Source organism: Geminocystis herdmanii PCC 6308, assembly GCF_000332235.1.
In the GTDB taxonomy this organism is placed as follows: Bacteria; Cyanobacteriota; Cyanobacteriia; order Cyanobacteriales; family Cyanobacteriaceae; genus Geminocystis; species Geminocystis herdmanii.
This window is the reverse complement of record NZ_CM001775.1, coordinates 3,083,190-3,140,860: the sequence shown is the minus strand read 5'-3', so window position 1 is coordinate 3,140,860 and position 57,671 is coordinate 3,083,190. Positions and strand designations below refer to the sequence as shown.

General features: G+C 35.9%; 51 protein-coding genes, 1 tRNA gene and 1 pseudogene (2 of these 53 cut by a window edge). 32 read left to right on the top strand and 21 right to left on the bottom strand.

Annotation, left to right across the window (positions count from 1 at the left end):
* Positions 1-7,303, bottom strand: partial view of an Hpt domain-containing protein gene (locus SYN6308_RS15770; RefSeq protein ID WP_017295416.1) — the 5' portion only. 47 nt of this gene lie to the left of the window's left edge; 7,303 of the gene's 7,350 nt are visible here — the first part of the coding sequence; it begins with the start codon at positions 7,301-7,303; its stop codon lies off the left edge, out of view.
* A 470-nt stretch (positions 7,304-7,773) separates the two neighbouring features.
* Here SYN6308_RS15770 and SYN6308_RS22725 point away from each other — a divergent pair, with 470 nt between their 5' ends.
* Positions 7,774-8,160 (top strand): transposase, encoded by a 387-nt coding sequence (locus tag SYN6308_RS22725; protein ID WP_083879540.1) that lies wholly within the window; start codon positions 7,774-7,776, stop codon positions 8,158-8,160.
* Positions 8,161-8,599: 439 nt separating this feature from the next.
* On the opposite strand, the gene SYN6308_RS15750 is transcribed toward SYN6308_RS22725, so the two are convergent.
* The 4 genes and pseudogenes from SYN6308_RS15750 to SYN6308_RS15740 all read right to left on the bottom strand — a co-directional run bounded on the left by SYN6308_RS15750 (position 8,600) and on the right by SYN6308_RS15740 (position 10,065).
* Positions 8,600-8,923 (bottom strand): helix-turn-helix domain-containing protein, encoded by a 324-nt coding sequence (locus SYN6308_RS15750; protein ID WP_017295412.1) that lies wholly within the window; start codon positions 8,921-8,923, stop codon positions 8,600-8,602.
* On the bottom strand, positions 8,920-9,288 hold the full coding sequence (locus SYN6308_RS15745; RefSeq protein WP_017295411.1) for a type II toxin-antitoxin system RelE/ParE family toxin: 369 nt from the start codon (positions 9,286-9,288) through the stop codon (positions 8,920-8,922). Before SYN6308_RS15745 ends, SYN6308_RS15750 begins: the two co-directional genes overlap by 4 nt.
* A gap of 70 nt (positions 9,289-9,358) precedes the next feature.
* Positions 9,359-9,526: pseudogene (locus tag SYN6308_RS26025) on the bottom strand (hypothetical protein); the annotation flags it as partial.
* Positions 9,527-9,549: 23 nt separating this feature from the next.
* Positions 9,550-10,065, bottom strand: a complete 516-nt coding sequence (locus SYN6308_RS15740) for a hypothetical protein (protein ID WP_017295410.1) — start codon at positions 10,063-10,065, stop codon at positions 9,550-9,552.
* Between the two features lie 171 nt (positions 10,066-10,236).
* Between SYN6308_RS15740 and SYN6308_RS24985 the strand changes: the two genes are divergently transcribed.
* The 6 genes from SYN6308_RS24985 to SYN6308_RS25900 all read left to right on the top strand — a co-directional run bounded on the left by SYN6308_RS24985 (position 10,237) and on the right by SYN6308_RS25900 (position 12,196).
* Positions 10,237-10,395, top strand: a complete 159-nt coding sequence (locus SYN6308_RS24985; RefSeq protein WP_017295409.1) for a hypothetical protein — start codon at positions 10,237-10,239, stop codon at positions 10,393-10,395.
* Between the two features lie 147 nt (positions 10,396-10,542).
* Entirely contained in the window at positions 10,543-10,791 is a 249-nt protein-coding gene (locus SYN6308_RS15730) for a type II toxin-antitoxin system Phd/YefM family antitoxin (RefSeq protein ID WP_017295408.1), read from the top strand.
* Positions 10,791-11,045, top strand: a complete 255-nt coding sequence (locus tag SYN6308_RS15725) for a Txe/YoeB family addiction module toxin (protein WP_017295407.1) — start codon at positions 10,791-10,793, stop codon at positions 11,043-11,045. The genes SYN6308_RS15730 and SYN6308_RS15725 overlap by 1 nt, the downstream gene beginning before the upstream one ends.
* 166 nt (positions 11,046-11,211) lie before the next feature.
* Complete coding sequence (locus tag SYN6308_RS15720) at positions 11,212-11,418, top strand: type II toxin-antitoxin system HicB family antitoxin (RefSeq protein WP_017295406.1); 207 nt, start codon at positions 11,212-11,214, stop codon at positions 11,416-11,418.
* Positions 11,408-11,683 (top strand): type II toxin-antitoxin system HicA family toxin, encoded by a 276-nt coding sequence (locus SYN6308_RS22720; protein ID WP_017295405.1) that lies wholly within the window; start codon positions 11,408-11,410, stop codon positions 11,681-11,683. The genes SYN6308_RS15720 and SYN6308_RS22720 overlap by 11 nt, the downstream gene beginning before the upstream one ends.
* Positions 11,684-12,022: 339 nt before the next feature.
* On the top strand, positions 12,023-12,196 hold the full coding sequence (locus SYN6308_RS25900; RefSeq protein WP_306301622.1) for a hypothetical protein: 174 nt from the start codon (positions 12,023-12,025) through the stop codon (positions 12,194-12,196).
* 203 nt (positions 12,197-12,399) lie between these two features.
* Here the strand turns inward: SYN6308_RS25900 and clpB are convergent, their stop codons facing one another.
* The 3 genes from clpB to cbiQ all read right to left on the bottom strand — a co-directional run bounded on the left by clpB (position 12,400) and on the right by cbiQ (position 16,772).
* Entirely contained in the window at positions 12,400-14,997 is a 2,598-nt protein-coding gene (gene clpB / locus SYN6308_RS15700; RefSeq protein ID WP_017295403.1) for an ATP-dependent chaperone ClpB, read from the bottom strand.
* 285 nt (positions 14,998-15,282) lie between these two features.
* A complete protein-coding gene (locus SYN6308_RS15695; RefSeq protein WP_017295402.1) occupies positions 15,283-15,891 on the bottom strand; it encodes a class II aldolase/adducin family protein in 609 nt (202 codons plus the stop codon).
* Between the two features lie 107 nt (positions 15,892-15,998).
* On the bottom strand, positions 15,999-16,772 hold the full coding sequence (gene cbiQ / locus SYN6308_RS15690) for a cobalt ECF transporter T component CbiQ (RefSeq protein ID WP_017295401.1): 774 nt from the start codon (positions 16,770-16,772) through the stop codon (positions 15,999-16,001).
* A gap of 417 nt (positions 16,773-17,189) precedes the next feature.
* Between cbiQ and ruvA the strand changes: the two genes are divergently transcribed.
* On the top strand, positions 17,190-17,828 hold the full coding sequence (gene ruvA / locus SYN6308_RS15685; protein ID WP_017295400.1) for a Holliday junction branch migration protein RuvA: 639 nt from the start codon (positions 17,190-17,192) through the stop codon (positions 17,826-17,828).
* Here ruvA and SYN6308_RS15680 read toward each other — a convergent pair.
* Positions 17,825-18,244, bottom strand: a complete 420-nt coding sequence (locus SYN6308_RS15680; protein ID WP_026102116.1) for a secondary thiamine-phosphate synthase enzyme YjbQ — start codon at positions 18,242-18,244, stop codon at positions 17,825-17,827. The two genes, ruvA and SYN6308_RS15680, sit on opposite strands and share 4 nt — an antisense overlap.
* Positions 18,245-18,612: 368 nt before the next feature.
* On the opposite strand from SYN6308_RS15680, the gene SYN6308_RS15675 reads away from it, so the two are divergent.
* Together SYN6308_RS15675 and cpcA are read left to right on the top strand one after the other, a co-directional pair.
* On the top strand, positions 18,613-19,131 hold the full coding sequence (locus tag SYN6308_RS15675; protein ID WP_017295398.1) for a phycocyanin subunit beta: 519 nt from the start codon (positions 18,613-18,615) through the stop codon (positions 19,129-19,131).
* Between the two features lie 62 nt (positions 19,132-19,193).
* Entirely contained in the window at positions 19,194-19,685 is a 492-nt protein-coding gene (gene cpcA, locus SYN6308_RS15670; protein WP_017295397.1) for a phycocyanin subunit alpha, read from the top strand.
* A 301-nt stretch (positions 19,686-19,986) separates the two neighbouring features.
* Here cpcA and SYN6308_RS24980 read toward each other — a convergent pair whose 3' ends face one another.
* Entirely contained in the window at positions 19,987-20,220 is a 234-nt protein-coding gene (locus SYN6308_RS24980) for a hypothetical protein (RefSeq protein WP_158412760.1), read from the bottom strand.
* 94 nt (positions 20,221-20,314) lie between these two features.
* Here SYN6308_RS24980 and SYN6308_RS15660 point away from each other — a divergent pair, with 94 nt between their 5' ends.
* The 4 genes from SYN6308_RS15660 to SYN6308_RS15645 all read left to right on the top strand — a co-directional run bounded on the left by SYN6308_RS15660 (position 20,315) and on the right by SYN6308_RS15645 (position 24,534).
* On the top strand, positions 20,315-21,226 hold the full coding sequence (locus SYN6308_RS15660; protein WP_017295395.1) for a LysR family transcriptional regulator: 912 nt from the start codon (positions 20,315-20,317) through the stop codon (positions 21,224-21,226).
* A 384-nt stretch (positions 21,227-21,610) separates the two neighbouring features.
* Positions 21,611-22,993 (top strand): DUF4912 domain-containing protein, encoded by a 1,383-nt coding sequence (locus tag SYN6308_RS15655; RefSeq protein ID WP_017295394.1) that lies wholly within the window; start codon positions 21,611-21,613, stop codon positions 22,991-22,993.
* A gap of 172 nt (positions 22,994-23,165) precedes the next feature.
* The gene (locus tag SYN6308_RS15650) at positions 23,166-23,816 is read left to right on the top strand and encodes an energy-coupling factor ABC transporter ATP-binding protein (RefSeq protein WP_017295393.1); all 651 of its coding nucleotides are present in this window, start codon (positions 23,166-23,168) and stop codon (positions 23,814-23,816) included.
* Positions 23,817-23,988: 172 nt separating this feature from the next.
* Positions 23,989-24,534, top strand: a complete 546-nt coding sequence (locus tag SYN6308_RS15645) for an NYN domain-containing protein (RefSeq protein ID WP_017295392.1) — start codon at positions 23,989-23,991, stop codon at positions 24,532-24,534.
* 65 nt (positions 24,535-24,599) lie between these two features.
* On the opposite strand, the gene SYN6308_RS15640 is transcribed toward SYN6308_RS15645, so the two are convergent.
* Positions 24,600-24,857, bottom strand: a complete 258-nt coding sequence (locus tag SYN6308_RS15640; protein ID WP_017295391.1) for a Txe/YoeB family addiction module toxin — start codon at positions 24,855-24,857, stop codon at positions 24,600-24,602.
* The gene (locus SYN6308_RS15635; protein WP_017295390.1) at positions 24,854-25,087 is read right to left on the bottom strand and encodes a hypothetical protein; all 234 of its coding nucleotides are present in this window, start codon (positions 25,085-25,087) and stop codon (positions 24,854-24,856) included. Before SYN6308_RS15635 ends, SYN6308_RS15640 begins: the two co-directional genes overlap by 4 nt.
* Before the next feature lie 82 nt (positions 25,088-25,169).
* Between SYN6308_RS15635 and SYN6308_RS15630 the strand changes: the two genes are divergently transcribed.
* From SYN6308_RS15630 to SYN6308_RS15600, 7 genes are all read left to right on the top strand, one after another.
* Positions 25,170-26,063, top strand: a complete 894-nt coding sequence (locus tag SYN6308_RS15630; RefSeq protein WP_017295389.1) for an NAD(P)-dependent oxidoreductase — start codon at positions 25,170-25,172, stop codon at positions 26,061-26,063.
* A gap of 285 nt (positions 26,064-26,348) precedes the next feature.
* A complete protein-coding gene (fldA, locus tag SYN6308_RS15625; protein ID WP_017295388.1) occupies positions 26,349-26,861 on the top strand; it encodes a flavodoxin FldA in 513 nt (170 codons plus the stop codon).
* 127 nt (positions 26,862-26,988) lie between these two features.
* On the top strand, positions 26,989-28,017 hold the full coding sequence (locus tag SYN6308_RS15620; RefSeq protein WP_017295387.1) for a chlorophyll a/b binding light-harvesting protein: 1,029 nt from the start codon (positions 26,989-26,991) through the stop codon (positions 28,015-28,017).
* 180 nt (positions 28,018-28,197) lie between these two features.
* Positions 28,198-28,389 carry a hypothetical protein gene (locus SYN6308_RS25595; protein WP_017295386.1) on the top strand — a complete coding sequence of 64 codons (192 nt, stop codon included), beginning with the start codon at positions 28,198-28,200 and terminating at the stop codon, positions 28,387-28,389.
* 41 nt (positions 28,390-28,430) lie between these two features.
* Entirely contained in the window at positions 28,431-29,063 is a 633-nt protein-coding gene (gene rimM, locus SYN6308_RS15610) for a ribosome maturation factor RimM (RefSeq protein ID WP_017295385.1), read from the top strand.
* A gap of 203 nt (positions 29,064-29,266) precedes the next feature.
* Positions 29,267-31,069, top strand: coding sequence for an aspartate kinase (locus tag SYN6308_RS15605; protein WP_017295384.1), 1,803 nt, complete (start codon positions 29,267-29,269; stop codon positions 31,067-31,069).
* Positions 31,070-31,390: 321 nt separating this feature from the next.
* Positions 31,391-32,173: an Rpn family recombination-promoting nuclease/putative transposase gene (locus SYN6308_RS15600; protein WP_017295383.1), complete on the top strand. Its 783-nt coding sequence runs from the start codon at positions 31,391-31,393 to the stop codon at positions 32,171-32,173.
* A gap of 126 nt (positions 32,174-32,299) precedes the next feature.
* Here the strand turns inward: SYN6308_RS15600 and SYN6308_RS15595 are convergent, their stop codons facing one another.
* A complete protein-coding gene (locus tag SYN6308_RS15595; protein WP_017295382.1) occupies positions 32,300-33,829 on the bottom strand; it encodes a hypothetical protein in 1,530 nt (509 codons plus the stop codon).
* 84 nt (positions 33,830-33,913) lie between these two features.
* Here SYN6308_RS15595 and SYN6308_RS15590 point away from each other — a divergent pair, with 84 nt between their 5' ends.
* The 3 genes from SYN6308_RS15590 (at position 33,914) to SYN6308_RS15580 (ending at position 37,214) form a co-directional block, all read left to right on the top strand.
* Complete coding sequence (locus SYN6308_RS15590) at positions 33,914-34,795, top strand: alpha/beta fold hydrolase (protein ID WP_017295381.1); 882 nt, start codon at positions 33,914-33,916, stop codon at positions 34,793-34,795.
* A gap of 281 nt (positions 34,796-35,076) precedes the next feature.
* Complete coding sequence (locus tag SYN6308_RS15585) at positions 35,077-35,907, top strand: urease accessory protein UreD (protein ID WP_017295380.1); 831 nt, start codon at positions 35,077-35,079, stop codon at positions 35,905-35,907.
* A 131-nt stretch (positions 35,908-36,038) separates the two neighbouring features.
* The gene (locus SYN6308_RS15580) at positions 36,039-37,214 is read left to right on the top strand and encodes a glycosyltransferase (protein ID WP_017295379.1); all 1,176 of its coding nucleotides are present in this window, start codon (positions 36,039-36,041) and stop codon (positions 37,212-37,214) included.
* Positions 37,215-37,284: 70 nt separating this feature from the next.
* Here SYN6308_RS15580 and SYN6308_RS15575 read toward each other — a convergent pair whose 3' ends face one another.
* Positions 37,285-37,542, bottom strand: coding sequence for a hypothetical protein (locus SYN6308_RS15575; protein WP_017295378.1), 258 nt, complete (start codon positions 37,540-37,542; stop codon positions 37,285-37,287).
* Positions 37,543-38,261: 719 nt separating this feature from the next.
* On the opposite strand from SYN6308_RS15575, the gene ltrA (SYN6308_RS22710) reads away from it, so the two are divergent.
* Both ltrA (SYN6308_RS22710) and aroC read left to right on the top strand, forming a co-directional pair.
* Positions 38,262-40,055, top strand: coding sequence for a group II intron reverse transcriptase/maturase (gene ltrA / locus SYN6308_RS22710; RefSeq protein WP_083879539.1), 1,794 nt, complete (start codon positions 38,262-38,264; stop codon positions 40,053-40,055).
* Between the two features lie 66 nt (positions 40,056-40,121).
* The gene (aroC, locus tag SYN6308_RS15565) at positions 40,122-41,210 is read left to right on the top strand and encodes a chorismate synthase (RefSeq protein WP_017295377.1); all 1,089 of its coding nucleotides are present in this window, start codon (positions 40,122-40,124) and stop codon (positions 41,208-41,210) included.
* A gap of 104 nt (positions 41,211-41,314) precedes the next feature.
* Here aroC and SYN6308_RS15560 read toward each other — a convergent pair whose 3' ends face one another.
* The 4 genes from SYN6308_RS15560 to SYN6308_RS15545 form a co-directional block, all read right to left on the bottom strand.
* Entirely contained in the window at positions 41,315-42,310 is a 996-nt protein-coding gene (locus tag SYN6308_RS15560; protein ID WP_026102113.1) for a ribose-phosphate pyrophosphokinase, read from the bottom strand.
* Positions 42,311-42,434: 124 nt separating this feature from the next.
* Positions 42,435-48,983, bottom strand: coding sequence for a translocation/assembly module TamB domain-containing protein (locus tag SYN6308_RS15555; RefSeq protein ID WP_017295375.1), 6,549 nt, complete (start codon positions 48,981-48,983; stop codon positions 42,435-42,437).
* A gap of 631 nt (positions 48,984-49,614) precedes the next feature.
* Positions 49,615-49,938, bottom strand: coding sequence for a lipopolysaccharide assembly protein LapA domain-containing protein (locus SYN6308_RS15550; protein WP_017295374.1), 324 nt, complete (start codon positions 49,936-49,938; stop codon positions 49,615-49,617).
* 125 nt (positions 49,939-50,063) lie between these two features.
* Complete coding sequence (locus SYN6308_RS15545; RefSeq protein ID WP_026102112.1) at positions 50,064-51,659, bottom strand: glucose-6-phosphate isomerase; 1,596 nt, start codon at positions 51,657-51,659, stop codon at positions 50,064-50,066.
* Positions 51,660-52,016: 357 nt separating this feature from the next.
* Here SYN6308_RS15545 and SYN6308_RS15540 point away from each other — a divergent pair, with 357 nt between their 5' ends.
* On the top strand, positions 52,017-52,301 hold the full coding sequence (locus SYN6308_RS15540) for an HU family DNA-binding protein (RefSeq protein ID WP_017295372.1): 285 nt from the start codon (positions 52,017-52,019) through the stop codon (positions 52,299-52,301).
* 72 nt (positions 52,302-52,373) lie between these two features.
* Positions 52,374-53,426 (top strand): threonine-phosphate decarboxylase CobD, encoded by a 1,053-nt coding sequence (cobD, locus tag SYN6308_RS15535; RefSeq protein WP_017295371.1) that lies wholly within the window; start codon positions 52,374-52,376, stop codon positions 53,424-53,426.
* A gap of 96 nt (positions 53,427-53,522) precedes the next feature.
* Here the strand turns inward: cobD and SYN6308_RS15530 are convergent, their stop codons facing one another.
* The 3 genes from SYN6308_RS15530 to SYN6308_RS15520 all read right to left on the bottom strand — a co-directional run bounded on the left by SYN6308_RS15530 (position 53,523) and on the right by SYN6308_RS15520 (position 55,852).
* Positions 53,523-53,756 (bottom strand): DUF4327 family protein, encoded by a 234-nt coding sequence (locus SYN6308_RS15530; protein ID WP_017295370.1) that lies wholly within the window; start codon positions 53,754-53,756, stop codon positions 53,523-53,525.
* Positions 53,757-53,904: 148 nt separating this feature from the next.
* Entirely contained in the window at positions 53,905-55,476 is a 1,572-nt protein-coding gene (locus tag SYN6308_RS15525; protein WP_017295369.1) for a glycoside hydrolase family 3 protein, read from the bottom strand.
* A gap of 303 nt (positions 55,477-55,779) precedes the next feature.
* Positions 55,780-55,852: transfer RNA gene (locus SYN6308_RS15520), tRNA-His, on the bottom strand.
* A gap of 64 nt (positions 55,853-55,916) precedes the next feature.
* On the opposite strand from SYN6308_RS15520, the gene SYN6308_RS15515 reads away from it, so the two are divergent.
* The 4 genes from SYN6308_RS15515 to ltrA (SYN6308_RS15500) all read left to right on the top strand — a co-directional run.
* Positions 55,917-56,315 (top strand): DUF4359 domain-containing protein, encoded by a 399-nt coding sequence (locus SYN6308_RS15515; protein ID WP_017295368.1) that lies wholly within the window; start codon positions 55,917-55,919, stop codon positions 56,313-56,315.
* A gap of 39 nt (positions 56,316-56,354) precedes the next feature.
* Entirely contained in the window at positions 56,355-56,732 is a 378-nt protein-coding gene (locus SYN6308_RS15510; RefSeq protein ID WP_017295367.1) for a phosphomannose isomerase type II C-terminal cupin domain, read from the top strand.
* A gap of 44 nt (positions 56,733-56,776) precedes the next feature.
* A complete protein-coding gene (locus SYN6308_RS22705; RefSeq protein WP_017295366.1) occupies positions 56,777-57,010 on the top strand; it encodes a hypothetical protein in 234 nt (77 codons plus the stop codon).
* A gap of 580 nt (positions 57,011-57,590) precedes the next feature.
* A protein-coding gene (gene ltrA, locus SYN6308_RS15500; RefSeq protein ID WP_017295365.1) for a group II intron reverse transcriptase/maturase crosses the window boundary here: on the top strand, positions 57,591-57,671 show its 5' portion. 1,725 nt of this gene lie beyond the right edge of the window; the window shows 81 of its 1,806 coding nt (coding positions 1-81); the start codon lies at positions 57,591-57,593; its stop codon lies off the right edge, out of view.

Sequence of the window (57,671 nt, the reverse complement as noted above, 5' to 3'; positions counted from 1 at the left end):
GTAAGAATTTTTGCTCAATATAAGGCTTGGTGAAATAAGCATTTGCGCCTAAATGAGTAGCTAATTTACGATGTTTGTCGTTACTACGAGAAGTCAACATCGCTACGGGGATTTTATTTAACTCAGGATAGCGCCTTCTTTGTCCTAAAAACTCAAATCCATTCATATTAGGCATTTCAATATCACAAATGACGAGATTAACATTAGAACTCTGTTGTAATTGTTCTAGTGCGTCTTTGCCGTCTTTGGCTTGAATAACTCGATAACCAGCTTTTTCTAAGGATAGTGCTAAGGTTCGTCTCATAGCAGCACTGTCATCAACTACTAATACTGAAGATGCTTGGAAAGCATTGACAATGGGGGGAGTAGATGATTTACTAGAACTAATACTTCCTAATCCTTTACGGTTAAGGTTACTCGAAGGATTCATAGCTTCCAAGAAGTTAGCTAATAAAATTGCGGTGTTGATAACGGGAATTAATGTTCCGTCTCCTAAGATGGTACAGCCATAGCTATAGCTAGGGGCGGTTAAGGCACTGCCAAAGGGTTTGATGACTAATTCTTGCTCACTCACGAGATTTTCTACTTCGATGGCAAATAATTCTTGCCCTAAACTCATGAGTAATAAAGGGTTATTCCAGTCGGAAGGAGTGGGCAACACTTCTAAGGCTTGACTTACGGAAGGGTTTTGCGCTACATAGCAACGATATTCTAATAAATCGCTTAAAGGGTAAATAGGTACTACTTTGTTTTCGTAATATAAAAATCGTTTGTTGCCTGATGTTTTCAATTCGTGTTCTTCTGGTACAATAATTTCTTCGATGTTGTCGGAAGGAAGGGCGTAAAAATGACTATTAGCGGATAATACTAATAGTTTGTCGATCGTCAGGGTTAAGGGTAATCTTAAAGTAAAGGTTGTACCTTCTCCAGCTTCGGAAGTTACTGATATTGTACCTTTAAGCGATCGAAGTTGAGAACGAACAATATCTAAACCGACACCACGCCCGGAAATTTCCGTAACGGCGGCGGCGGTAGAGAAACCGGGCTCAAAAATCAGATCAAGTAAATTATCTTTAGTTGTCACCGCTAATTGTTCAGGAGATAACATTTGACGTTCGATGGCTTTTTGTCCAATTTTGTTTAAGTTTAAACCGCCTCCATCGTCTTTAATTTCGATAATGGTTTGGTTGCCTTGGTGATAGGCTTTAACCTCAATAATTCCTGTTTCTGCTTTACCCCGTTGTTTGCGCACCTCTGGAGTTTCAATACCATGATCAAAACCATTACGAATCAAATGTACTAAGGGATCATATAATTTCTCTAAAGCGGCCTTGTCAACTAATACGCTTGTACCGCTTAACTTGAGATTAACTTTTTTGTTGTATTTTACTGATAAATCTCGAAGAACACGGGGGAATCGGTTTAAGACTTCCCCTAAAGGTAGCATTCTCGCCCACATCAACTCATCTCGCATACGGTTAAGCATTTGTCGTTGATTTTCTACGGTTTGCCCCGATTGCCCAGCATATAAAGCTATATCGTCAACGGCTTCTTCTAATTGAATCATCTGTTCAATTAATCCTTGAGTGATATAGTACATATTGTCATAACTATCCATCTCCAAAGAATCGAAAGCGGAGGTTAAACTAAATTCTGCTTCATCGGGAATGGCAAAAGGTAAGTTAGAATTTTGATTACTTCTGCCATTACTACCACGGAATTTATCGGGGGAAGCCACCATTTTATCGGATAAATCTCGTAAGTTATTTGCTAGTTGCCCAAAGCGCATAAATCTTTCTAACAACTCTTTGACGGAAGTTTGCAATTTATCGTTTTGTAGAGATAACCCGTTACGGTTGATAGATAATTCCCCGATAAGGTTATTCATTCTTTCTAAACGCTCTAAGTCAACTCTTACTGTTAAGTTAGTTTTAGCAGAACTTGTGCTGGTGGGAGTAGGAATTTTATTTTCAGAAACGGCTTTCTCGGATTTTTTAGCTTTACGGTTAAGGCTACTTTTAATTTCCTCTTGGCTTTTTAATCCGGGTAGTTTGTCGTAAACATTGCCGATCGATTTTATCACCTCATCTAAATCATCAGGAGTACTAGATTCATCTTGACTGGTTTGAGCAATCATATCCCCTAAACTTTGTTGACTATTCGTCACAATTTCCTGAGTTTGTTTTTCTAGGGAAATAGGTACATCTGAACTGGATTGTTCGATCGAGAATGTATCTTCTAAAGAGGGTGCAACTTCTTCGATGTCTTCATTGTCAGGTAAGTCTTCAGATTCAAAAACAGATTCTAAAGAGGGAGTTGAATCTGTATCTTCTGGATTAGTGTCTGCATTAACTGCTTTATCTTCATCGGTGAAAACCTCACTCAAGAAGGGGAAAAGAGTATTTTTTTCATCCCCTGTTTTACCCTTATTTTCTCGATTAAGAGCGGATATATCTACATTAGAGAAAACTTCGCTCAGAGATGGTAAAACAATATTTTCTTCGTTTTCCTCGTCTTCATCCATGTCATCAAGAACAGACATATCGATGTCGGAGAAAACATCACTGAGGGAAGGGTAAACAGTGGCATTTTCCGATTCTTTAGCTTCCTCCACTTCCTCCTCAAGAATAGACATATCAACCTTAGAGAAAAGGGCAGTAAAGGATGATAACTCTTGATTTTCCTCTTCTTTAACTTCCTCTACTTCCTCCTCAAGAATGGACATATCAACATTAGAGAAAAGGGCGGTAAAGGATGATAACTCTTGATTTTCTTCTTCTTTAACTTCTTCTACTTCCTCCTCAAGAATGGACATATCAACATTAGAGAAAAGGGCGGTAAAGGATGATAACTCTTGATTTTCCTCTTCTTTGACTTCTTTTTCTACCACTTCCTCAATTTCTTCGTCAATAACTGACATATCCAAGTTAGAGAAAACGTCACTCAATAGTGAATCGCTATTTTCGTCTTCTTCGGCTGAGGTTTCATCTGTATCCGACATCTCGCCATTAGTGGAGAAAACGTCATTAAGGGAAGCCGTATCATTTTCTGATGTATCTTGATTATCTTCTTCCATCATGGGCATATCCAGAGAAGAAAAGACTTCGCTTAGAGATGGGATAGTAATATTTTTATCTTCTTCTAAGGCTAACTCCGAGGCTTTGGCTAAAAGTTCGATTTCTTCTTCGCTAAATTCTGAGGCAAATATTTCTTCGATCGAGGGGATGTTATCATCTTGATCATCTTCTTCTATAGCTTGGTGAATAGCCTCAATTTGAGAGGTATCAAAGTTGATATTAAAGACATCCTCAAGAGAAGGGGTGTTAGTTTGAGTTTGTTTATCTTCATCGGTAATGGTAAAAAATTCATCGGTACTAGATGCAATTTCTCCAAAAACATCGTTTAAGGCTTCTTGATTAGCGTCATCTTCTTCCCTGTCTAAGTGGAATATTTCGCCGTCATCGAAAGGAATGTCATTTTCGGCAAATTCTCTTAATTCTTGGCTTGGTGTGCCTCCTGTCGTTCGATTGCCACTTAACACTAAGGTTCGAGCTTCTTCGGCATCTCGAATGATGATTTTAATAATAGTTAAGGCATGGGTAGGATTTTTTTCAATGGCGCTTAAGCCTAATCTAGCAATTTCTGCAAAGCCTGGTAATACTAACATTTCGCCAAAACCAGAGAATACTTCTAAGGTTGCTCGTAATTCTCCCGCTAAAGGTTGCGCCGTGGGGTTGGCAATGACATCTTTGAGACGTTGCAATTCTTCTTCTACATCCACCTCAAACATGGATTGCACAATATCCACCCCTAAATCCGTAGATGAGGGAATGTAATCATTGACTCGATCGAGCGCACTTCCGAGTTTATCATTAAGTCTTACCCAAATTTCATTCGCCGTAGTTAAAGTTTCTTGGGGGTTATAACTACCCGTTTCAATTTGTTGAGTAAGGGCATTTTTTAGACAATCAAAACCATCTAACAATAAACCTTCTAATTCATCATCCAATTCAATGTTAGGATCATAAAGTACTTTAAAAGCGTCTTCTAATTGGTGAGAAATCGTCTTAATTGCTTCTAAACCAACACTTGCCGAGCCCCCCTTCAAAGAATGAGCAGCTCTCATAATCTCATGAACTTTAGGAGTACTTCGATCGTCCTTGAGAGTTAACAAACTATTTTCGATGATTTCTAACAATTCTGGTGCTTCTTCCATAAAGAAACTGTAGGATTGATCAGAAGTGTCGATCGATTCTTCTGTATTTTCTTCTAATACTGGCTGGGTGATGACTTCTCCCGCTAAGGCTAATAGCTCTGTACTAGGTTCTCCTCCAGACTCTCGATCGCCCTCCATTACTAGCTTTTGAGCAATTTCTAGGTTATTAATAAAAGCCTGAGCAATGGCAAAAATTGCGGTTGGGTTACAGTCAAGAGCCTTTCCTGCGGTTTCACAGATAGCCACAAAACCGGGTAACGCCAACATCTCCCCAAAACCAGAGAAGACATCAATTTGCATCGAAACTAAATCATACATTTCCCCTTCATTGCCTTGATTCAAGGCTTCTTGTAAAGTAGCGATACCTTCCACTACATCCACTTCAAAAATAGAAGTAGCAATATCGATGCCTAAATCACTGGAAGAAGGCAAATATTCTTCAGATTTCGCAATTTGTTCCCCGTATTGTGCCTCAAACTCTCCCCAAAGCTCATTGACAGAATCTAACGCTGTTTTTTCATCAAAACTTTGATTTTCTAACCTTGCTATCAAGGGTTGACGTAGTAACTGATAAACCGTACGAATATAGGCTTTGATGTCATCATTCAAGGGAATCTCCTCATTGAATAAGGCTTTTAAGCTCTTTTCTACCCTCAAAGCAATATTGCCTAAATCCTCTAAACCAGCACTTCTCGCACCACCTTTCAAGGAATGCGCCGCCCGTGCCACTTCGTTAACTTCGTTGATGTCTCTAGTTTCTAAGGCATTTTCTAAACCATTATCGATGAGGGAGATCAAATCTACTGCTTCTTCGAGATAAAATTCGTAGGCTTGGGCTTGTAATTCTTTTTGTTGCTCAGAAATACTGTCTTCTTCTCCATTGTCATTAAAATTGTCATCAGAGGTGAAATTATTGTCGGAAAAATCCCCAAATTCAAAAATATTTATTTCTTCATTAAAGTCATCATTAGTTTCATTAACTAAATTACCAAAATCATAGGTATTTTCTTCTTGGTTAAAATCATTAGTTTCATTGACTAAATTACCAAACTCTGCTATTTGTTCTTCTTGATTAAAGTCTTTAAATTCTTCAGCTAATTCTGAAAATACGGAGACATTTTTTTCTTGTTCAGAATCACTAACTAAATTACCAAATTCTACTATTTGTTCTTCTTGATTAAAATCATTAAATTCATTAACTAATTCTTCAAAAACAGGGATATTTTCTTCTTGATTTGTGTCATAATTTTCTGCGAGGGAAGCAAAATCCATCAAATCTCCTTCATTTCTTTGATAATTGTCATTTTCCATGACGAAATCTTCAGTTAGGTTAAATTTGCCCTCATCACCGCTTAAAACCTCAATATTATTGCTTTTTGTGGATATGGTGGCATTTTCTTGAAGGACATCATCAGAACCTTGATCATTAAATTCTGATAATAATTCCCCAAAGTCGAGAGTTGATTCTTTAGAGTTGTTAATGTCTGTTAATCCTGCTAACTCTTGAAGATTAGCACAGGGTTGACCTCCTTGATCTCGATCTCCCTCTAATACTTGTTGTCTTGCTTCTGTCAAATCATTAATCAAGTAGGAGGTAATTTGTTGAATGCGATGGGGATAATTTTGGATAGCTAAAGAGACGGTATCGGCAATATTTTTTAATCCTGATAAGTTGGTTATTTCGCTAAAACCCACTAACATTTCTAGCTGTAAAGTGACTTCATTTTGCAATTCAATAATCGGTAAATTATTAAGACTTTCTTTGAGTTGTTCGATTAATTGTAAAACATCCACTTCAAACAACGATGCCACTAAATCCACCCCTAAATCAGCAGAAGAAGGTAGATAATCATTAACCTGAATATGACCTAATTTTTGTCCTAATTTATCCCAAACAACAGAGGCATTTTCTTCCCATTCTGGTTGATAACTTCCTGTTTCTATTTGTTCAGAAAGAGCATTTTTTAAGCAGTCAAAACCTTCTAATAAATAGGTTTCTAATTCATCATCAACTATGACACTTTCATCGAATAAGGCTTTTAAATAATCTTCTAATCTATGGGAAATATTTTTGATGCCTTCTAAACCAACACTGGCTGCACCACCTTTGATGGAATGTGCCGATCGCATCATATCATTAACTTTAGAGATACTTTTATCATCTTGAACTGTCAATAATCCGCTTTCGAGGTTATGCAATAAATCTGGCACTTCTGCCATAAAAAATTGATAACTAGGATCATCTATATTAAAGCTAACCTGATAATTTTCCGTTAGCTGTTCAATAATGTTAATTTCTACTTCGGCGCTGGTGTCTTCTGCGAGGGTGAGTAAGGCAGAGCAAGGGTTTCCGCCTTCGGTTCGATCGCCCATTAACACCGCATCCCGACTTTTATCTAAATCTTGTACAAATAATTTAGCAATGGTAACGGCTTTATCAGGATGTTTGTCTAAGGCTTGTTGAGTGATATTTGTCAGTAAAGAAAATCCTGATAAGTTAACAAACTCTGACAATCCCGTCAAAATGTCGAGGGATTCTTGTAATTCTTGGGGGGGATCAAAACTTTCGGGAGAGGCAACTAAACCCTTTAAACGGCGTATTTCTTGGGCAACATCCACTTCAAAAATGGAAGCTACCATATCAATGCCTAAATCTTCAGAGGAGGGGAGATAGTTTTCTACTTGTTTGAGGGCGTTTCCTAGTTTTAACTCTAGTTTTTCCCATACCTCATCTGCCCTAATTTGGGCTTGTTTTCGATCGAAATCTCCCGTTTGTAATAATTCTCTTAAAGGTATGGCTAAACAATCATAACCCTGTAAAAATAAATCTTCTAACTCAGTATCAACGACTAAATCTTCATTATAAAGGGCTTTCAAATAGTCTTCTAATTTGTGGGCAATGTTTTTAATACCTTGTAAACCGACACTTGCCGAACCACCTTTGATGGAATGTGCCGATCGCATCATACCATGAACCCTAGGAGTACTTTTATCTTCCCGCAAATTTAGTAAGCCGTTCTCAATTTCCTGTAAATATTCTGGTACTTCGTCAATAAATAATTGATATGCTTGATTGAGTGGGTTCATGGCAACTATCAGATTTTCAATTCTGGAATAATTAAATGTCTATTATTTAGTTTAACAACACATTCCCCTAGTAATGAATAATATTTTACTTTTTTCGTAAAATCAGTTTCCAGAGTTCACATATTAGCAAGTTATGATGGGGTTTGAGTTTTTTAATGACAACCTGTCTTCCCGAAGGCATCTGTAAATCTTGAGCTAAAAATGTATTCCCAAAGCCACTGCTACCTAAACTTTTAATGATATTGTATCTAGTTTCGATCGAGCTAAAATATTAGAAGCAATAGAAAGAATCGAAAAGGAAGATAATGTCATTCCGATTACTCCTGATGAATGGCATGATAAATATAGTAGTTGAGTTCATTAATTACATATTTTATTGCATTACTAAGGGTATAAAAATTAAAACCTCTATTTTGATAATTAATGATAATATTTTCTAACGAATTTACGGTATTCATACGAGTTAAACGATTACCACTTTATTAAAGAAGAAAGAAAAGCTAAATGAAATAGAAAAGGAGAAACTAGAAGAAGTCAAAAAAGTAGCACCGAAGTTAATAAAAATGTATGAAGAAAAAGAGGCGTGGAGAGATATATTTGAAAGTGATATAACTGAGGAAAAAGCATTGGATAAAATTGCAGAATGGATGAAATCAGCACAAAAATATTTTCCAGAAAGTTGTCAAACAATAAGGAGATGGCTCAATGAAATATTAGCTTATTTTGACAATAGGACAAGTCAAGGTATATTAGAAGGAATTAATCAAAAAATTAAATTGATTAAGAGAAGAGCTTATGGCATGACAAATTTTGAGAATTTTCAGCGAAGAATCTTATTAAATTGGTCAGTAATTTAACAATCTATCATAACTACTGTAGAAGATCCATAAGTTAGGAAAATTATCATTACCTGAATCTCCTGAAATTTATTTACCTAAACAACGAAAAAAACATCATATATCTAACCTTATTATTGATGAAAATAGTGTTATTAAATTAGCCCAATTACCATTAATTCATAATGATCCTTTCGATCGACTTTTAATTTGTCAAGTCCAAGAATTAGAATTGATTATGATGACAGTAGATGAAAAAATAATGCAATATTCTCAAGTTCAATTTTTCCAATAATTAAATCAAAAAAAGGTGGGCATTGCCCACCATCTCACAATTTGAGGAAGTTCAACTTTAATTCTTTGAGAAGGATAAACAATCTTTTTTTCTACTATAATATTTACTATCATGTTAGCATTAGCTAATCTTCAAGAAGCCGTAAAATTACACTTTGAACCTCCTTTATATCAAAATCGAAATTCCTTTATTTTTAACAAGATTTAACAATTTTAAAGATGAGCCTTTAGGTTTTTTTTCTCCATTTTCCCATTGTAAAATTAAACCAGAAGATACATTCAAATATTTGGCAAATACTTCTTGACTTACATTTTGTTCTTGACGAATAGCTTTAATTTCTTCTGGTTTAAAAGATTGAATTGGACTTAAACATATCTCATCAAATTCTTTCATTTTAGATTCACTTAACAAATCTGCGGAGTATAAATCATAAGCAGTTTCATGAATAGAGGCTAAAATATCACTTTGATAAACATTTTTATTTTTCATACTTTTATCTCTTTTAAAATACCTTTTTCTATTGCTATTAATAAATCTTGTTCAGAATATGATAGCAATTCATTGCTTAATTTTTTTAGTGCTATTAATTCTTTTTCATTAATATTATCTTGTTGATTTTTAGCAAAACCATAAACAAAAAACGCCCGATCATCTGCTTTAAAAATAATAATAGAACGAAATCCACTAGATTTTCCTTGTCCTTTTCGAGCAATTCTTTGTTTAATTAAACCACCACCTAAATCAGCAGAAATTAAACCTTTATTTGCTCTTTCAACAGCTTCCCATAAATCTTGATCTTTGATTTTTTCATTTTTAGTAAATCTATCAAAACTTTTATTTTTAAATATTCTCAAAATGATAATTTAAAATCTTATTTCTTGTTTAAATTATAATCAAAAAAGATGGGCAATGCCCACCCTACAGTTAGACTTTTTTGAGGCTCAATCTTTCGTCTTCCACATCGACAAAAATTGTGTCTCCGTTTTTAAATTCACCCCTTAAAATTACCTTGGCGATCGAGCTCTCTAAGTATCTTTGTATTGCTCGTTTTAAAGATCTTGCACCATAAACTGGATCATAACCGATTTTCGATCGAACTTCTCACCTTATCCAGTTTAAGACATAATTTTTCTTACTTCTTGAATAGGTAAATCCAACGCTTCCGCAATTTGTTCAGCATTTAATCCTAACTTCATTAAACGAGGAATCGTATCTCTTTTAATCTTCTTTTGTGCAGAGTCAATTAAAATTTTATCATCACTAATAATATCCTCATTTTCTTCTATTTTAGACTGAGAATTACGACAAATATTAACTTGATCGATTTTATTATTATTTACCATAAAACCATAATTATTTTTTGCAGTATTTTTCGTTATTATTCTGTCAACAGTAGCCTTTAAATTAGACTTATTTATATCCTCATTGAAAGTTTGTGAAAGTAATCGCCAGAGTTTATAGGCTTCATCTTTAGCATGACTAGCACTGCATTTATATTTGTCTGCAATATCCTTATATTTCTCTCCATTTAAGACACCCTTTAAAATAGCAACCTGCAAACTATCGATGTGCTTTCCTGTAGAGTCGTATAGCAATTCATCTAAATAGTTCACCAGTTCTTGAGTATCCATAACTATTATTCAAAGTTGATTTCAGTCTTTATCAGTCATTTTAAGCTAAAAGAAGTCTTTTGTAATAATTTTTTATAAAACTTCCTTCTTTATCAGTCTCTACATAATACCATATTAGTTATTTTGTGAATTATTATTAGTAATGTAATAGAAACTTTAGGGGTAATCATTATGACAGTAGCATTAGAAAATCTTGGAACATTATTTTTAGGGTGGATTGTAACAGACACCATTCATGGTTTATTCACTGGTATTGGTAGTATTTTTTCGGATTTATTTTGGATTTTTGTTATTTTTATTGTTTTTGGAGTTTTGTTTTCGGCGAAATAATTGGATTACTTAGGATGGGCTGAAAAAGTCGTAGGGTGGGCATTGCCCACCCTCTCACAATTTTAAGACTGGATTTAGAGTTATTACAATTTTTTAAAGGCATCGTTTATGATTGAATAAGTAAAGCTGATAAAAATTTCAACCAAGATGGAAACTATAAAAATTAATCAACCAGAATTTGATTTTCCTAAAATAATTGCTGAGATTAACAAAAAACATCAACCTGTTTTGATTGAAGAAACAACAGGTAAAGCAATTTTAATTTCCGAGCAAGAATGGAATGAAATCCAAGAAACTTTATATATTCAATCTATTCCTAATATGGTAGAGTCCATCCATCGAGAAGCATCCACTCCTATAGAGGAATGTATTAATATTGAGGATATTGATTGGTAATGTGGACAGTTATTCTAACAAAACAAGCCAATAAGGATGCTAAAAAATTAAGTTCGGCGGGTTTAAAACCTCAAACTCAGCAGTTGTTGATGATTTTAACAGAAAATCCTTATCAACCTCCCTATGAAAAATTGAGAGGAGATTTATCAGGTTATTACTCTCGTAGAATTAATAAACAGCATCGTCTAATTTATCAAATTTTATCAGAAGAAAAGATAGTTAAGGTTTTGCGAATGTGGAGTCACTATGAGTAAATATAGCATAGTCGTAGGGTGGGCAATGCTCACCATCTTACAATTTGAGAAAGTTCAACTTTAATTCTGTGAGAAGGATAAGGAATCTTTTTTTTACTATAATATTTTTTATGATGTTAAGTGTTAAAGCAATATAAACAGTCAATTACAATTACTAATTAAAACTATGAAACAAACTTTCACCGCCAGAATCTTTCAAGAAGGAAGTTGGTTTGTTGCCCAATGTTTAGAAGTTGAGATTGCGAGTCAAGGAGAAACAGAAATAAAGGCATTAGCGAATCTTCAAGAAGCCTTAGAATTACACTTTGAGCCTCCTTGTGCAACTATTTTCCCCACGTTAGAAAAATTACAAGTAGAAATCAATGCCGCTTAAACCTTTAACATTTAGGGAAGTGAAAAGAAGATTAAATAATGCAGGTTTTGAAATTGTTAGTCAAAAGGGTAGTCATGTAAAATTTGCCAAAGAAACGCAGGAGGGAAGATTAACGACGATCGTACCAAAATACAAAGAGATAATGATTGGTACTTTAACGAGTATTCTCAAACAAGCACGATTAAGTACTAATGAATTTGAAAATTTACAATATTTTTGTAAAAGACATAATACACAAATCACTTGCGCAAATTTGACAGTATAAATTAGTCTGTAAGTTCGATCGAAGCTCAACTAAATTAAGAGTATAATTTTAATAATTAAAAAATAAATAATATGAATTACAAACAAATATTAATTACAGAAATTGAAAAATCATCAGATGAATTTTTAATAGAAGAATTATTGGACTTTTTTTTGTTTATTAAAAATCGTAAAAATAATAGTAATTAGGAATTTCGTCCCTATGGATTGTGTGAAGGAGAATTTGTTACCCCAAGTGATTTTGATGATCCTTTACCAGATAGTATTATAAAACAATTTGAATAATGAAAATTTTATTAGACACTCATATTTTTTATGGTTTATTAGTGCTGATAAACGTTTGCCAAATCATTGGAAAACTGCTATACAAGATAAAAATAATGATATTTATGTAAGTGTCGTTTCTTTATGGGAGGTAATTATTAAATATAAGTTAGGAAAATTACCATTACCTGAATCTCCTGAAATTTATTTACCTAAACAACGAAAAAAACATCATATATCATATATCTAACCTTATTATTGATGAAAATAGTGTTATTAAATTAGCCCAATTACCATTAATTCATAATGATCCTTTCGATCGACTTTTAATTTGTCAAGCTCAAGAATTAGAATTGACGATGATGACAGTAGATGAAAAAATAATGCAATATTCTCAAGTTCAATTTTTCCAATAATTAAATCAAAAAAAGGTGGGCATTGCCCACCCTACAGTTATATTTTTTTGAGGCTCAATCTTTCGTCTTCGACATCGACAAAAATTGTGTCTCCGTTTTTAAATTCACCCCTTAAAATTGCCTTAGCGATCGAGGTCTCTAAGTATCTTTGTATTGCTCGTTTTAACGGTCTTGCACCATAAACTGGATCATAACCGATTTCAGCGAGAAAATCGAGGGCTATATCAGACATTTTTAAGGTCATTTTCTGTTCGTTTAAGCGTGATTCTAGCCGTTGAACTTGAATTTTGACGATATTTCTCAATTCTGATTTTTCAAGGCTATGGAAGATGATTATTTCATCGATACGGTTCAAAAATTCTGGGCGGAAACTACCGCGCATCGCCTCCATAACTCGACTACGCATCTCCTCATATTTCGAGTTATCCCCTGCTAAATCAAGGATATACTGCGAACCGATGTTACTGGTCATGATGATGATAGTATTGGTAAAATCAACGGTACGCCCTTGGGAATCCGTTAAGCGTCCATCATCCAAGATTTGCAACATCACGTTAAACACGTCAGGATGAGCTTTTTCGATCTCGTCAAATAGTACCACAGAATAAGGACGACGGCGAATCGCTTCCGTTAATTGTCCTCCTTCTTCATAGCCAACGTATCCCGGAGGCGCACCCATTAAACGGGAAACGGTATGTTTTTCCATGTACTCTGACATATCTATTCGCACGATCGCATCTTCAGTGTCAAAGAGAATACCTGCTAAGGCTTTGGCAAGTTCGGTTTTACCTACACCTGTAGGCCCTAGAAAGATAAAACTAGCGGTAGGGCGATTAGGATCACTTAAACCAGCACGAGAGCGCTGAATAGCGTCAGAAACGGCGATAACTGCCTCATTTTGCCCGATTACTCGATCGTGCAGTTGTTCTTCAAGATGTAGTAGTTTTTCTTTGTCAGATTCCACTAATTTACTAATAGGAATACCAGTCCATTTTGAGATGATTTCGGCAATATCCGACTCCTCAACTTCTTCCCGTAAAAGTGATTTACCAGAGGTTTGTTTTTCCGCTAATAAAGTTTCTTTATTTTTAATCTCTTTTTGAATATCAGCTAATTTTCCGTATCTTAATTCGGCAGCTTTATTATAGTCATAATCCCGCTCGGCTTGTTGAATTTCTACGTTCAATTTTTCGAGGGATTCTCTTAAACTACGAATTTGATCTATAGCTTCTTTTTCCCCCTGCCATTGAGCATTAAAAGCCGATTGTTCTTCCTTTAAATTAGCTAATTCTTGCTCTAATTTTTCTCGTCTTTCAACAGATGCTTGATCTACCTCTTTTTTCAGTGATAAACGCTCCATTTCTCGTTGTAAAATTTTTCGATCGACTTCATCTAATTCCTCTGGTTTTGAGGTAATTTCCATCTTTAATTTAGCGGCAGATTCATCCACTAAATCAATAGCTTTATCAGGTAAAAATCGATCGGCAATATAACGATTAGAAAGCATAGCGGCGGCAACCAAAGCGGTATCGGCAATTTTCACCCCGTGATGGACTTCGTAACGCTCTTTCAAACCGCGCAAAATTGAGATAGTATCAATTACATTGGGTTCACCTACGAAAACCGACTGAAAACGTCTCTCTAAGGCGGCATCCTTCTCGATATACTTGCGGTATTCATCGAGGGTAGTCGCCCCAATACAACGCAATTCGCCCCGTGCTAACATGGGTTTTAAGAGGTTTCCTGCGTCCATCGCTCCTTGAGTCGCCCCTGCCCCTACAACTGTATGAATTTCATCGATGAAAAGGACAATATTCCCCTGAGATTCCGTGACTTCCTTCAATACGGCTTTAAGTCTTTCTTCAAATTCCCCTCGATATTTTGCACCAGCGATTAAACTGCCCATGTCTAAGGCAATGAGAGTTCGATCGAGCAGAGATTCAGGCACATCTCGGTTTATAATACGTTGGGCTAATCCTTCCACAATCGCAGTTTTACCCACCCCCGGCTCACCAATTAACACAGGATTGTTTTTTGTACGACGGGAGAGAATTTGAATAGTACGGCGAACTTCATCATCTCTACCGATGACAGGATCGAGTTTACCAAGCCTTGCTAATTCCGTCAAATCTCGTCCATATTTCGCTAAAGATTCATACTTATTTTCTGGATTTTGATCACTCACTTTTTGACTTCCTCTAATATCTTTAATAATGGATTTTAATTTATTTTCATCTAGGTTAAATTCTTGTAATAATTTCTTGCCAAATCGATCGTCTTGTGCATAACCTAAGATCATATGTTCGATGGAAATAAAATCATCATCAAACTGTTTTTTATAATTATCAGCTCTATCTAAAAGAGTATCTAAACTTTTGCCTAAATAGACAGAATCACCGATATTTTTAATCTTAGCTTGACGGTTAATAAATTCATCAACTTTTTCTCGTAAACGGGTTGCACTAACGTTAGCTTTATTAAAGATATTAACAGCTAATCCCTCTTGTTCTAAAAGAGATTTTAATAAGTGTTCGCTTTCGATTTGTTGATGTTGATTTTGTTTCGCAATATCGGGAGTTTTTACGATCGCTTCCCATGCTTTTTCTGTAAATTGTTGCGGATTTGTTGGTTGCATTTTTTCTATAAAATTAAAGTTTATAAACAGTAAATATAATTAGTATTTTTGGACTTTATGTAATTTTTATTCCTCAAACAATTATAACTTAGTGATTGACAACAAAGAATCAGGAATCAAGAATAAAAAATTCTCTATTTTAGTCTTTACTAACCTATAAATTATTATAAAATTTTAAGAAATATAATAGGGGTGAGAATACCCCACCAAATTAGTCGTAATTAAAGTACCTATCTTTTGACATATTTTATTACAAATAGTTTCGTGTATGTTAAAAAATATTCGTCAATCTCGAATAATTTTGAGCAGTGTATTTCCAGCTTCTTCAAGGGAGTTGCCAAAGACGATAATTCCTTCTTTATGCCCTGCCATTACCAGAATTTTTTCTTGTTTAACGTTGCTTTCGGCAAATAAACGAAATATCTCTTTTGCCATATCTGGTGTACCATAGGCAACATCTTTATTAGTAGTCGGTATTTTATCCATTAAGTTTTGCCACAGAGTCAAGTTGTGAATATGAATAATAGCATTGATAGATTCATCGCATCGATAAACGGCGATATGCGTCATAGATTCAGAAGAAGCCTTAATTAATCCTTGACATTCTATGGTATTTCGATCGAGCTGATAATCCGTAACTAAGGTAAAATGTTGTGATTGAATGGGGTAAATATTGCCTGTTTGTGTACCCGATATTAAGATTCCTTGAGGTGTTTTGATACTGATATTACCGTAACCGATATTAATGTCCTGATAATATCCTATCAAATTAAGTTCATAGATTCGATCGCGCCACCTTAAAAGTTCATCGGGCACAAAAATTGACAAAGGTTGCTTAATCCATTGACAGTTAAACTTAATTGTACCTTCATCAATATTATGTTGATTATTCATGAATTTTTTTTTCTAATAATGAAGGGATAAAATATGAAAGATAGTAGATCAATTTTAACACTTTTTATGATTAAATTATTAAAATTATGATAAAAGTTGCAAACAAATTAACCCTTAATTAATAATTGAAGAATCATCAAAATAAAGCTAATAAAAACAACAATTCCACAGGCTATCCAGTGTTTACTAGGAATATTTGATGGAGCTATTTTTGCTTTTGTGTATCGATCGTGATAACCTCTTAAAATCATTGCTTGATAAACTAATTTTGATTGATCATAACTAATGACTAATAAACTACCCATAAGATGAGCAATAACTTTCAAATTACGTCTAGTGATTTTGTGAGGCTGAAAACCTTTTAATTTTAATGCCCTTTGCATCCTCGTTAATCGATCGCCAAATTCCTCTAAATAACGATAACTTAACAACATCATATCACTAATTATCGGAGATAAACCCATCGATCGAACGGTTTTTAAAGTAGTTAAAAAAGGAGAAGTCCCAAACAGTACTAAACTGGTAGTTAAAATGCAAATAAAACGAGTAACAATTAAAATAACTAATAAACTTCCTTCTAATTTAACATCTAAAAAAAATAGAGACAAAAGAATAGTTTTACCAACTAAAAAAGGTAATAAAATCACTACTGCCACAATAAAAATACCCGGATAACGAAGACGAGAAAGCAAAAAAGAAAAGGGGAGATTAGATAAAAAATATAAAATAGCTGTAATAATAATAATAAAGGGTAAAAAAACTAATTTTTGAATAAAAGCAAAGGCAAAAATTAGAGTAACCAAAGCAATAAATTTCGGTTTTGATTCCCAACGATGAATACAAGAATCTAAGTAGGCATATTGATCTAATAATAGTTTCATATAAAATTGCAAAAATAAACTAAGTTATTTAACCATTGTGATGATTTATTATTTATAATAAATAATATGATATAAGATTTAGATAATAACTAATGATCAAAATTTGCGTTCTTACATCCCTTCGACTAGATATAATATAACCTGAGTGAACCATAAAATTTTTGGTGCTGTAAAGGTGTCAGGTATCGGAAAGGGTTAAAGAATTGACAAAAAATATATCCTAATTGATTTTTTTATCTTCAATTCTTTGATCGAATTATATAATTTTCTGAAAATTACACCTGAAACCTGCCCTTATCAAACATTCTTGCATCGAACTGAGGTAATATAAACTTTGCGTCTTTGCGTCTTTGCGTGATAATATAACACAAAATTTTTTTTATTTACCATAATTAAGATTGCTTATTAATACACTTTATGCTTAGTTATTTCAAAGGATATATCAATAATATTTTATTTAATAATAATCGTAGTATTTTAATTTTAGAAGTTAATAATATCGGTTATGAGATACAAGTTCCCCTTCATTTTGCCAGAAAATTAGAAATTAATTTAGAAAAACAAATCCAGATTTTTACCCATTTTCAAATAAGAGATGATCAACAATTTCTTTATGGTTTTTCCAGCAGTGCGCAAAGGGATTTATTTCGTCAACTAATCGCTATTTCTGGCATTGGTTGTCAATCTGCGATTGCTTTAATTGATACGTTAGGCTTAGAGGATTTAGTACAGGCGATCGTCACAGGAAATATTCGTCAACTGTCGAAAACTCCGGGTATCGGGCAAAAAACCGCCGAAAGAATTGCCCTAGAATTGAAAACAAAACTCTCTCAATGGCGTATTTCTGCAGGAGTTACTGTTGAAAATACGAATGCTTTTCCCAATGAAGAAATTATGGCAGATTTAGAAATGACGTTAATGGCTTTAGGTTATACTAATAAAGAAATACAACAAGCAATCTCCGTCATTAGTCAAGATAATTTATTACAAAAAAATACCCATGTTGAAGAATGGATTAGAAGTGCCATCGCATTTTTATCCTTCAATAATCCTTAATTACCTTGAACATGAATGGCAATTTTTCTCAAGTGCGATCGAACTCTATGTTCCCACAAATATATACCTTGCCATGTACCCAGTAAAAGTTTACCATCACGAATAATAATATTTTCTGAAGTACTGGTTAAGATCGATCGAATATGACTAGGCATATCATCAGCACCCTCCGCACTATGAAGATAATCAAAACCATTTTCAGGTACAAGTTTACTAAAGAAATTACTTAAATCAGCCAACACATCAGGATCGGCATTTTCTTGAATAATTAAACTAGCGCTAGTATGAAGGATAAAAACCGTACATATCCCCGTTTGAATCCCTGATTTTTTTACTACTGTCATCACTTGAGAGGTTATGCTATGAAGACATTTACCACTGGTTTTGATTTCCACTATTTCTTGATACATTTTCATTATAATTTGCACTCTATTTCCAACACAACTTACACCAAAGTTTAAACTGTTATTCTCCTAAAAAAAATATTAACAAATGTAAATAAGTATCTCAGAAAATTTAACAAGACGTAATAAACAAATGCGCAAAGACAGGGTATAAACTTATATGAGAGGTTCAAACACCTTTCTAAGACGGATTTCTACACAGAAAAATGTCTGATTATTAAGTTTCTTTACAACTGCTTAACAATAACTTGTACTTAAGCACATAATAAGAGAAACTAATTTTCGGGATTTGAATCCCACCTCGGTTTAACTTTTTGTTGAACTCAAATTTAATAAAAAAACAAAACAAACTAATTCTATTATTAGGAGATTAACTGAAAATGTACGACGCATTCACAAGAGTTGTTTCTCAAGCTGACGCTCGTGGAGAGTTCTTAAGCTCTAGCCAAATCGATGCTTTAAGCCAAATGGTAAGTGACAGCAACAAACGTATTGATACCGTTAACCGTATCACCAGCAACGCTTCTGCTATCGTTACCAACGCAGCTCGTTCTTTATTCGCCGAGCAACCTCAATTAATCGCTCCCGGTGGAAATGCTTATACTAGCCGTCGTATGGCTGCTTGTCTTCGTGACATGGAAATCATTTTACGTTACGTTACCTACGCTATCTTCGCTGGTGACGCTTCCGTATTAGAAGATCGTTGTTTAAATGGACTTCGTGAAACCTACTTAGCATTAGGTACTCCCGGTTCTTCCGTAGCTGTTGGTGTTCAAAAAATGAAAGATGCAGCTATTGCCATTGCTAACGATACCAATGGTATTACCCTTGGTGATTGTAGTGCTTTAATGGCTGAAGTTGCTACCTATTTCGATCGTGCTGCTGCTGCAGTTGCATAGGTATATCCATACCCAAAAGATAAATCAAGTAACACAAACATTATTTAGGAGAAATCAATCAAATGTCCAAAACCCCTTTAACTGAAGCAGTATCCGCAGCAGATTCTCAAGGTCGTTTCTTAAGCAGCACCGAATTACAAATCGCCTTCGGTCGTTTTCGTCAAGCTACCGCTGGTTTACAAGCTGCTAAATCTTTAACCGAAAATGCACAACGTTTAATTGATGGTGCAGCAAACGCAGTTTACAGCAAATTCCCTTACACCACCACCACCCCCGGTGCTAACTTCGCTTCTACTGCCGAAGGTAAAGCAAAATGTGCTCGTGACATCGGCTACTACCTCCGTATGGTTACATACTGTTGTATCGCTGGTGGTACTGGTCCCATGGACGAATACTTAATCGCTGGTATTGATGAAATCAACCGTAGTTTCGACTTATCTCCTAGCTGGTATATCGAAGCTTTAAAATACATCAAAGCTAACCACGGTTTAAGTGGAGATGCTGCTTCTGAAGCTAACTCCTACATCGACTACGCTATCAACGCTCTCAGCTAGTCTCCTATTTCTACTTCAGAGTGATTCTCAAAGGCTAAATTAGGCTTTTGTCATCACAAAAAAAATCCTTGTCCTAATTGTCAAGGTTGAAATAACAAAAATCATTGCCTGAGAAAATCAGCTAGTACGATTAAAAACGTGTTTGTTGGTTTTTTCGGGCAATGTTGTTTTTATCTATTTCCTAACCTCCCCATCGATAAAATACTATAAGACAAAGCCTAATTGTTCAAAAATGACAATTCTCTTGAAAATAATTGCTATGATAGTGAGTAATCCAAAACAAAACTAATCAATTATTTTTTTATTCGATTCTCAAATATATGGAAGCTGGTGAACCTTCTAGGAAAAAGAAACCTCCTACACAAATAATTATAGAAATTTTAGGTACAGCGATCGCGCTTACGACTCTAACTCTACCCATCGTATTAATTACCAATTTTTCTGAATCATCCACCCCTAACTCTACACCATCAAATCCTGTGATCATACCCTGACATATAGCCGATCGAAGCAATAAATTTTGATATATTAACAAAGCAAGAGAATTTATTAAAATGAATCTCTTATGTTGTTATGTCCACTATTTATTTTGCTTTGATCCTAGAGCAATGTAGAAGAAGAAATAATATATGAGAATTGAGCAAATTAGAGCTTTTTTAGCAGTAAGTGAAACAGGCAGTTTTGGACAAGCCTCTAAAATATGTAGTGTGACACAATCAACTATTAGTCGTCAAATTCAAGGTTTAGAAGAACATCTCAAAACCCCTTTATTTCATCGTCAAGCCCAAGCCAAGTTAACTATTACTGGGGAAAGAATCTTACCCCATGCTAGGCGTATTTGTCAGGAGTGGGAAAAAGTAGAAGAAAAAATCCAAGAATTACTAGGAGGTGAGCAAACAGAATTGTGTGTGGCGGCGATTCATTCTGTTTGTGCTTATTATTTACCTCCCCTTCTACAAAATTTTTGTCAAAATCATCCTCAAGTACAATTACGAGTAACTGCTTTAGGTAGCGATCGAGCCTTAAAAGTTTTAAGGGATGGTTTAGTCGATGTAGCCTTAGTGATGAACAATAAATACTTAACCTCCAGTTCAGAAATGGTAGTAAAACATTTATATTATGAACCGATAAAAGTATTAACCTCAAATAATCATCCTTTAGCCCAACAAAAAAGCGTCACCATTAACGATTTAGCCCAATATTCTCAAGTGATTTTCAAAGATGGTTATGGAATGCAGAGAATAGTTCAAGAAATTTTTGCTAGTCAAGGATTAGATTTAGAAGTAGCTATGGAGTTAAATACTTTAGATGCTTTTCGAGGAGTGATTCGACAGGGTAATTTGATCGCATTATTACCCGCATTAGCCCTCAATGAATCTCTAAACGATCCCAGTTTAGCAATTATTCCCATTGATTTAGGATTAGAAAATAATCATCAACTCACGAGGGAAGTTGTACTTATCACCACAAAAGATCGTTTACAAATTCCTACCGTAAAAGACTTTTTTAACCTCATTTATGAGTCTAATAAGGTTAATTAGGAAGATAGGAAGATAGGGAGATAGGGAGTTAGGGAGTTAGGGGTACAAAATTCTTAATTCTTAATTCTTAATTCTTAATTCTTAATTATCAAGAAACCATGACATAATTTTCTGTCAAGGGGATCGATCGAAGATAATGTCAAGAAATCATGACATTGTGATCCCTAAAACCCTTGTTTTTGGTTTACAAATCTTAAATAATAGTTTGTACCCCTTGACGAATCAGGGTTAGATTTTGTTACATAAAGTTAAGTAATTGATCCCCAAAAAAGATTAAAACAACTTTTAACCTGAAAAGGTGTATTTACCACTAATTATTTAGTAAATAAGTACTAATATGATCTGACTATTGATTAAACACTAAAAAAATCAAGATTTAATCTTATGTCCAAGCAACGACCACCTTTAGAGGAAATGACTTTAAGACAACTACGCAAAGTGGCTAGTGCTTTAAATATTCCTCGTTACAGTCGAATGCGCAAAGCTCAATTGTTAAGCGTTATTCAAGAAAAAGAACCCGAATTTATTTCCAGCAATAATATCAATTCCAATAATCAAACTAATTTATCAAATCAATCAAATAATCAAGAGGAGCAAAAAATGGAAGCATCTAAATTTGAAGTCGGACAAGATGATTTAATTGGTGGCCCTCTCGCTGACGTGGACGAGGGTTTTGGTGAATTACCCGGTGGTTATGGTGACAGTCGCATTGTGTTAATGCCTCGTGATCCTCAGTGGGCTTATACTTATTGGGACATACCCCACGATCGTAAAGAAGATTTACGCCGTCAAGGTGGACAACAGTTAGCTTTAAGATTATATGATGTTACTGATATTGATTTAAACTATCAAAGTCCCCACAGTATTCAAGAATATCTTTGTGATGAATTAGCACGAGAATGGTATTTACCTGTTCCTGTGAGCGATCGTGATTATGTAATCGACATCGGTTATCGTTGTTTTGATGGTCGTTGGTTAGTATTAGCTAGATCAGTTCCCGTAAGAGTTCCTCCTGTGTATCCTAGTGATTGGGTTGAAGACGTATTTGTCACCGTGCCTTGGGAAGAAGAATTAACCACAAAAACTGTTTATAAACTCACTCCTCCTGCCAAAAAAGCGGCATTGGCAGCACAACAACAGCAACACCAACAACAAACGAGTACTTATTACGGTCAAATCCATGATCAAGTTTTCGGTTTAGCCCAAAGTGTCGAAGCTCAGAGAGTAGCCGGTTCTTTATACGGTAGTATGCAACAAGCTACTAGCTCCATGATTCCTGAAAACGCTCCTAGTTCCATGATTCCTGAAAATGCTCTTAGTTCCTATGTTTTCCCTTCTGGTATCGGAATGTGGGCGGGAGAAAGTGCCATTGCTTCAGGTTCTGGTTATGGTTTAGGATTAGCTTCGGGTTCGGGTTATGGTTTAGGCTTGGCTTCGGGATCAGGTGCAGGATTCTCCTCTGACATGACACCCACTAAACCTCGTAAGTTCTGGTTAATTGCCGATGCGGAATTAATCGTTTATGGTGCAACAGAACCTGATGCTAAAGTTACCATTGGTGGACGGGAAATCAAGTTAAATCCTGATGGTACTTTCCGTTTCCAAATGTCTTTCCAAGACGGCAACATCGATTATCCTATTGTAGCGGTTGCCGCTGATGGTGAACAAACTCGATCGGTTCATATGACCTTCGATCGAGCTACTCCCTCTCGTAATACCAACACCAAAGAAGAAGCCGTATTAGAGTGGTTTCCTCCCCTTCGTTAATTAATCATAAAAGTGAAAATTCTAGGGTGGGCATTGCCCACCATTTTTTATGGTAATATTTGACAGGATTCATTATGAGATTCTTTTGTTCTCAATGAGAATAAAGTTTTTTCCTAAAAAAATGATCATTTTCTCAAACTTTGCACTATTAACTAATTAATTATTAACTAAGTTGTCTAAATTTGCGATCGAAATAGAAAACTTAAACTTTGGCTGGAATCTACAAACTCCAGTCCTCAAATCCTGTAGCCTAAAAGTACCAAAAGGCGAATTTTGGATGTTATTAGGCAATAATGGTTGTGGAAAATCCACCTTACTACGATTATTAGCAGGTTTACTGACTCCCGCCAGTGGCAACTTAATCACCGACAAACCATTGGGATTTGTCTTTCAAAACCCCGATCACCAATTAGTCATGCCCACCGTCGCCGCCGATATAGCCTTTGGGTTAGTAGAAGAAAAACTCAACCTTAATCAAGTTAAACTCAGAGTAAGAGAAGCCCTTACGGCTGTAAATCTTTTAGAATTAGAACGGCGCCCCATCTATGCCCTAAGTGGAGGACAAAAACAAAGAATTGCCATTGCAGGAGCGATCGCTCGTCATTGTCAAGTCTTATTATTAGACGAACCCACCGCATTACTTGATCCCGACACCCAAATAGAATTAGTAATGTTGGTACAAAAACTTGTCAAAGAAAGAGGAATTACCGCTCTTTGGGTAACACATCGCCTCGAAGAATTAAACTATGCCGATGGTTATTTTTTACTCAAACAAGGGGAAGTGGTGAATCAGGGTAAGCCCACAGACTTATTTCAACTATAGATTTTCCTTACTTTTCTTATGTCGAACTGAGGTTACGTTACTTCCTTGAAAGTAGGGTGCTTCACTTGAAAAATTTGTGGCGATAAATACAGCGAATATCTTAAATTTTTGTTAAAATTTACCATAATGACATCGTAAAAAATGACCTTTAGTAAAATATATATGCAGGAAAATGGTTTCTACAAATTCTCAAGCTATCTTGTTGGTAGATGGCTACAACATAATTGGAACATGGCATTGGCTTAAAAACATTAGGGATAATAACGGATTAGAACACGCTAGGGAATCTCTCATCGAAAGTTTAGTTAACTATACAGGTTATAAGGGTTTAGAGTCAAAGATAGTCTTTGATTCTCACTATCAGAAAACCCCTAGCTATGAAGAAAAATTAAATCAAAGTGTTTCAATTTACTATACGTCTTATACTGAAACAGCAGATACTTATATAGAAAAATTTTGTGCCTCTTTTCCCCGTCGTAATCCAGAAACCGATACAAGGATTATTGTAGCGACATCGGATCAAGCTCAACGTCATACAGTTGTCGGTTATGGTGCTGAATGGCTTTCCGCCCACGCCTTAGCGAAGGAGGTTGATTCGACAAAGACTAAAAATAAACGTAATTTTCGCCCTCAACAAAAATCTCGTGGGCGTTTTCTGTTTAATTCTCTCGATAGCAAAACTCAACACGCTTTAACTCAAATGCGCTTTGGCAGTTAATGAATGGGGGAATGAGTGCGATTCATTGAGTGCTAAATCGTACCTCCCCACAAAAACGATCACGATCAATAATGAAACTTACAAGAAATAATAATAATTTCTTCAGGAGAAACACGATACACTAATCGATGTTCTTCAGTAATACGTCGTGACCATAATCCTGATAATTCATGTTTTAATGCTTCTGGTTTTCCTAATCCAGAAAAAGGCTCTCTTTCAATATCTTTAATGAGATTAACTATTTTAGTGTAAATTTTTTTATCGTTAATTGCCCATTGGTTAAATTCATCGAAACTTCTAGTTAAAAAAGCAACTTTTCTCATAATTTAGCAGAATCTACATAAATATAGTTATCAGGATTTTTAAGAGATTCGATGGCTTCTTGGAGATGCTGACGGTTAGCAGATGTTGAAAGCAGATAATCTGTTTCATCCATTTCAGTTGATTTTTGAATTAATAAAATTGCTTCCACAACTGTTCCTTCTGGTAAATCAAGAGTCGGTAAGTTGAGTTGACCATTTTTTATAATTGTTTGATATTTTAGTGCATTCATTCTGGGTATGCTATTATGGTGACAACTCTTTAATTGTAACCATTTCAAGATTAATATTTAATTTTATTTCTGAACTCAATCTATGGACAAAAAAAATATTGGTTTTATTGGTTTGGGTGTAATGGGTTCGCCTATGGCTCAAAATTTGGTTAAACATCAATATAATGTTAAAGGGTGGAATCGTACTCAGATCGATCGTGCAGCGCCGCTTTGCGATCGAACTCTTGTAACTCAAGCTCTTGAAAATGGAGTTAAAATAGTTTCTACCATTGAAGATGCAGTGAAAGATGCAGATTTTGTCTGTATTTGTGTCAGTGATGTGCCAGACGTAAATGAGGTTATTTTTGGAGAGGACGGAATTGTTCATTTTGCCAAACCTGAAACCATTATCATTGATTTTAGCACGATCGGCACACAGGCAGTTAAAGAGATTAACGACAAATTACGATCGAACGGCTTACACTTCATGGATGCACCCGTGTCAGGAGGAGATATTGGCGCTCAAAACGGCACTTTAACCATTATGGTAGGGGGTGACGATCGAGATTTTCAAACATCTTTACCTATTTTTCAGGCAATGGGCAAAAATATTGTTCATTGTGGCTCGATCGGTAATGGACAAGCTGTAAAACTATGTAATCAAGTACTGGCTTCTATCCACATGATGGCTATTTGTGAGGCAATGGAGTTAGCAAAAACCTTAAATATTGATCCTGATTTGATGATTAAAGTTTGTAGCACGGGGGCCGCAGGTTCTTGGGCATTAACGAATTTAGCACCCAAAGTCGCCTCCTCAGATTTTGCCCCCGGATTCATGATTAAACACATACTCAAAGATTTACGTTTAGTGACAGAAAGCCTTGAAAATCAGACTTTACCTGCTACAGATTTAGCTACTCAAATGTTTCAATCCGTTGCAGAACTCGGCGGCGCAACCCAAGGCACACAAGCCATGATTCGTGCCTATCAGAAGTAATGAGTAATGAATAATGAGTTTTCACCAAAAAAATATGTGATTACCATACAACTACATACTCTCACTCTATGAATAAAAACCATTAAAACTCTTGCCTTTTCCTTGGTTGGTGAGCGTAGTCGAGCCATTGCCCTTGCCTACCTTCATCAAAATACTTTTTACCAACCCTTATTCATCTTATTGCTAAAAATAATCAAGTAAGTTAAGCTATCTATAGACTTATTGATAGCTATTATTAATAAGTGAGAAAACTAATACTCAATTATTATTAAAAATAACAAGAATATGGCAAAAATTGGCTTATTTTTTGGGACTCAGACTGGTAATACAGAATCGATCGCGCAAACCATCCAAAAAGAACTAGGTGGAGATAGCGTAGTAGAATTACAAGACGTTGCTCAAGCAGAAGTAGAAGACTTAGCAGAATATGAATACTTAATCATTGGTTGCCCTACATGGAATATTGGAGAGCTACAGAGTGATTGGGAAGGATTATACGATGATTTAGACCAAATTGACTTTACAGGCAAGAAAATCGCCTATTTTGGAGCAGGAGATCAAATTAGTTACTGCGATAACTTTCAAGATGCTATGGGCATTTTAGAAGAAAAAATCTCCTCCCTAGGAGGTAAAACCGTCGGTTATTGGAGTACAGATAATTATGATTTTAATGAATCTAAAGCTGTGCGTAATGGCAAATTTGTGGGTTTAGCCATTGATGAAGATAATCAGTCAGATTTAACCGAAAGTCGTATCAAATCTTGGGTTGCACAGATTAAAAACGAGTTTAGTTTATAAAGTTAACATTTTCTTTACAAAACTTTACTTAAAAATTATTGCAAAATTATAGCAACTAAGATAAATTATCTATAGGCTTATTAATATTAAATAGCAATAAGTCGTGAACAGAACAAAGGAAGATAATATGCAAACTTACGATAACCCCGAAGTAAAATACGATTGGTGGGCAGGAAATGCCAGATTTGCCGATCGAAGTGGCTTCTTTATCGCCGCTCATGTCGGACAAGCAGCCCTAACCGCCTTTTGGGCAGGTGCTTTTACCCTATTTGAAATTTCCCGTTTTGATACCTCTTTACCTATGGGAGAGCAAGGATTAATTCTGTTACCCCATTTAGCTACCCTCGGTTGGGGAGTAGGTGATGGAGGGCAAATTGTGGACACCTATCCTTACTTCGTCATTGGCTCAATTCATCTTATTTCTTCGGCTTTTTTAGGTGCTGGGGCATTATACCACACCCTGAAAGCTCCAGAAGATTTAAGTAAAGCTCAAGGACAAGCTAAGATGTTTCATTTTAACTGGGATGATCCTGCTAAACTAGGTTTAATTCTTGGTCATCATTTGCTTTTTTTGGGTGCAGGTGCTTTATTATTAGCTGGAAAAGCAATGTATTGGGGTGGTTTATACGATGCCACTACTCAATCTGTGCGCATGATTGAACATCCAACTCTTGATTTAGCTACTATTTACGGCTATCAAACTCACTTTGCTAGTATTAGCAGTTTAGAGGATTTAGTGGGAGGACATATCTTCGTAGGCATAATGCTCATTGGCGGAGGTGTTTGGCATATTCTCGTACCTCCTTTAAAATGGGCAAAAAGAGTGCTGATGTTTTCTGGAGAAGCAGTCTTATCCTATTCTCTAGGAGGAATTGCTTTAGCAGGATTCGTGGCGGCTTATTTCTGTGCTGTTAATACTTTAGCTTATCCTGTGGAATTTTATGGTCCTGCTTTAGAGGTGAAATTGGGAATCACTCCTTATTTTGCAGATACCGTTCAATTACCTTACGGTGAACATACTTCCCGTTGTTGGTTAGCTAATGCTCATTTCTTCCTTGCTTTCTTCTTCTTACAAGGACATTTATGGCATTCCTTACGCGCTTTGGGATTCGATTTTCGACGGGTAGAAAAAGCCTTGGATTCGATCGAAGTTTAACTACCCAGTGAGGGAAAGGGTTACATATACTGGGAATATATTTAATTCTTTCCTCTCGAATGCTTAACTACTACACTAAGGACTATTTTGGGAAAAAAGTCTATAGCTTATTAATGATTCTCTTTTTTATTTTAAGGGGAACTTCTTGGAACTGTCAACGAAGTTCCCTTTTTTTATTTTATGGAGGTTTCCATAATGGATTGCCCATGTTGTTCGACAAAACTTTTAGCTCATGTTAACGATAAAGGAATGTATTGGTATTGTCTTTATTGTCGGGAGATTATGCCGGTTATTGAAAGCAAAAGTATTGAGAAAAGAAAACCATTACAAAATTGTGAGCAAAATATCGATAATGGTGAACTCAAAGTATAATATTAATCTAGGTAAGGGCTTTTTTTGGAGTAGAAAATAATTTGCAGATTCAAGATTTAATCGAAATAGGTACGATCGTATCACCTCAAGGGATTCAAGGGGAATTGAAGGTAAAAACAGACTCGGATTTTCCCGAACGTTTTGAAAAATCCGGTAGTCGTTGGTTACAAGTTCAACCTCATCAGTCTCCCCAATTAGTGGAATTAGTCAGGGGAAGACAAATGCCAGGGAAGAATATTTTTATCATCAAATTAGCAGGTATCGACGATCGAAATCAGGCGGAAAGTTTGCGGGGTTGTAAGTTGTTTGTAGAAAAGCTCGATCGACCCAAGTTAGAAAAAGAAGAATATCACATTGCAGACTTAATTGATTTAGAGGTATTTAATCAAGCAACGAGGGAAAATATAGGCATTGTCACCGATGTTTTTAGTGCAGGAAACGACATTTTAGAAGTAACATTACATAAGCAACCCGAAGCTAAACCCGATATTATTCCAGACTTAGAAAAAGTAAGTCGAGTATCGAAAAGACACAAACTCAAAGTCAAAAAATCGAAACCTGTCACGGTGTTAATTCCTTTTGTGAAAGACATTGTACCCGTGGTTAATTTGGAAGAAAAACGCTTAGAAATTAACCCCCCAAAAGGCTTATTAAACCTAGATTCGATCGAGTAGCGCCACTTCGTCATCGACGAAATTGATAATAAATAACACCCTTTCGGCAACCTTTATATTTTTTAAAAGTGTCTTACAGCAAAATATCAATCTCCTCAGTGTTAGGGCGTTAATTAATAACTCAATCCTGCCAGAATTGTTTTTTCGATCGAGACAAATTTTGTTACTATTAATCAGGTAATTTTTAAAGTGAATGTCAAGATATGGCGCTAATTGTCCAGAAATATGGTGGTAGTTCAGTCGGTTCAGTCGATCGCATTAAGTCGGTGAGTCAAAGAATTTATCGTACTGTCAAGGAAGGAAATCAAGTTGTGGTAGTGGTTTCCGCTATGGGAAAAACCACCGATGGCTTGGTGAAATTAGCCCAAGAAATTTCTAGTAACCCCAGTCGTCGAGAAATGGATATGTTACTCTCCACAGGGGAACAAGTGTCAATTTCTTTGTTAAGCATGGCATTACAGGAAATTGGGCAACCCGCCATTTCTTTAACTGGTGCGCAAGTGGGTATCGTCACCGAAGCCAATCACAGCAAAGCCAGAATTTTAGAAATTAAGCCCGATCGAATTAACCGAGAATTACAACAAGGAAAAGTCGTTGTGGTAGCTGGTTTTCAAGGTATCACCAATTTAACCGATTTTGAAATTACTACCCTCGGTAGAGGAGGCTCAGATACCTCCGCCGTAGCTTTAGCCGTTGCCCTTCAAGCGGATTGCTGTGAAATATATACCGATGTACCCGGTATTTTAACCACTGATCCCAGAATTGTACCTTCTGCGAAACTTATGGATGAAATTACTAGCGATGAAATGCTAGAGTTAGCTAGTCTTGGCGCCAAAGTATTACATCCTCGTGCGGTGGAAATTGCCCGTAATTTTGGTATGGAATTAGTCGTAAAATCTAGTTGGACAGATGACGCAGGTACTAAAGTTATCTCTCCGCCCTATCAAGGTAAGCCTCTTGTGGGGTTAGAACTTACTAAGGCTGTGGATGCCGTTCAATTTGACTCAGATCAAGCCAAAATAGCCCTTCTAAGGGTTGCCGATCGACCGGGTATTGCGGCGAAACTTTTTGGAGAAATAGCCCGTCAAAACGTCGATGTGGACTTAATTATTCAATCCATTCACGAGGGAAACAGCAACGATATTGCCTTCACTGTCGTTAAAGATGTTTTACCCCATGCTGAATCTGTAGCTATGGCGATCGCACCGATTTTAGACGAAAACGGTAATACAGACATTTTAGTGGAGAAAAAAATCGCTAAAATTGCCATCGCTGGTGCAGGTATGATTGGAAGACCGGGTATTGCAGCCACAATGTTTCAGTCTTTAGCTTCCGCAGGGGTAAATATTCAGATGATTTCCACTTCTGAGGTTAAGGTTAGTTGTATTGTAGATCAAGATGAGTGCGATCGAGCCATCAACGCCTTATGTGAGGCTTTCGACATTGATAGTTCTAATATTAGCCATCAGGAAGAAAAAGAAAATAGTAGTTTAGTACCCGTTAGAGGGGTAGCGTTAGATCAAAATCAAGCCCAATTAGCCATATTATTTGTACCCGATGTACCCGGTATGGCGGCGAAAGTGTTTACCGTGTTATCTCAAGAAAATATCAGCGTTGACATGATTATTCAATCTCAAAGATGTCGTATTGTCGATGGTATTCCCATGCGTGATATTGCCTTTACCGTAGCCCAACAGGATGCCCAACAAGCAAAAGAAGCCCTTTATCGACTACAATCAGAAATTAAATTTAAACTGATTAGCGTGGATACCAACATCGCTAAAGTAAGTATAGTCGGTTCGGGCATGATTGGTTCGCCCGGAGTTGCCGCCAAGTTTTTTGAGGCATTGGCAAAGGAAAGCATTAATATCTATATGATTACCACATCAGAGATTAAAATTAGTTGTGTAGTCTCGGAATCTCAAGGTATCCAAGCCTTAAAAGCCGTACACGAAGCCTTTGGATTGAGTGGTGATACCACCTTAGAAGTACCCTCAAAAGAGTGAGTAATGAGTAATGAGTAATGAGTAATGAGTAATGAGTAAGGATGTTAATTTTATTTCTTTATTGTCATTGCGAGGCACTCAGGGTAAAACCTTCTTTTTTTATTAAAAAACATTAAATTATAGGAAAACTCTTAAAATTTTAGCTAGGTTGGGCTAAGAATTAATGGTATTTTAGAGAAGTAGGATTTAAGCACCGATAACGATATTCTGTCATTTCGAGGTAACGAGAAATCTCAAAATCATTGATTTTTGGTAAAAATGCGTAATTTCTGAGAAGATAACTTAAAGTTACTTCTTTTTTGTTTACCTAAAACCTAAAGTATGTTTGATAATATTTGTAAGTTTTTAGCGGAAAATTTCCGAGATGATTTGGTGACGTGGTTATTAGGAAATCCCGTTAAGTTAACTGAATTGAAGCCAACGGAGTTATCTAATGAGCCAATTAGGGCGGATTCTTTGATTTTATTACAGTCAGAGGATTTGGTCTTACATACGGAATTTCAGACGGATGCCGATGAAACTATGCCTTTTAGAATGTTAGATTATCGGGTGAGGGTTTATCGCCGTTATCCCCAAAAGGAAATGCGTCAAGTAGTGATTTATTTACGCCCCACTAATTCTGATTTAGTGCAACAAAATAGTTTTCGTTTGAGTAAAACTTACCATGAATTTGAGGTAATTCGTCTCTGGGAAATGCCTACAGAAAAGTTTTTACAGTATCAAGGTTTATTACCTTTTGCGGTGCTAAGTCAAACGAATGAGCCTAAAATAGTATTAAGTAGAGTCGCTCAAGCTATTGAGGAGATTACCGATCGAAATATTAAAAGTAATCTAACGGCAGCGAGTGCGATTTTAGCTAACTTAGTTATTTCAGAGGACATTATTAAAGGTATTTTAAGGAGCGATATTATGCAAGAATCAGCTATTTATCAAGAAATTTATCATTCTGGAGAGTTAAAAGGTGAGTTAAAAGGAAGGTTGGAGACTCAAGTGGAAATTGCTCTTAATTTACTCAAAAAAGGATTAACCATTAACGAAATTGTCGAGATAACTGGTTTATCTTTAAACTTGGTTGAGCGTTTAACACAAAATAACCAAAATTAATGCTAATAAAAAGATTGAAAGGAAAAAATCATTAAACATCTGGGAGACAAACAGCCAAGATGCCTGTTCTACGGTGGTAAAATCATAATTATGATCGATGTCTAATAGTTATATATTCAAATAGAGTTATGTTACGTTAAAAGCAACTCCTTCTTCTGTAAAAGTAGAATAATTTTCTAAGATGCTTTGTCTTTCTTCTTCTGCCACAAAAATATAAGCACCTGGGCTAGTTTGAAATCGATAAATATCTTGCCCTTGGTCACTCATCGCACCATAAGTATAAAACGCTAAACCTTCTTCCACAAAACCATAGTCGCTTTGTAAGATGCTTTGACGTTCTTCTTCTCCTACATATAAGTATGCACCTGTAAGATTAGTATTGCGAAAACGATAAATGGGAATTAAATCGTCATCCATTGTCATGGAGACTTTAAAAACTTCTCCTTCTTCCACAAAATTATAGTTACTTACTAAAATACTTTGACGTTCTTCATCGCCTACATAAAGATAAGTTCCCTCTCCTGTACGAAAACGATATATTTGAGTATTGAGTAAACTATCCTTATTTAAGGAAATTGTTTCGTTATCAAACTGTAAATATTCCACATCATAAAGGGTTTTGGTATAACCAAATCCTGACACTGTAAAGGTACTTATATCATCGGTGGCGATTTCTTCGATCGAGTAATCAGCACTATCTCCCGTTAAAATGACGGTATCAATACCAGCATCCCCCCAAATTTCATCATTGCCTAACCCCGGAATAATGGTATCATCCCCTCCTGCACCGTAAATCAAATCATTCCTAATTTCGCCATTAGCATCCCCAAAAAGGATATTATCATCTTGCCCTCCCCAAATGGGAAAATCCTCGATTTGAGCAGAAAGTGAACCAGTATTAGACCATTTTGTTTGATGATAACTGTTATCGGCACTATCACGAAATACTAGATAATGAAAACTTCCATCGCCACCTTCGGCGGGATTTAAAATCAAATCTTCGGATAATTGACGGGTTTCTTTTGTCCAACCTTCGGGTAATACTGCCTCCTCAAAAGCAGTGGCTACTTGACTTTGATCTAATTGTCCTGATGCGTGCATAATATATTCATTACCCCATTCATCGATGACAAAATATCGATCGAGCTTAACTGCGTTAGGATTATCGGAGGTTAAACCATCTTCGTTTGCCCAAAACTTCATATTTTGCCCTTTATAATTAGCGGTAACTTTTACCACACCGCCCGGGGGAGTAGTAACAAGATTTCCTGCATAATAAGCATTTTGACTGGAAACACCAGAATAATCAGCAGAATTATAAGGCCACATGGCATTAATTGCGGTGGACATTGCCGCCCATGTATAACCATCGGAAGTGGTAACATAAGTTGTTATACCAATTTCTTGCCCTGGGGATGCAATAAATTGAGATTCATTGAATTGCAAGTTTCGGGTAGTATTTTTAATATAAGGAAGGGGAGGGGTATAATCTGCCCAAAGTTCATCAGAAATTTCATTGTCTCCCTCTTGATTAGGATCATCTGCACTCTTATAAGTGGCGATCGCATCTTGAGGATTGACAGTAATAGAGCTAATATTGACAATTTCAAAGGCTTCTTCTAGGATATTCCAAGTTAAAGTAATTTCTGGATTCATGTCTTGAATATTGGTAATAAAGTTTTTACAAAGTTTATAAGTTCTATGAATTTTAACTTATATTAAATGTTAATTCGGTAATTTATGATTTATTCAGGCAATGAAAGGGATTGGATGTGGCGTGGTTGGCACATTCATTATAGTTTTGCAAGGGTAGCTTCCGAAAACCAGTCGAGGGATATACCCATTATCTTATTACACGGTTTTGGGGCTTCTTTAGGACATTGGCGACATAATACTTCTGTGTTGAGTCAGTATCATACGGTTTATGCTCTGGATTTACTGGGTTTTGGATCATCGAAAAAAGCCTATACTAACTATGGTATTGAGTTATGGACAGAATTAGTTGCTGATTTTTGGCACACTTTTATTAATCAACCTTGTATTATTATCGGTAATTCGATCGGATCATTAATTGCCTTAAATACCGTAGCACAAAATCCCCATATCGCTACCAAGTTGGTAATGGTAAGTTTACCTGATGTTTCCTCTCGACAAAAAATGATACCTTCTGCTTTGCAACCGTTGGTTAAAACCTTAGAAAATTTGGTGGCTTCACCGTTACTTATACGCCTCCTTTTTTATGTTGTACGTCAACCTAATATTATCCGCCGTAGTCTTAAGGTTGCCTATATTGATCATACTAACGTTGATGATGAGTTAGTTAATTTTATCAGTTCTCCAACCTTCGATCGAGGTTCGGCGCGTGCTTTAATAGCATTGAGTAAAACTATGGGAGATTTTTCTACTTCTGTGGAAGAATTGCTAAAACGGGTTGATATTCCTATGTTATTACTTTGGGGTAAGCTCGATCGACTTATTCCCCCCATTCAAGCAGAAAAATTAGCACAAATAAATCCTAATATTGAATTACAATTATTAGATAATCTTGGTCATTGTATTCATGATGAATCACCAGAATTATTTAACAACATTGTCTTAAATTTTCTTAGTAGTAAAAGATAAAAATTTTCTAATTATTAAAATAACCTAATTAAAGCAAACAAAAATAACCAAGGAGGAAAAAGTTATAGAAATTGCATTGGTTAGAAATTAATACTTAATTTAGTTATACCGATTAATTATCTTTTTCGATCGAGCTTCGATTCGTGTTTTAATATAGCTAAATCTATGGGTAATGTTAATTGGGAGCAGAATTGCTAAAACGGGTTGATATTTCTATTACTTTGGGGTAAGCTCGATCGAATCCATAAATTATCATCAATAAATAGTAACAAAAAAACACAATGTTAGAAGGGAGTTGGCAAGGAAAAATTAACTTAGTTTATGAATATAACGAAGGCAAAACAAAGGTAAAATCTGCTTATCATCAATCACCATTTAAACTTCAAAGGGCTTTTTATCCTGAAGGTGATGATATTTGTCATAGTGTGATTTTACACACAGCAGGAGGCATTGTTGGCGGAGATATTCTTACTCAAAATATTCATTTATTATCTAATTCTCAAGTTTTTATTACCACTCCCTCCGCTACAAAAATTTATCGTACCCAAGAAAAAAAAGCCTTTCAAAACATAGTTATTAAGTTAGAAAATAACACTTATTTAGAATATTTACCCCAAGAATCGATCGTATTCAATGAGTGTCAATATCAGCAAAAAATGACAGTGAAATTAGGAGATAATAGCACATGGTTAGCATGGGAAATCATCCGTTTTGGTAGAACTGCTCGGGGAGAAACCTTTACCCAAGGGCAATGGCTCAACTATACTGAGGTATGGCACAATCATCAACCTTTATGGATCGATCGACAATCACTACAAGGAGAAAGTAACCTTTTTAATGAGATTAACGGTTTAGCTTCTCAACCTGTCATCGCTAGTTTAATCTTAATTTCTACCGATAAAGATAAAGATGTAATAGGGGAAATTAGAGAGTTAATTAATAGTCAGTTTAGTGATTTAATAGTAGGGGTCACTACTTTACAACAAGGGTTATTGTGTCGTTATCATGGATATTCTGTGAGTGAGGCTAAAACTTGTTTAACCGCAATATGGCAATTATTAAGACAAAAATATGGTAAAAATTCCTCGAATAAATCTCGCTTTTGGCAATAAATTCTTTGAGAATTAAGAATTAAGAATTTGCTTATTAATTTTTCATTCTCCATTTTCCATTCTGCATTCTCAATAAATACTTTAATTTATCAAAATAACAAATTTTATTTTTTCTTCTATTATAAAACTCAATGAATTTGGAAAAATTAATCCCAATACCTAACCATAATGGAATAAAACCCCATGATGATCCTATTTTATTTTCGTTAATTATTCCTACTTATAACGAAGGAAAAAATATTAAAAATTTAGTAGCACAAATTACTCAATTATTAGAACAAATTATTCCTCATGAATATGAACTAATTATAGTTGATGATGATAGTTTCGATCGAACTTGGGAAATTGCCTTAGAATTAACAGAAGAATACCCCAGTTTAAGAGTGATGAGAAGGGAAAAAGAAAAAGGATTATCTACCGCCGTGATAAGAGGTTGGCAAGTGGCGCGAGGAGAAATCTTAGGAGTCATTGACGCAGATTTACAACATCCTCCCGAAACCCTACTCAATTTATGGAAAGAAATACAAAAAGGAGCAGATTTAGCCGTAGCCAGTCGTAATGCAGAGGGGGGAGGAGTTAGCGACTGGAGTGCCTTAAGGCGTTTTTTATCCCGTGGTGCGCAAACTTTAGGATTAATCATATTACCCGAAGTAATTGGTAGAGTTTCCGATCCCATGAGTGGTTATTTTTTGGTGCGTCGCCGTTGTTTAATCGACACTCATCTTAGTCCTTTAGGCTATAAAATTTTAGTGGAAGTATTAGGAAGGGGAAAAGTCGGCTGGATTGCAGAAGTTGGTTATGTATTTCAAGAACGACAAGAGGGAGAAAGTAAAGTCACGAAAAAACAGTATATCGATTATATTCGTCATTTAATTCGTTTAAGATTTTCTTTGTGGCAAATTAACCGTTTTATTCGTTTCGGATTAGTGGGTTTTAGTGGCGTATTTGTTGATATGACATTTTTATATCTTCTTAGTGATCCTTCTACTTTAGCACTTCCTTTAACCCGTAGTAAAATTATTGCCTCAGAATTAGCAATTATTAATAATTTTCTCTGGAATGATGCTTGGACATTTAGGGATATTTCCCAAAAACAACCGGGTAAACGTCAAAAAATTAAGCGATTAATTAAGTTTAATATCATCTGTTTAGGAGGATTAATTATTAATGTTTTATTACTAAATTTCTTCTTTAATGTGTTTGGGTTAAATCGCTATATTGCTAACTTAATCTCGATCGCACTGGTGACTATTTGGAATTATTGGTTAAACTTAAAATTAAGCTGGAGAAGTACTGAATTGACCTAATTTTGAGATAATTCGATCGAAAGAGGAAAAGAGTAAAGAGATACCCAAATATTTGTATCTAAAACTACTTTCATTTTTTCATTTCTCGGCGTACTTCTCGGACAATTTCACAAATTTCTTCTATCGTCATTTTATCAGGATCATCACCTGCTTCATCAAGACGTTTTTCCCAGTCATCCCAATCAAATTTAGGGACTTTTTGAAAAATAACTGTATCATCTTTTGTAATCACAGAATATTGCTCACCATCAGAAAATATTTGACTAATTTCTGAAGGAAGTTCTAATTTTCCTTCATCGGAAAAAGTTACTGTAATCGTTGTTTCCATAATAATTACCTCTTAATTAATTATTTTTTATTCTATCTCGATCGATCGAACCTAAACTATTCCATTCTTCTGATAAAAATCTGTGAACACCTTTTACTATAATTAGGATCAATATGTGCGGATCGTTCTAGCAAAAGTCTAGGTTAATACCAAAACGTAAGCTAGGCAAGGTTAACAGAAATGTACCTTGACAACTCCATATCCTTGTAGGTGAAAGCCCTACCCGTTATTGTCAACGTGACAGCATAACCGACAGTGACTTGAGGTGGTAACTCATACTCTGAAGCTCGGTTAAAAGGTGGTAACTCCTAGCCTAAAGGGGAACTCCATCGAGCAAATTAACTATGACTACGCGAGGAATCCTTGTCTGAAGCATCGTTATCTAAAACTAGCCAAAAGGCTGATAGGCTAGACCAAAAGGTAAAGCTCTAACATACTAGCAGATTATGTTGTCTGAACTAGAGACAAATATAAAGAGTCGGTGGATAAAGGAAGTCTAAGGTTAAGTAATACCGCAATCCTCAAAGATTGACGGAAGGATATAGGGAACGAGTTAACCTCCGATAATCTCTCGAAGAGGTCGAATACTTTGAGTAGTAACCAGCGTAAGGTTATGGGAGGAAGGATTGACTAAGAAGCCAATGCTTTTATGTAATGTAAAGGATATGCTGACGTAGTCACTTTGATAAACATAATAGAGTCAATGAAGTAGCAAAATTATGACAACGATTAAATCGATTGATAAACTAAATAACTGGACTTCATGGCAATCCGTACAGTGGAAAGTCGTAGAAAAACAAGTATTTAGACTACAGAAAAGAATCTATAGAGCGAGTCAAAATGGTAATGTCAAACTGGTTCATAGTCTACAAAGATTACTCGTAAAATCCTATTACGGGAAACTTCTAGCAACCAGAAAGGTAACTCAGGATAATCAGGGTAAGAAAACAGCAGGAGTGGATGGAGTTAAGTCTTTGACCCCAAAGCAACGCCTAGAAATTACAGGTCAAATAAAACTTAGAGGTAAATGTAAACCGACTCGTAGAGTCAACATACCTAAACCAAATGGGGAAACAAGACCGCTTGGGATACCGTGTATAGAAGATAGAATCAAACAATGTTTAGTCAAATTAGCCTTAGAACCCCAATGGGAAGCGAAATTTGAACCGAACAGTTATGGTTCTCGACCAGCTAGGTCATGTCATGACGCAATCCAAGCAATCTTCAAATCCATCAGATATAAACCAAAATATATATTAGATGCTGATATTGCCAAGTGTTTTGATAGAATAAACCACGATAAATTACTTACAAAACTTGAAACCTACCCACAATTAAGACGTGAGATTAAATCATGGTTAAAGAGTGGATACATGGACAATAAACAACTATTTCCTACTAAAGAAGGCACACCACAGGGAGGTGTAATATCTCCACTTTTATCAAATATAGCCCTTCATGGCATGGAAATAGAACTCAAAAAGTTTGCAGGTACATGGAAAGGTGGTAAGGAAAATAATATGGATAGCCTCAGCATAATTCGATATGCAGATGATTTTGTGATACTTCACAAAGACATTGAGAGAATCATTCAATGTAAAGAAATTATCGAAAACTGGTTGGAAGAATTAGGACTCGAACTAAAACCAAGTAAAACCCGTATCTCTCATACACTGAATCGTTATGAAGGAAACACGGGCTTTGACTTCTTAGGATTTAATATCCGTCAATACGAAGTTGGGAAAACACACACTGGTTTAAGTACTATCGGTGTGCCACTTGGATATAAAACCATCATAAAACCATCTAAGAATAAAATCAAATCCCATATAAAAAAGATTGGGGATATAATTAGAAAACACAAATCAAGCCCACAGATAACACTGATTAAGGAACTCAATCCCATCATTAGGGGTTGGGCGAACTATTACAGCTCTGTGTGCAGTAAAGAGATTTACTCGAAGTGTGACCATATATTATATCAACAACTCAAGAGATGGGCGGAAAGAAGACATCCCAATAAAAATAAATCATGGGTAGCCAAGAAATATTGGCACACTTACGGTTTAAGAACATGGGTATTTTCAACCAAAGATGAAGATGGAATGAAACTCCTAAGTCATAGCGAAACGGAAATCAAAAGACATACCAAAGTCAAGGGAGAAAAATCACCTTTTGATTGGGACTGGATATATTGGACAGCCCGAATAGGAAAACACCCTGAAGTATCAATGAGAATGACAACATTACTCAAGAAGCAGAAAGGAAAGTGTAGTCAATGTGGATTAAACTTTAAAGACGGAGACTTGTTAGAAATCGACCACATCATTCCTAAATCGAAAGGTGGAAAGGAGATGTATAATAATCTACAGGTTCTTCACAGACATTGCCACGATGAGAAGACTGCTAGAGATGGTAGTCTGAATCGTACCCATGACAAGGGGTTTATCGGAGAGGAGCCGTGTGAGGTGGAAACTCTCATGCACGGTTTTGAAGACGAGTTCAGATGGTGACATCTGAATTTAGTTTAACAATTATTATGATTATTTTTGTTTTAATTTCTAATTTACAAATATTGAATGAGTAGTAACTTCGGTACATTATTTAGAATATCAACCTTTGGAGAATCCCATGGGGGAGGAGTGGGAGTAGTTATCGATGGATGTCCTCCCCTCATCGAAATCTCAGAAGAAGAAATCCAAATTGAGTTAAATCGTCGCAAACCGGGGCAAAGTAAGATTACTACCCCCCGTAATGAATCAGATTTATGCGAAATTGTCTCAGGGGTTTTTGAAGGCAAAACTTTAGGCACTCCTATCGCCATCTTAGTCCGAAATAAAGATGCTCGATCGAGCGACTATGACGAAATGGCAGTAAAATATCGCCCCTCCCATGCTGATGCTACCTATGATTCTAAGTATGGTATTCGTAACTGGCAAGGTGGCGGAAGATCATCTGCCCGAGAAACTATCGGTAGAGTAGCCGCAGGTGCGATCGCAAAAAAAATCCTCCATCAAATAGCAGGAGTCGAAATTATAGCCTATGTAAAAAGTATTAAAAACTTAGAAGCCGTAGTCGATGAACATACTGTAACTATTGAACAAGTAGAAAGTAATATAGTTCGTTGCCCTGACAAAGAATGTGCCGAAAAAATGATCAACCTCATTGACGATATACGCCGAGAAAAAGACTCTCTAGGCGGTGTTGTGGAGTGTGTTGTCAGAAACTTACCCAAAGGATTAGGAGAGCCAGTTTTTGATAAACTAGAAGCAGATTTAGCAAAAGCGATTATGTCTTTACCCGCTACCAAAGGCTTTGAAATCGGCTCAGGTTTTCACGGTACAACCCTTACAGGTAGCCAACACAATGACGAATTTTATCTTGATCAACAGGGAAACACCCGTACTAAGACGAATCGATCGGGCGGTATTCAAGGGGGTATCAGTAACGGTGAAAACATCGTGCTAAGGGCCGCCTTTAAGCCTACCGCCACCATTGGCAAAGAACAAAATACCGTTAGTAAGGAAGGAGAAGAAACCACCCTAGCAGCAAAGGGAAGGCACGATCCTTGCGTATTACCAAGAGCAGTCCCCATGGTAGAAGCTATGGTTGCCCTTGTGTTGTGCGATCATCTATTGAGACACCATGCACAATGTGAGTTAATTTAGCTGTTGAGGAGTTAGAGTGTTGGAGCGTTAAGAATTGAGAATTTGAAACTAAGATATTTTAATCCTCTTACTGTCTCCTATCTTCTATCTCCTAACTCCTCACTTTATCGAAACATGATACTAACAGAGCTATCCTCATGAATCCGCCAAATGGTTTCTCCCAGAAGATTTGCCACCGATAACACTTTTAATTGAGGGAAATAGTTATCCAAAGGAATCGGAATAGTATTAGTTACCACGACTTCTTCAAAGACATCGCTGGAAAGACGAGATACCGCAGGACCAGAAAACACGGCATGAGTAGCACAAGCATATATTTTATTCGCTCCTTCTTTCTTCAAGAGTCTTGCACCTTCTAATAATGTTCCCGCTGTATCAATCATGTCATCCACTAAAATGGCATTTTTGCCCTTAACATCGCCGATAACATTCATCACTTCTGCTACGTTATGAGCTTGACGGCGTTTGTCGATAATGGCAAGAGGTGCATCATCTAATTTTTTCGCAAAGGCTCTCGCTCTGGCAACTCCACCAACGTCAGGAGATACCACAACTAAATCTTCAATACGCTTTTGTTGGAAATAATCGAGAATTACAGGCGAACCATAGACATGATCTAAGGGAATGTCGAAATAACCCTGAATTTGGGCTGAATGCAAATCCATCGCTAAAACTCGATGAGCTCCGGCTTTAGTGATTAAATTGGCAACTAATTTGGCAGAAATAGATTCTCTACCAGCCGTTTTTCGATCGGCTCTAGCATAAGAATAATAAGGGATAACTGCTGTTATTTGCCGTGCTGATGCTCGACGACAAGCATCAATCATAATTAGCAACTCCATCAGATTATCATTGACGGGATTACAACAAGGTTGGATTAAATAGACATCACAACCTCGAATCGATTCTTGAATTTGGACATATAATTCTCCGTCTGCAAATCTTTTGCGAATCATAGGACCTAAATCCATGCCTAAATATCGAGCTACTTCCGTAGCTAAACCAATATTGGCTGAACCGGAAAACAATCTTAAACGGTTTGTGTCCGATACTTGTTGTTGCAACATCGAACTGAGTGTTAAAGTGGCGGAATGACTCACGGCAAATTCTTCAACCTTTTGGGTATTAAGTACTAATTTACTGATTTTTTATCCTTTTATTACACAGGATACCTTTAGTATAGGGGAAAAAGGCAGATAATGATCAAATATTGACACTCATCCTTTAAAATCGCATCTGATAACGCACCTTATATTCCCCATAAATATAATCATAGGATACTGTGACGTTAGAATCTTCCTTCACCTCATAAACCCCCTCCACTAAAGGAAAAATCCTTAAATCTTTCATGCCCAAAGGTTTACCCCAAGTACTCACTTTTTCATTAATACCAAAACTGATATTATTAGTTAATGGTACAAGAATAAACTGAACTAAACCATTTTCAAATAAATCTTGACCACTTAAATCTTGCAATTGAGTCGCTAAATTTAATAATTGCCCCCCTACTATCAAATTAATTAACTCTCCTTCACTACGATTTGGAATACTGCGCAGAGACACAAGAGGAGAATTTAATAGGTTTAAATTTGTACCCTTTTGATTTAATGCCGCTAAATTAACACATTGCGCTACCTCATTTAATTGAGAGGAAGACAGTTTAATTTCTTCAGCAATGGGGGTAGTTGTCTTGATGCGACAATAATCATCAATACCTCCAGACAATACTGGTAATAATTGCGCCAATCCCCCATCTATTCTTAACACCACTTGTATATTTTCTCCCCTTCCCCCCCTTACAATAGGATCAAGTACTTCGTTTCTATTGTTAGTAGGTAATTGTCGAGAATAGTCCACAATATCAGCTTGTACTTCTATATCTATCTGAGGATTGAGGATATTTCCATCGGGACGAAAGGTGATACTATTCTCATTAGTACGAGATAAGAAAAATGTAGTCTGTCCAAATCCTGTGTTAGAACCCAAAACTGCCAACGGATTTGCACCCCCTAAGTAAATCTGCCCTCTACGAAGGTTTATTGCACCGTCAGCCCTTAGATTTTGCCAATTATACAATCCCCCGTTAACTGTTACTTCACCCCCAAATAGAAAGCGATATAAGTTCCATTCTGCTAATTGCCCATCGGCAATTTTTAAGGTAAAATCTGTCAATTGAGGTTGAAAAATACCCTTGTTAGAGGCGGAAGTGTCTCCTAACCATTTATTGCCTATGCCTAAACTATTGTTATTGCCATTAGAAGTTGAAGGGAGATTTTCTCTGTCAGGTAAAACAAAGTTACCATTATTTAAACTCACATAACCTCCGATTTCGGGAGTAAAGGCTGTACCATTAACAGTTATGTCTCCTTGAATTTTCCCTGTATAGAGATTTTCTATGGCTATTTTTTGATTAGAAATTTTGATTGATAGAGGATTTTCGTTATTATTGATAGGATTAAATAGGGGTAAATTTCCTACGATCGTTATATCTGCATTATCAATTATTCCTTTTAATTCTTCTATATTTAATACCTGATTTTCTTGCTCAATATTAACTTTTCCTGTTAAATTAATAGTGTTATTTACTCCTACTGCATTCACCACTGCATTATCAAAATTAACCTCACCTCCTAGACTAATTAATTCAGGTTTAAAGTTATTAATTAATTGATTTATTGAGGCTATTTCCAAACTTAAATCAGAAGAAATATTACCACTATTTAAGCTCATTTTACCTTGAGTAATTATATCTAATATTTTCACTCGATCGGTATCTACTTTCACGGTAATAAAGGCTGATTTATCTTCTATAACTAAAGGATGGTAAGGGATTGAGGCATTTATTTCGATGTTTTGATTTTCGATCGAGCTTACCTTTAATTCATGATTATTATAGGCAAAAATTCCCTTAATTTCTTCATCAATAATTGCACCATCTAAAGCAGTATTTTTTAAAGCTACATTACCAATAATTTGAGGATCAAAAATATCTCCAGACAGCTTACCATCGAGACTAATTAAACTGTCTAAATCCACTGGAAATTTAACAAAATTTTCTAGAAAGTCTAAAGGAAAATCAACAACTTTAAAATCTCCAGCTTGGGAAGTTGTCGAGAGATTTCCTGCGAAGAAAACTTGACTATTTGCGATGCTTAATTCAAAGGGTTGCACAGCGAAATTTTGATCTCGCCACGAAGCCTTTAAGGCAATTTTTTCGATGGGGATAAATTGGGTTTCTTCGATTACCAAGCCGAGGGAATCCACGATATTCGCAAAATTTTGTTGCGGTAGCCATTGCCATTGATTGCCTTGAAAGTTGATATTGACTTCGGGGGAGGTTATTTTACCGGCGAGGAGGATTTCCCCTTGATATTTGCCACGGATGTCTAAGTCGTTAGGAATTTTACCCGACTGCAAATCTCGCGCCATCGATCGAATTTGCTGATCTATTATATATAAAAGATTAACTTGGGCTTTGATGGAATCCTTATCATCACCAACGGAGGCAGGGGGTATATTATCAGCAGAAGCGAAGACATCACCAGTTTGCCAATGGGTAAGTAAAGCCGTGAGGGTATCCACATCAGAAATTTGCAAAGTCGCAAAAATATCCTCCACCCTACCCTCTAAAGCCATTCTTCCCTCCACCACTTGAGTAGCAAAATTAAATTTACCCTCCAAATCATAGTTAGTATTAGCAAAACTCAACCTTGCATTTTCCAACTGCGCGATGCTATTAGCAAAATTAAAATTAGTAGAAAAATTATTAGCGATGATATTCCCTAAGCCGAAGGAATCTAAAGAGACATTGCCAGTAGCCGAAAAATCCGAGAGATTGACAGTTATATCCGAAGACAAAACCCCCTTAAGTTTTCCTTTCACCCCATAGTTAACCGCAGGTTGCAAAGCCAGAGTTTCTAAAGCAAAATCCGAGAAGACAAGATTAAATTGATTATCGATACGTTTACCGAGAAGGGAAAAACCAGAATCTCTCCCTTGTTTTATTTCTATGTGAGAAGGAAAGAAAGGAGTAGTTAAGTTAATTGGCGTAAGGTTAACATTTCCCCTAGGCAAAGAAATGGCAATGACATCCTCCTTTCCTCGCAAGTCTAAGTTAATCAGAGAGGAGTTAGCGGTAAGTTTTCCCTTTAACTCAGATTCAAAACCCAGTTGATTCACATTAAAGTTACTCAAAATTAAGTCACCCTGAATATCCAAATTATTTTCAGCAAGAGGATTACTTAATAACTGGTTTCCTTTGACGACTCCTTGAAAATTTACCCTACCATCTAAATCGATAGAAGTTGGCAGAAAACGAAACCCCTCCTTATCTTCAGAAGAAGCCGAAGCCAGAAGTTGATTAATAGGGATAATATTCAGATTAGAATTAGCCGTCACCTGTAACTGTAAATTATTGATGTCAGGGGAAGAAAAGAGATTGACTAAATAAAAGTTACCTTTTCCTTTGAGAGTATTTTTTCCAGTATCAAAATTAGCCGAGTCTATATTAATAGCTAAAGAAGCATTGTTGGCTAAAACAGGAAGAAGACTCCCTGAGAGATTTATTTCACCATTGATGTTGTCTAAATTAGCAAGATTAATATTGGAGGATTGACTAATTAAAGACAATTGTTGATTTAAAGTCTCAAAATTGACATTGCGAGTATTAATGCGACTTTGCCATTGATTATTATTAACCCTTGTAGAAACTAAAACTTTTCCTTGGGCAAGATTACCATTACCATCTATTTTAAGATTGAGACTTGGTATTGGTGAGAGGGATTGGTTATCGACATAATTAGTAGCAAAAGAGAATAAGTCGGAGACACTGGAGGCAAGGGAAAGACTCCCGTTAAGATTATTAACTTTAAGGTTACTCTTAGGGAATAGTTGAGAAAAAGAAATTCCATTGGCAACCCCTTCTAAAGAAAGTTGATTATTTCTGACAAGGATTTCACTGTTAAAATTTCCTTGCGCCAACCTTCCTTTTATATCAGTAGAAAGATTAAGACTTGGTAGAGAGGAAAAAGTTTGATTGTCAAGATAGTTAAGGGTAAAAGTGACTAAATCAGAAACACTAGAAGTTAAAGAAACATTTGCTTTAATATTTTCTGCCGTGACATTACTATTATTAATATTAGTATTAGGCAAAAGTTGAGACAGTAAAATTCCATCGGCAAAACCTTGTAAGGAAACTTGACTGTTTTTTACTTGAGTTTGACTATTAAAATCTCCTCCTGCAAATCTCCCCCTTATATCTGCTGTGAGATTGAGACTGGGAAGACTGGTTAGGGTTTCATAATTAATAGAATCAAGAGATTGATTAGCTAATTGAGATAATTCCCTTGTTTTTGCGGATAGGTTAACTTGACTAGAGTTGATGTCGAGGGGAAGACTGGTAATAAATTGATTAATAGAAATTTGACTAACATCTGCTGTTAGGGTGGTGGTTTCTTCGTCTATTCTGGCGATGGTATTAACTAATCCTTCTTCTAGCTGTAATTTACTATTGGCAGTAACTATTAAACTGACAGGAAAATTATGATTAGAATTATTGTCAAAATTATTATCAGGGGAAGGAGTGAATAAGTCTTGAGTGTTGGCGCTTAATGTTATTTGACTATTAAGAATGTTAGCGAGATTCGGCAAAGAGGGGAGGATATTATTAAGGGAAATTTGCTTAACTTGGGTGTTAATGTTTAAGTCACTTTTAGCTAAGTTAAAGTCTAGGTTAATATTTCCTGTTTCATTAATGGATGATGATGTTGAAAGGAGGGGGTTTCCTCTTTGATTGTCAATGAGGAGGTTAACTTTTCCTTTGGCATCTATATTATTAAGACTAATTTCTGCTAAGTCTCCAGAAATATTGACATCTAAATTTTGGGCAAGGGTTGGTAAGTTAACATTGAGGAAAGACTCATCACAAAAGGAGAAGATTTGACACAAAGGGGAAAGGAAGGGAGTCAGATTAATTTCGTTACTGCTAAGATTTACTGCATAAGTTTTCTCTTTAATGTTTCCATTTCCATTAACAAGGATTCGGTTTTGGTTTCCTTGGTTAACTAATTGAGTATCTATTATATTGACTCTATTTTTATCAATAACTAATTTACCTTCCGTAGCAAATTCTTCTTCCAAGGCGGAAATGGAGGGAAGGGAAAAAGAAATTTCTCCTTGGGGGTTGTTTAAGTTTCCTTTGATTTCTCCTTTAGCTAATATTTGCCTAATGGTTAAGGATAGGGGTTCGATCGAACTCCTTCTTCCTGATAAAATATCATAGTTACTCCAGACATCTTGGGGTAAATCTGCGGTGAATTGCAAATTAAAAGGTATCTTGGTTAATTCGACTGGTTTACCTTCTAAGGGATTTTGATTAAAGTTAGTATTAATCACCCCCCCCGCCGTAATTTTTCCTCCCGTTGCTGGTTTAACGGTGACTTGTTGAATGGTGAGTTTATCTAAATTGCCTTTGAATTGACTATCAATATTGCCTAAGTTTAATTTATCGACAAAAGTTTTATCAACTTTTACCTTACCTTCCATGTCAGGATTATCAAGATTTCCTGTTACTAAAATATTGGCGGTTAATAAACCATCGATGGAGACAGGAGATTTTACCCCAAGACTAGATAAAACTTTGTTGAGGTTAACAGGGTTAAGATTTCCTTGTAAGTTATACCCTCCCAGTTGACTAATTTCTCCTCTCACGGAAGCATCTATTTCTCCTATTTTTACACTGGCATACTCGACATTAAGGGATTCCTCTTTGATGTCGAGAAAAACATTTGCTTGAAAGTTTTGATTAAGAAGGGGAGTCTTCTGGATTTTTTCCTTGAGGTTAAATCTATCTAAAACCTCCCAACTCTCAAAAGAGTCTAGTTTGGCTATATCAACTTTTCCTTTCACATCCTGTAGATTAACTTTCCCCTCAACATTATTGATATTAAGAGTAGAGAGAGAAGGAGTGGTAATTTTTAAGTTGCCGTTAAGGATGCCTTCTTGCAAATCAAGGGGAAGCATCGGAATTAATCTAGCTACTTCGGGTAAATTCAGATAACGAATTTCTATTTTGTTGTCACTGGCGGTGTCGGCTAAAAGGGTTTCCCCCTGCAAATTAATACGACTAAAACCGATACGATTTTCTAAGTTATAAGTTAAGGGTTGATTTTCGTTGTCATAGAGTAAAGTTAACCTTCCCCGACTGTCAATTTCGACGGCTTCTGTGATAGCGTTGGGAGAAATGGCTATCTTACTGTTGCGTAATGTGAGGTTTATTTTTGTTTCTACGGGAAGACTTGGTAATTTGAGAGATGAAGGAAAGGGTTTTCTCTCGTCTTCGGGAGGCAATAATGTATCTAGTTGCCCATAACCTGTTATATCATTGGCAATAATATTAATTGGTAATTGTCTTTGCCATAATAATGACCATAAATCTAAACTAATCTTAGCAGACTCGATCGACAAAAAACTAGGATCAGAAGGAAGGGGAGGAATCTCAATATCTTCGATAATAATTTCATTAAAAAGAGAATGACTAACCTTACCGAAATTAACTTCCCGTGACAAAATTTTTTCCAACTCTGTTTCGATACGAGAGGGAATCACCGAATTAATTAAATATCTAGTGATACCGTAGCCTCCTGCTAAAATACCCGATACCGTTACTAAGGAAATAATTTGAGTTTGCGGTTTACTGAGTATGGTTGCTAATTTTTGCTTTAAACTTAATGACTGCGGATTATTACCCCAATCTTCTGGTTGCTGATTAGTCATTTTTCTTTCTCACACGATTTTCTCCTTCCTTATCAATATATAGCAATCCTCAATAATTTGTGTAAAAAAGGCGTTGACAATCCTGAATTGAGAAATTTGCTTTTAGATACTTAGACTTCTCATATTTTGAATAAGTTTGTAGTAAGGGTTTTAAGCCTAATAAATCCATAAAGCACAAATCCATTCCGTTGTCTATTGTCTATTCTCTCCATTCGTAGGTTTTAACTTAATTTTCCATTATTTTTAATTTTTACCTTGACTTTTTTCTCCTTATAGGTAATAATAAAAGTATGGATCATAATGGGAGTCTTTTTATTTATTTTGAAAATTAAAATATTCCTATTATATCAATAATAACATTTTTGTCAAGAAAAAACAAGGATTTTGATACAAAAATTAATATTTGTATCAAATGTGTGATAGCAATAAAAGACAAAAAGTTTACAACAGAAGAGCTTGAAGCATCGAACTAAATAGGGTTTACTGAATAAGTCAGAAAACTATTAAAATCAACGGTTTAGACATAATACCTAATACCTAATACCTAACACCTTCCCTTCACCTTTCAGAAAAATTACCGTGACAAGGGAAAATATTAATAAATGTTAGTAAAACCGACAGAATTTATTCACTATTCCCAATCGAAAAGAGGATCTTTTTCTTCTTCCCACTCTCTTTTAAACTCTAATTTTTTATTCTTCTTAACTCTATTTTGTTTATTATTTTTAGAATATTTATTGTAATAACTACTAGAAAAAAATAGAGGAATCAATGAACCTAAAAAAAATCCCCCCGCTAGACATAGAGTTAATAAAACCCCCGTGGAAACTTGAATAGATTCAAATAAGAAAAATTTTAGACTAACTAATTGTATATTTTGAATGGAAAATACAGCGATTAAAATAAGCCAAAATCCGATTATTAAACTAATGATAATTTGTTTGGTTCGATTCATTTTTTAATTATCTTAGTATTGTTAAAAATTCTTAATTAATTCCTAATTGCTAATTCCTGATTAGACTTCTTGGAGAAAAGAAATATTTATTTATTAACTCTCCATTCCACCTTCACCTTCTCCATTCATTTTGAGTATATCACTTGCAATGTATTGGGAGAAATTCGATCGCCCTTCAACATAACTCCTCGATCGTTAGCGGATAAATGCCGTAAAATTTTGTAAATAGACTCAATGTCATCATTTTTCCCTAATTGAGAAGTAATTTCAGCAATGGTTAAAGAATTAGACGTTTTTTCGAGTAAGGTTAAGATTTCTGTCTGTAAACTCAAAATCGAGGCAGCCGCTTTTTTACCAGCTTCTACTCCCGGTTGATGATAAGCATTGATATTAACTAAATAAGCATAAATACTTACTGCTCTTTCATATAAAGCAATTAAAGCCCCCACTATTTTGGGGGTGACTTCATTGACAGTGACAGTAATGGAATCTCTACCGTTATCATATAAGGCTTTTCTTGTACCTTGCAATAAACCAGAGAGATAATCACCACTGGTAATATTAGTTTCCAATTCGAGGGATTTTCCTTCCCTATCCTTCAACACTTCGATAAAAGTAGCGAAAAAGTTAGGGATACCTTCTCTTAATTGTTGCACATAGGCGTGTTGATCTGTCGAGCCTTTGTTACCATAAACAGCAATACCCTGATAAACGGTGTTACCATTTAAGTCTTTTTCTTTGCCTAAAGATTCCATTACCAACTGTTGTAAGTAACGGCTAAATAACAAAAGACTATCTTTATAGGGCAAAATCACCATATCTTTTTCACCTTTGCCTTTTCCTGCATAATACCAAGACAAAGCCAATAAAGCCCCCGGGTTATTTTTTACGTCTGTATTTCTGGTGGCAATATCCATTTCTTTTGCACCCACTAACATTCCGTCAATGTCGATGCCTTCTAACAACGCTGGAAGTAAACCCACTGCGGATAATACGGAAGTGCGCCCTCCTACCCAGTCAAACATCGGAAAACAACCTAACCAGTTTTCTTCTTTGACAACATGATAGAGTTTGCTACTATCATCCATCATGGTTATGGCGGTGGCGTAGCGAGAAAAATCTAAACCTTGGTTTTGGTAGGCTTGTTTTATCTCTAGCATACCGTTACGGGTTTCTGGTGTGCCTCCCGATTTACTGATAACTAAAACTAAAGTTGTTTTTAATTTATTTCCTAACTTGCTTAAAGTTCGATCGATCCCCGTGGGATCAGTGTTGTCAATAAAGTGTATATTTAAACTAGGCTGATTAGGTGCTAAAGCCTGATGAACAAATTGAGGACCTAAAGCCGAGCCTCCGATACCTATAGAGAGTAAATCTGTGAATTTTTCTCCTTGAGGGGTGGTTATCGTGCCTGAATGAATTTTTTGAGCAAATTCTTTGATTTCTGCTAAACCGTTGATAATTTCTTGTGTGATTTCTTCGGTAGGTGCTATGTCAGGATTTCTTAACCAATAATGCCCTACCATGCGATTTTCATCGGGGTTGGCGATCGAACCTTGTTCTAGTTTAGTGATAGAATCGAAGGCAGAGGCGAATTTGGGTAGCATAGAGGTATAAAAATCATCATCAAAACCCATGCGACTAACATCGACATAAATATCTAAACCTTGATGATAGTAAAGCCAATCTTGATAGCGTTGCCAAAGTTGTAAATTATCCATAAATCTAACAGTCATGATATGTTCTCATTTTCCCATTATGATCGACAATTAACAATTAACAATTAATAATTAACAAAATATTCCCTAATCTTCCTGCCTTGTTGTCTCCTCAACTCCCTAATTGATCATTTCTTAGGGCTTATTTTTTTTAAAATTGTTACATTATTTAACAAAAAAGCTAAAAATTGTAAAAAAATAGAGAAAAACTATAATTTTTAATCATTTCAGCGATTAATCATGTAATATCAGATTTAGTGTGAAAAAGAGTAAAACACTTACTTAATGGTAATTTCAGCTAATTAAGATTCTTATACTCTATTTTCATGATCACAAAGTTAAACAATCGGAGATCAATTTATGAACAAAGGTGAATTAGTAGATGCAGTTTCAGCTAAGGCTGACGTAACAAAAAAACAAGCGGATGCTGTTATCAGTGCTACCGTAGAAGCCATTATGGAAGCTGTGTCTTCTGGAGATAAAGTTACTTTAGTTGGTTTTGGCTCATTTGAAAGTCGTGAGAGAAAAGCACGGGAAGGGCGCAATCCTAAAACAGGAGAAAAAATGGATATTCCAGCAACTAAAGTACCAGCTTTTTCCGCAGGTAAACTTTTCAAAGAAAGAGTTGCACCTCCTAAAGCCTAATTTCCTGTATAATAGGCAAAAATCGCTCTTTTTAGGGTGATTTTTGCTTAAAATTACCATTATTTACCCGATTTGACTAGACCAACTCACGGAGGCAACTTAGATTGGGCAGTGACTCTCATTAACTGCTCTAATTCTGCTGTGGTTGATTTTTCTGCTAGTATTAATCCTTTAGGACCTCCTAATAGTACGATCGAAGCTATAATCAAAGGGATAAAAGAATTAGATCATTATCCTAACCCTGACTATCCACAATTTCGTCAAGCCATCGGGCAACATCATCACATCCATCCAGATTGGGTGTTACCTAGTAATGGGGCGGCGGAGTTGTTAACATGGATAGCATGGGAAGCCCACAATTTAGATGGGGTTTTGCTTCCTTCTCCTTGTTTTGCTGATTATAAACGAGCGCTTAATACTTTTAATATTCCCTTTCAATCCTACCCTTTAGAAGATTTGACAAGAGGATTAAACCAACCGACAAAAAATGTTGCCTTATTAGTCAACAACCCTCACAATCCCACAGGCAAACTATGGGATAAAAAGACTTTAATACCCTACTTACAAGAATTTCCTTTAGTGGTGATAGATGAAGCGTTTATGGATTTTCTACCACCCGATGAGCAACAAAGTTTAATTGACTTAATAGCAGATTATGATAATTTAATTATAGTTCGATCGATCACCAAATTTTATAGCCTTCCTGCCCTGAGAATTGGCTATGGTATCACCCATCCTGATAGAATAAAAAAATGGCAACAATGGCGTGATCCTTGGAGTGTTAATAGTTTAGCTTCACTAGCTGGGATAGAAGCCTTAAAAGATACGGAATTTCAACAAAAAACGTGGCAATGGTTAAAACCAAGCCGTGACAAATTAAGGGATGATTTAGCACAAATAAAAGGACTAAAACCCCTCCCTAGTAGTGCTAACTTTATATTAGTAGAAACTAGCATTCCTAGTTCACAATTACAGTTAGAATTGCTACAACGAGAACAAATTTTAATTCGTGATTGCTTGAGTTTCCCAGAATTGGGAGAAAAATATTTTCGTGTTGCTGTTAGAACACAGGAAGAAAATCAAAGATTAACTAATGCCATAGCCAGAATTTATCAAGAGAAATAAAAAAAAGGATTGCTTCGTGCCTCGCAATGACATAAAAGAATTTAGAATGCAGAATTAACACCTAATTCTTAATTCTTAATTCTTAATTCTTAATTCCTAGTCGTTATCCCAGTTTTCCGAAGCAATTAAATCCCCAATTTGATCTCTTAATAAATAATCACATTGTTCTAATTCACATTCAACACATACCCACTCTCTAGCAGGAATATATTGGCATAAAATATAAATTGGTTGATGACGACTAACAGTACCTTTTTCCACTAAATGACGAACTTCGTCTTTAATCATTTCGATGGAGTAATCTTTTGCAGTTCTTTCTAATGTTTTCATCTGCTTTTCTCCGTAAACTTTATTTGTTTATACTTAATATAGTCTAACAAAGAACGATCGAACAGGTTTGCTTAATGTATCTTTAGATACATTTTCTCCTCATATCTCAGTAAAAACCCTTAAACTGCAAAGGTTTCTGTAAATTCTGTTACAAAAAATTATCTTTGTTAATGTCATGAACTGTTGACAAATCAAAAAGACGTTGACAAGTTAACTCTTGTGCTTGGGGCATTTGCCCGTAACTGAAAACCCAAGGGGTATTTTTTTTGAGACGGGGCAAAAACCACTCTAAAATATAAGGACTGCCATAGATGATAATACCTTTAACTTCCTCAAACTCTAGTAATTGTTCATAAAAAGCCTTGGCAGACTCCGTTAAACCACCATTACCCAAGAAAGGATTACCCCGAATAAATGCCTGTAAGAGAATCGGTTGTTGATGATATTGTGCTAGATGTAAGTTTCGTTGATCAAAAACTTGAGTTTGATAACCATAGCTTTCAGGAATAGTGATAGCTGGTACTTGACGATGGAGAAAATCGCAGTTTAACAAGTCCTGCACCACTACCAAATTTATTCCCTCAGTGGCTTTTATTATAGGCATTTCACCGCCATAACTCATACTTAGGCTTAAAATTTCCTTTACCGTCTTTCTATCCCCTTCAGAGCTAATTTGTCTCAAATCAGCTTCAGAAAAAGATAACTTACTTTTCGCCTGAGTAATTCGGGCTAAACTCTCGTCAATGCGTGATTCTGACAGGATACCATCTTTAACCGCTTGTTCGATCGAACTCACTGCAACTTCAGGATTTTCAGGCATTAAGAGAATATCCGCCCCTGCTTGAAGGGCTTTTACTGCAATTTCCCCTTGACTAGCATATTTTGCCACTCCCCCCATAATCAGCGCATCAGTAACAATCAATCCCGAAAAATTTAATTCCTTTCTCAAAAGTTGTGTTAGTATCGAAAAAGATAAAGTAGCCGGATTAATAGCATCTAATTGCTTTACTAATAGATGGGCAGTCATGATACTATCTACATTATGCTCGATCGATCGTTGAAAAGGTATTAACTCAATTTGTTGTAAACGCTCCTTACTGTGAGTAACTTTCGGTAAATGTAAATGAGAATCCGTTGCGGTGTCACCATGCCCCGGAAAATGTTTAGCAGTAGTCAACACAGGATAACATTGACAACCTTCAATAAAAGCCGTAGCTAAATCGGCTACCATGTCAGGATTATCCCCAAAAGAGCGAATATTGATAACGGGATTATCGGGATTATTATTAACATCGGAAATGGGTGCTAAAACCCAATTTATCCCCATAGCTAAAGCCTCCCTAGCGGTAATCTCTCCCATTTTTCGGGCGTATTCTCTAGCTAAACTCAAATTTTTTGAAGCAATAGTTGATAACGCCATAGGGGGAGGAAACCAAGTTGCCCCACTAAATCTCTGCCCCACTCCTTCTTCTATATCCGCCGCAATCAGTAAGGGAGTTTTTGCCCATGACTGTAACTGTTGTGTTCGATCGGCAATTTCTGAACAACTACCTCCCAACAAAATAACCCCCCCAAGATTTAATTCTTGTAGCCACTTTTTTAACTGAGGTTGAGTAGCCTCCCATGCGGGATAACGAATTTGATGATCAAAAATATAACCAGTAGTGCGTACAACGATTAACTGTCCAATTTTTTCTCTTAAACTCAGATTTTCTATCATATTTAATAAAACTTAACAAAAATTTATCTCCCTAGTTTGACACGAAGCAATCTAATCATCTCATTACTGAATCAAAAAAGTATCAGATTCGATCGCAAAGATGCAAAGATGTTTTCACAACTGACAATTTATCTATTGGACATCTCCAAAAATTAATAAAAAAGGGTTAAAACCCTTACTACAAACATATAAAAGATTTTTTATGGAGAAGGTTATTAGACATCGACTATATTTGATCTAAGAAGGATTAAAAATCTCACTACGAACAAATAGATTTTTCTGGAGAAGTCTATTAATTAAAAGGGCGAACGATGGGATTCGAACCCACGGATGGCGGTACCACAAACCACTGCCTTAACCCCTTGGCTACGCTCGCCGTTACGATAAACCATTATAGCATATTTTTTGTAAAATGATCTAGTAATTATTAAAAAAATTTTATGAATCCGTTACCCCGTGAACAAAAAAGCCCTTTATCTATTACCTTAGTGATAGGAGGGAGTTTATTTTTAGCCTTCGGTGTACTGTTAGCACTCACCAATCCTAATCAAAAAAAATATGAGTTATTTGCTACAGAACAATTAATTACCTATGCTAAAGAAAATGTTTGTACTGCTACCTCTAATAATTTAGAACAAGCCATCAAAAGCCAAGTATGTAATTTAATGATTGATACGGGGAAAAGTCAAGTACCCACTCTCATCGGTAAAACTACCCAAAGACGCAATTATCTTTTACTTAGCATTTATGAAACTAATCTCTATCTTTATAATTTCACCACGATCGGACTCTTAAATCAATTTTATGTTATCGGTTTTGAAAAAGTTTATGATCGATAATTGATTAAGTTAATTTTGATGAGCAATAAGGAGAATTATATGAGCGACAATCTTAATTCTAACTCTCAGGCAATCATAGAAAGCGAATACACTAGAACTCCTCCTTGGGGTACAGTGACGCTACTAGAAGATGGTAAAAACTACCGTATTCACAAAATAACCCTCAAACCCGGTCATCATATTAGCACTCAAATGCACTATCATCGTAGTGAGCATTGGATTGTAGTAGCAGGAACGGCTAAAGTAGTTTTCAATGGAGAAGAAAGATTGTTATTGCCTAAACAGTCCACCTATGTACCTATGAATACTCGCCATAGAGTCGAAAATCCGGGAGTTGTACCTTTGGTAATGATTGAGGTACAAAATGGAGAATATTTGGGGGATGATGATATTATCCGCTTCCCCGATGAAGAATAAAGTAATGAGTAATGAGTAATGAGTAATGCAAAATAAATAAAACCATGATTAAAAAAATTATTCCTATTCTTTCCTTGAGTGCTATTCTACTCATGCCCCAACAAAAAACGGCTCAAGCTGGAGAGGCTTTATGCGTTATTAAAGGTGACTCAAATCAAGTAGTATTCCGAGATAAGTGTATTTTTGAACAATTTGGAGGCAATGGTAGTTTTAGCATTAGGGCGAAATCTGGACTTATCTACGGTAGAGAAGTGCGAATCGTTCTAGTAAAAGTCTAGGCAAATAAGCCAAAACGTAAACTAGGCAAGGTAAAACAGCAATGTACCTTGACAACTCTATATCCTTGTAGGTGAAAGCCCTACCCGTTATTGTCAACGTGACAGCATAGCCGACAGCGACTTGGAGTGGTATCCCATACGCTGAAGCTCGGTTAAAAAGTGGTAACTCCTAGCCCAAAGGGGAATCCCATCGAGCAAATTAACTATGACTACGGAAGGAATCCTCGTCTGAACCACCGTTACGTAGAACTGGCTAAATAAGGCTGATAAGCCAGACCAAAAGGTAAAGCTCTAATGTACCAGCAGGTTTTTTCTCCTGAACTGGGGACAAATACAGAGAGTCGGTGGATAGAGGAAGTCTAAGGTTGAGTAATACCGCAATCAATAGGTTGACGGAAGGATATAGGGAACGAGATAACCCCCCATAATCTCTCAAAGAGGTCGAAGACTTTGAGTAGTAACCAGCGTAAGGTTATGGGAGGCAGGATTGTGTAAGAAGCCAACACTTTTATGTAATGTAAAAGATATGCTGACGTACACACTTTGATAAACAGTATAGAGTCAATAAAGTAGCAAAATTATGACAACGGCAAAACCGATTGATAAACTAAATAACTGGAACACATGGCAATCCATAAACTGGAAAGTTGTGGAAAAACAG

Bases quoted from the DNA above. Each gene is read 5' to 3' on its own strand.
- SYN6308_RS15510 (WP_017295367.1), top strand. From the start codon at position 56,355: ATGAGCGACAATCTTAATTCTAACTCTCAGGCAATCATAGAAAGCGAA.
- SYN6308_RS15630 (WP_017295389.1), top strand. From the start codon at position 25,170: ATGGACAAAAAAAATATTGGTTTTATTGGTTTGGGTGTAATGGGTTCG.
- SYN6308_RS15605 (WP_017295384.1), top strand. From the start codon at position 29,267: ATGGCGCTAATTGTCCAGAAATATGGTGGTAGTTCAGTCGGTTCAGTC.
- SYN6308_RS15695 (WP_017295402.1), bottom strand. From the start codon at position 15,891: ATGAATAATCAACATAATATTGATGAAGGTACAATTAAGTTTAACTGT.
- SYN6308_RS25595 (WP_017295386.1), top strand. From the start codon at position 28,198: ATGGAGGTTTCCATAATGGATTGCCCATGTTGTTCGACAAAACTTTTA.
- SYN6308_RS15680 (WP_026102116.1), bottom strand. From the start codon at position 18,244: ATGAAAATGTATCAAGAAATAGTGGAAATCAAAACCAGTGGTAAATGT.
- SYN6308_RS15725 (WP_017295407.1), top strand. From the start codon at position 10,791: ATGTGGACAGTTATTCTAACAAAACAAGCCAATAAGGATGCTAAAAAA.
- SYN6308_RS15635 (WP_017295390.1), bottom strand. From the start codon at position 25,087: ATGAATGCACTAAAATATCAAACAATTATAAAAAATGGTCAACTCAAC.
- aroC (WP_017295377.1), top strand. From the start codon at position 40,122: ATGAGTAGTAACTTCGGTACATTATTTAGAATATCAACCTTTGGAGAA.
- SYN6308_RS15550 (WP_017295374.1), bottom strand. From the start codon at position 49,938: ATGAATCGAACCAAACAAATTATCATTAGTTTAATAATCGGATTTTGG.
- SYN6308_RS15525 (WP_017295369.1), bottom strand. From the start codon at position 55,476: ATGATAGAAAATCTGAGTTTAAGAGAAAAAATTGGACAGTTAATCGTT.
- fldA (WP_017295388.1), top strand. From the start codon at position 26,349: ATGGCAAAAATTGGCTTATTTTTTGGGACTCAGACTGGTAATACAGAA.
- SYN6308_RS22705 (WP_017295366.1), top strand. From the start codon at position 56,777: ATGATTAAAAAAATTATTCCTATTCTTTCCTTGAGTGCTATTCTACTC.
- SYN6308_RS15730 (WP_017295408.1), top strand. From the start codon at position 10,543: ATGGAAACTATAAAAATTAATCAACCAGAATTTGATTTTCCTAAAATA.
- SYN6308_RS15720 (WP_017295406.1), top strand. From the start codon at position 11,212: ATGAAACAAACTTTCACCGCCAGAATCTTTCAAGAAGGAAGTTGGTTT.
- ltrA (WP_083879539.1), top strand. From the start codon at position 38,262: ATGACAACGATTAAATCGATTGATAAACTAAATAACTGGACTTCATGG.
- SYN6308_RS15740 (WP_017295410.1), bottom strand. From the start codon at position 10,065: ATGGATACTCAAGAACTGGTGAACTATTTAGATGAATTGCTATACGAC.
- SYN6308_RS15595 (WP_017295382.1), bottom strand. From the start codon at position 33,829: ATGAATCCAGAAATTACTTTAACTTGGAATATCCTAGAAGAAGCCTTT.
- SYN6308_RS15590 (WP_017295381.1), top strand. From the start codon at position 33,914: ATGATTTATTCAGGCAATGAAAGGGATTGGATGTGGCGTGGTTGGCAC.
- SYN6308_RS15575 (WP_017295378.1), bottom strand. From the start codon at position 37,542: ATGGAAACAACGATTACAGTAACTTTTTCCGATGAAGGAAAATTAGAA.
- ruvA (WP_017295400.1), top strand. From the start codon at position 17,190: ATGCTTAGTTATTTCAAAGGATATATCAATAATATTTTATTTAATAAT.
- SYN6308_RS15675 (WP_017295398.1), top strand. From the start codon at position 18,613: ATGTACGACGCATTCACAAGAGTTGTTTCTCAAGCTGACGCTCGTGGA.
- SYN6308_RS22720 (WP_017295405.1), top strand. From the start codon at position 11,408: ATGCCGCTTAAACCTTTAACATTTAGGGAAGTGAAAAGAAGATTAAAT.
- SYN6308_RS15530 (WP_017295370.1), bottom strand. From the start codon at position 53,756: ATGAAAACATTAGAAAGAACTGCAAAAGATTACTCCATCGAAATGATT.
- SYN6308_RS15620 (WP_017295387.1), top strand. From the start codon at position 26,989: ATGCAAACTTACGATAACCCCGAAGTAAAATACGATTGGTGGGCAGGA.
- SYN6308_RS15655 (WP_017295394.1), top strand. From the start codon at position 21,611: ATGTCCAAGCAACGACCACCTTTAGAGGAAATGACTTTAAGACAACTA.
- SYN6308_RS15645 (WP_017295392.1), top strand. From the start codon at position 23,989: ATGGTTTCTACAAATTCTCAAGCTATCTTGTTGGTAGATGGCTACAAC.
- SYN6308_RS15640 (WP_017295391.1), bottom strand. From the start codon at position 24,857: ATGAGAAAAGTTGCTTTTTTAACTAGAAGTTTCGATGAATTTAACCAA.
- SYN6308_RS15660 (WP_017295395.1), top strand. From the start codon at position 20,315: ATGAGAATTGAGCAAATTAGAGCTTTTTTAGCAGTAAGTGAAACAGGC.
- SYN6308_RS15555 (WP_017295375.1), bottom strand. From the start codon at position 48,983: ATGACTAATCAGCAACCAGAAGATTGGGGTAATAATCCGCAGTCATTA.
- SYN6308_RS15580 (WP_017295379.1), top strand. From the start codon at position 36,039: ATGAATTTGGAAAAATTAATCCCAATACCTAACCATAATGGAATAAAA.
- SYN6308_RS15515 (WP_017295368.1), top strand. From the start codon at position 55,917: ATGAATCCGTTACCCCGTGAACAAAAAAGCCCTTTATCTATTACCTTA.
- cpcA (WP_017295397.1), top strand. From the start codon at position 19,194: ATGTCCAAAACCCCTTTAACTGAAGCAGTATCCGCAGCAGATTCTCAA.
- SYN6308_RS15585 (WP_017295380.1), top strand. From the start codon at position 35,077: ATGTTAGAAGGGAGTTGGCAAGGAAAAATTAACTTAGTTTATGAATAT.
- SYN6308_RS24985 (WP_017295409.1), top strand. From the start codon at position 10,237: ATGACAGTAGCATTAGAAAATCTTGGAACATTATTTTTAGGGTGGATT.
- SYN6308_RS15600 (WP_017295383.1), top strand. From the start codon at position 31,391: ATGTTTGATAATATTTGTAAGTTTTTAGCGGAAAATTTCCGAGATGAT.
- SYN6308_RS15545 (WP_026102112.1), bottom strand. From the start codon at position 51,659: ATGGATAATTTACAACTTTGGCAACGCTATCAAGATTGGCTTTACTAT.
- SYN6308_RS15750 (WP_017295412.1), bottom strand. From the start codon at position 8,923: ATGAAAAATAAAAATGTTTATCAAAGTGATATTTTAGCCTCTATTCAT.
- SYN6308_RS15540 (WP_017295372.1), top strand. From the start codon at position 52,017: ATGAACAAAGGTGAATTAGTAGATGCAGTTTCAGCTAAGGCTGACGTA.
- cbiQ (WP_017295401.1), bottom strand. From the start codon at position 16,772: ATGAAACTATTATTAGATCAATATGCCTACTTAGATTCTTGTATTCAT.
- clpB (WP_017295403.1), bottom strand. From the start codon at position 14,997: ATGCAACCAACAAATCCGCAACAATTTACAGAAAAAGCATGGGAAGCG.